Genomic DNA, 57,671 nt, shown 5'->3' with positions numbered 1-57,671 from the left:
CACCAATGACATCCGTGAAGTGACTCCGCAACACAGCCAGCTCAGCGCCTACTGCTCTCCGAAGGGCCGGATGCTGGCAAACTTCCGTATTTTCCTGCATCAGGATGACTACATCCTGCAGATGCCCCGGGACACACACGCCGTGGTTCTGAAACGTCTGCCCATGTTTGTTTTAATCGCCAAGGCCAAGGTGACCGACGCCAGCGACGAACTGGTTAGCATCGGCCTGGCCGGTGACTGCGCCGAGGCGCTGTTGCGGAAGCAGGTGGAGAACGTTCCGGCACAACCGGGTGAAGTGACCCGGCAGGGCGAGCTTACCCTGATCAGAGTCCCCGGCGAGCCGGCCCGTTTCCAGGTCTGCGGTACAGCGGAGGGGATATCCACCCTCTGGCAGGAGCTGGCAAAAGAGGGCCAACCGGCCAATCGGGATTACTGGTCACTTCTGGATATCCGCGCCGGTATCCCCACCGTTCGCCAGCAGACCGTGGAGGCCTTTGTACCCCAGATGACCAACATGCAGCAGATTGATGGGGTCAGCTTCACCAAGGGCTGCTACACCGGTCAGGAGGTGGTGGCCCGCATGAAATATCTGGGCAAGCTGAAACGGCGTATGTACCTGGCCTCCGTGGACTCCGATACCAGACCCCAGCCCGGCGACGAGCTGTTTGCACCCGGCAGTGCTTCCGGCCAGGGCGCCGGCAAGGTGGTCAACGCCAGCCCCTCACCAAAAGGGGGCTTTGAACTTCTGGTTGTGGCCGAGATCAAGAGTTTCGAAGAGAACAATCTGCATCTGCAAGGTGACAGCGGACCAAAACTGACCCCTTCTACGCTTCCTTACGGATTTGAGGAAGCCTGAAACCAGTGCAGTTTACTGTTCAAGTATCGGGCGGATTATCCGCTATAGTAATTAATATCAACACCAGCGGCATCCACTGAACCTGACCGGGTGGTAATCGACCCGGCGGACTCAGTGGATGCTGCTACCTAAGGGACTGAAGAATACATATGATCGGCAAAGCTGAATTTTTTGAATCGCTACAGGCAGCCATCAAAGAGAACAAGATCACTCTGCCGACACTTCCCGAAGTCGCCCTGAAAGTGCGGGATGCGGTCGAGCAGGAAAACGTCAGCGCGCAAGAGATTGCGGATATGGTGGTCACTGATGCCGCACTCTCCGCACGTCTCCTGCAGGTCGCCAACAGCCCGCTCTATCGCGGTCGGGTACCCATCGAGAGCATTCAGATGGCGGTTACCCGGCTGGGCTACAAACTGGTCCGCAGCCTGGTGGTCACTCTGGCCATGCAGCAGATGTTCCAGGCCACTTCCGATGCCCTGGACACCCGGTTACGGGACATGTGGGAGCAGAGCGTGGAGATCGCGGCCATCTGTCGGGTACTGGCCCAGAACCTGCCACACCTGGACAGGGAACAGGCCATGCTGGCCGGCCTGATCCACAACATTGGTGCCCTGCCGGTCCTCACCTGGGCTGAATCTTTCCCGGAACTGATGGAGGATGAGGCGTCACTGGATCAGATGGTCACTGAACTGACCGCTGAAGTGGGCACCCAGATTCTTAAATTCTGGGGCTTCCCGGAGACCCTGGTCAAAGTCGCCGCCGAAGCGCAGAACCTGAACTATGACAGCGGCCCCCAGGCCGATTATGTCGACGTGGTGATAGTCTCCCGATTACAGGCAGCACCCGCTGACAGCGCAGGCGGGATGGCGGAGTGGATCAATGTGCCGGCTTTCCAGAAAGTGGGACTGGATCCGGAAGTGGAGTTGATAGAGATCGAGGGTGTGGCGGAGGATATCGAATCCGTACAGGACGCTTTTCGCTAGTTCCGGAGACAGAGAGCCCCCCGTCCAATGATCAAGTAAACCCGTGTCGGCATCCACGCCGCCGACACGGACCATTCACCACCCGCTGCCCCCTTATTCCGCCCGCATGTGCGGGAACAGCAGTACATCCCGGATTGACGGGGAGTCGGTAAACAGCATCACCAACCGATCGATACCGATACCTTCACCGGCGGTGGGTGGCAGGCCGTGCTCCAGGGCACGCACATAGTCGGCGTCGAAGTGCATCGCCTCATCGTCCCCCGCCTCTTTCTCCTCCACCTGCATACGGAAGCGTTCCGCCTGATCCTCGGCATCATTCAACTCGGAGAATCCGTTGGCAATCTCACGGCCACCGACAAAGAACTCGAAACGGTCGGTAACAAACGGGTCCTCATCGTTGCGCCGTGCCAGCGGTGACACTTCGGTGGGATAGGCGGTAATGAAGGTGGGATTCATCAGGCGATGCTCCACGGTCTTCTCAAAGATCTCGATCTGCACCTTGCCCAGACCATAACCAGGCTTCAGGGGAATATCCAGGGTGTCAGCCAGGGCGCGCGCCTGTTCCAGGTCATCCAACTGCTCGGGACGGATATCCGGATTGAAGTGGAGAATAGACTCCCGCACCGACATACGGCTGAACGGCTGGCCAAAGTCGTAACTCTCGCCCTGATACTGGATCACCGTATCGCCCAGAATATCCCGCGCCAGACCCCGCAACATATCCTCGGTGAGATCCATCAGGTCATTGTAATCGGCATAGGCCTGGTAGAACTCAAGCATGGTGAATTCCGGATTGTGCCGGGTGGAGAGTCCTTCGTTGCGGAAATTACGGTTGATCTCGTAGACCCGCTCGAAACCGCCCACCACCAGCCGTTTCAGATACAGCTCCGGGGCAATACGCAGGAACAGTTCCATATCCAGGGCGTTGTGGTGGGTGACGAACGGCCGGGCAGTTGCACCGCCGGGAATGGCCTGCATCATGGGGGTCTCCACCTCCATGAAATCCCTCCGGTTCAGATAGTCACGGATATACTGGATCATGCGGGTGCGCATACGGAAAGTGTCCCGGGAAGACTCGCTCATGATCAGATCCAGATAGCGTTGGCGATAGCGCTGCTCCTGATCGGTCAGACCGTGGAACTTTTCCGGCAACGGCCGTAGCGACTTGGTCAGCAGGGCCAACTTATCACAGCGCACCGAGAGCTCACCGGTCTTGGTCTTGAAGAGCTGCCCCTCCGCACCGATGATGTCCCCCACATCCCACTCTTTCTTGAAGATATTGTTGTAATACCCCTCTGGCAGCGCGTCGCGCTGGATAAACAGCTGGATCCGCCCAGACATGTCCTGCAGGTGAGCAAAACTGGCTTTGCCCATGATCCGGCGGCTCATCAGGCGACCGGCCACCTGCACCCGTACAGCCAGATCCTCAAGCTCTTCGGCACTCTTCTCGCCATACTCCGCGTGCAACTCGCCGGCCACCACGTTACGCCGAAAGTCGTTGGGAAAGGCGTTGCCCCGCTGGCGAATCTGGGCCAGCTTTTCGCGGCGCTGGGCAATCAGCTTGTTTTCGTCCTGGATCTGTTCACTCATGATTAAAACTCGTTGGTTATTCCGTTGCGCCGGCCCATGCCGAACGCTTGATAAAAAACAGGCCGATCACCAATGATGCTGCCGACCGGGTCGAAACCGGAGGACGATCCCACAAGTGGAAAGGAATCGGCAAAGCCAAATTGCGGCCTGAAGTGCTGTTTGTCCCGGCCAAATGGATTAAAAATCAGAGCCCGCTCTTCAGGCTCGCCTCAAGGAAAATATCCAGTCCGCCATCCAGAACGGCCTGGGTATTGCCGGTCTCCACTCCGGTGCGCAGATCCTTGATACGGGATTGATCCAGCACGTAGGAGCGGATCTGACTACCCCAACCGATATCGGATTTACTCTCCTCAAGCACCTGTTGATCGGCGCTGCGTTTCTGGATCTCCAGCTCGTAGAGTTTCGCCTTGAGCTGTTTCATCGCCTGATCTTTGTTCTTATGCTGGGAACGGTCATTCTGGCACTGCACCACAATACCGGTCGGGTTATGGGTGATCCGGACAGCCGACTCGGTTCGGTTGACGTGCTGACCACCGGCGCCGCTGGCGCGGTAGACGTCGATACGCAGGTCCGCCGGATTGATATCGATCTCGATCGAATCGTCGATCTCCGGGGCCACAAACACCGCGGCGAAAGAGGTGTGACGCCGGTTACCGGAATCGAACGGTGATTTGCGTACCAGGCGGTGGACACCGATCTCGGTGCGCAGCCAGCCGAAAGCGAACTCCCCCTCGAAACGGATGGTGGCCGACTTGATACCCGCCACTTCGCCCGGCGACACCTCCATCAGGTCGGTCTTGAATCCCCGGTGTTCACCCCAGCGCAGATACATGCGCAACAGCATTTCAGCCCAGTCCTGCGCCTCGGTTCCGCCGGAACCGGCCTGGATATCCAGAAAGGCGTTGGCGGCATCCATCTCACCGGAGAACATACGCCGGAACTCCAGTTCCGCCACCTGCTTCTCATAGGTCTCCAGGTCTGCCACCACCGAGTCCACGGCCTCATCATCGCCCTCTTCGACAGCCATCTCCAGCAGGTCACTGGCATCGTCCAGGCCACTGGAGAGGCTATCCAGGGTAACCACAATGGCCTCCAGGGCGGAGCGCTCCTTGCCGAGCGACTGAGCGTGCTCGGGATCCCCCCAAATATCGGGATCTTCAAGTTCCCGCAGGACCTCGGTCAGACGCTCCTGCTTGCTGTCATAGTCAAAGGTACCCCCTAAGGGACTCGGAGCGCCCTCGTAATTCACTGATTTTATTAGTGATGGGATTCAGATCCTGCATGGTCTACCTCGCACGAAACGGAGGCCGAATATTACACCAGAATGGCTATCCACGGAAACCGTAGATACTCCGCACTCCTGACCGATGCCCCTTGCCGAAGGGGGCCGATTCTCGTAGTGTAAACCCTATCCTGGTGAACCCATTCTGGATGTCATATGGATCTGGATCTGAATAAATTCCGAACGCTGATACCGATTAATGCCCTCTACGAGGACAATCTCCTCTATCTGGCCGATCACGCCAGGGTGGAACGCTACCTGAACGGCGAGCAGATTTTCAATATCGGGGACACTGACCCGGACAATATCTTTCTCATGTCCGGCGAGGTCTGCCTCACCTCCGCCGAGGGGGAGGAGATTCTGGTCTCGGCCGGTTCGGACCGGGGCCTGCACGCATTGGCCAGCCGCAAACCCCGGCACTACCGTGGCGTAGTGGTATCGCAGGCGGCCACTATCGTCCGCTTCGACTCCGCACTGCTGGAACGTTTGCTGGCCTGGGGTCACTTTTCGCCGGAGTTTGCCGCCGACAACAGCAGCGATACCGACGCCGGTCCCAATGCGGAAGAGAGCGAATGGATGATGTCGATGATGCAGACCACCGCTTTCATGCGCCTGCCGGCAGCAAATATCCAGAACCTGTTCTCCCATATGGAAGAGATCCAGGCCCGGGCCGGAGACCTGATTGTGCAGAGCGGTGAACCGGGTGACTACTACTACGTCATCAAGCAGGGTCGCTGCCAGGTCACCCTGCCCTCGGATACCGGTGAAGTGGTACTGGCCGAACTGGGTCCCTGCAGCAGTTTTGGGGAAGAGGCACTGATCAGTGATTCCGTGCGTAATGCCAATGTCACCATGCTGACCAACGGAAAGCTGATGCGTCTTGCCAAGCAGGATTTTTTACAGCTGCTGGAAGCCCCGCTGCTGCAATGGATCGACTACCCGACCCTGGTCAAGATGGCGGCCGAAGGGGCTGTTCGTATCGATGTGCGATTCCGGCGGGAGTTTGAGCATAACGGATTGCGGGGCAGTATCAACATCCCCCAGAACCAGCTGCGGGGTGCGATTCCCGAACTGGACAAGAGCAAACAATATATTGTCTATTGCGACTCCGGGCAGCGCAGCGCAACCTGCGCATTTCTGTTGAGTCAGCAGGGGTTTGATGTCTACGTGCTGGAGGGTGGTCTCTCCGCCATTCGCAGCTGACAGCAGCTTCGTACAACCGGACAGTGTTGCGCCGGCTCGCCCTGCTCGATCGCTCCTGTGGACTTGGCCACGAACCCACCAGCTGCAGCTCATCACCTCGACTGGCCGGTAGGAAATTAGCGTAACCTGCTTTGACAACTGACTTTTTGTCGACTATTTAAACCGGTTTATTAACTGTTGTGGCGCCCATCCAGGGCTGCGGACAATCCCATGTTATGTTCAGTCGCCGCAACAGACTATCCCGCAGCACCGGCTCACAACGGCACACCCCGATGACCTCGGCAATCTCACCATCGATTTCCAGTAACGGTATCCGATCCCGCATCCAGGGGAACACCCCGGCCCCCTGCAGCAGCTGTTTCAGCCGCTTACTCTGGCCCCGGCCCAGGGGACGGCAGATCTCACCGCCCCGACGAAAAGTGATACGGCAGACCCCGGAGGCCGCCAAACCGGTTCCCCCCTCCTCGCCGGTGTGGAATTGCAACCGGCCCAGACCTGCCGGCAGCATCAGTTCCGATTCGCCACGCCAGACCAGGGATGGCACTGAATCAAACGCCGGCAGCGGCGACATCAGGTAAAGGGCATCCCGGTAACGTCTGACTTCTGCCCCGGACCAGGTAACCAGGGGATTCCGGTCCGGGCGTGCACCTAACACCTCACTGATGATCCGTTTCAGAACGGCGGCTGACGGAAGAGTGAAGCCGGCCTGTCCGATCCAGAGCCGCAACAGGGCCCCCTGTTGATCGGTTGGCAGCGCATTCAGTGCCGATATGGATAGCGATCCATCCTGCTGACCCCGGATCTGGTTGAGTTGCTCGCTCAGCAAGCCGGCAATCAGCTGATCCGCCTCGGCACAGTGGCGGGCGCTGCGGGACAGGGTCCGGGTAGTCGCCGGCCAGCGCGACTTGAGCAGTGGAATCACTTTATGCCTCAGGTAATTCCGATCAAATTCCGTATCCTGATTACTGCCATCCTCGATCCACTGCAAGTGGTTCCGGGTGGCATATTGAAGTAACTCATCGCGGCTGACATCCAGTAACGGCCTGGCATGCATGCCTTTATCGAATGGGCTCAGCATCGGCATGGCCGCCAGACCGCTCAAACCGGCTCCGCGTAACAGTTGCAACAACAGGGTCTCCGCCTGGTCATCCTGATGGTGGGCGGTGAGCAACATTTCATCGCGGTGGATCTGTTCCGCCAGCACGCCATAACGGGCCTGCCGTGCAACGTTCTCCAGGCTCTCACCCTTGATTGGCTTTAACTCCAGGGAGAAGCTTACCAGTGGAATATCCAGATCCCGGCAGACCGCCTCGCAGTGCCGGTGCCAGTCACTTGAGCTGGCCTGCAGGCCGTGATCGATATGGATCGCCCGGAGCGGAGCCGACAGGCGATCACCCAGCTGGGCAAGAGCGTGCAGCAGGACATGGGAGTCCATGCCGCCGCTGAAACCGACCAGGTATCCGCTGGGTGTGGAGAGGTTGCGCAGGCTATTGAGCAGATGATCGGGGCTGAACGACATGACTGGATAAGCTCCGAAGCAGCCGTGAGAACAGCTTCAATGACGAATTGGCAGTTTCCGCTGACTGGGGTACTGCGCTGCCCCGCATCTGTAGTCGGGACAGCCCCTGGGACAACCTGCTGTGGTTGTCCGGTGGTCAGGAATCATGCCCGCAGAATGCCGCTACCCCATTCAGCCGGCAAGGCCGGATCAGCTCTGGAAGGCCCCGTATCCCATCAGGCGCTGATAACGCTCTTCCAGCAACTGTTCCATCGGTTTCTCATCAAGCTCCTGCAACGACTCAAGGAGTACGGCCTTGATGTTACTGGCGGCGGCTTGCGGGTCCCGGTGCGCACCACCGGGTGGCTCCGGAATAATGGCATCGATCAGGCCCAGCTCTTTCAGACGATCCGAGGTGATGGCCATCGCCTCGGCTGCCAGGGGCGCCTTGTCGGCACTCTTCCAGAGAATCGAGGCACACCCTTCCGGCGAGATCACCGAATAGGTGCTGTACTCCAGCATCATCAGTCGATCACCCACGCCGATGGCCAGCGCGCCACCGGACCCCCCTTCTCCCATCACGGTGCAGACTATAGGGGTTTTCAGCCCGGACATCACCAGCAGGTTTTTCGCAATCGCTTCACTCTGACCGCGCTCTTCCGCGCCGATGCCCGGATAGGCCCCGGGGGTATCGATAAAGGTGAGAACCGGCAGTTTGAAACGTTCTGCAGTCTCCATCAGGCGCAGCGCCTTGCGGTAGCCCTCGGGACGCGGCATGCCAAAGTTTCGGAACAGCTTCTCCTTGGTATCCCGCCCCTTCTGGTGACCAATAATCATTACCGGCCGGCCGTCGATACGGGCCACCCCCCCGACGATGGCATGATCGTCGGCGAAGGCCCGGTCACCATGCATCTCGTGGAAGTCATCAAATATGTATTCGATATAGTTGAGCAGATAGGGGCGCAGAGGATGGCGCGCTACCTGGGCAATCTGCCACGGCTTCAGGTTCTGATAGAGCGACTCGGTCAGCGACTTGCTCTTGTTCTCCAGACGGGTAATCTCGTCCTGGATATTGATCTCGTTATCATTGCCGACCAGACGCAACTCTTCGATCTTCGCCTCGAGTTCGGCAATGGGTTGTTCAAATTCAAGAAAATTCATGTCCATTTGCGAAATATACCGGATTAAGTTTGGATAGAACAGGTCAGGGAGCCATCTGACGGTAGCGGCTTCCGACCAACAGGTGACAGGTCCACTGGATGGGCGCCAACACCTGCAGGAAACTGGTCAGAGCGACGCGACAGCCTGCGTCCGCTCCGGCACCCGGCCCCGGGCATAAACCACCTCTACTGACTCCTGGCCCAGCAGACGGGAAAGTTGCCGCAACAGCTCATCGGTTGGGTGCACACGCCACTGCTCATCGCAGTTCAGCGTGCCCTGGGCACTCTGCCCACGGTAACAGAACTGAATATCACACAATCCCCCCTTGTGGGGTTCCAGTATGCCACCCAGTTGTTGGGCAAAAGTGTCGGCCGTCAGCCGTTTTTCCGACAGCAACCGGTGATCCCAGCTGAGCCGCAGAGCGGCTGCATTCAGCTCCCGCGCCTGCTGGAACTCCATCACCTGGTCAACCCGAATACTCAGGCCGCCGCGATACTCATCATAATTCAGATTACCCGCCACCAGGAGAATCCGGTCACTGACCAGTTGCTCCTTGAATGACTCGTAAGCATCGGAAAACAGGGTGATCTCGATCCTGCCACTGCGATCGTCCAGGATCACCGTACCCATTCGACCACGCTGGGTCTGCCGATGGCTCACCGAGAGGGCCAGTCCAGCCACGATCACCCGCTGCTTGGAACGCCGTTGATAGCCGCCGCCCTCCGTACCGCCCTCCAGCGCCAGGTTGCCGATCCGGGTGATACCCAAGCCGCCCATCTCCGGCACGTAACGATCAATCGGATGGCCGGTGAGGTAGAGACCCAGGGTCTCCTTCTCACCCTGCAGGCGGATCTCGTCTTCCCACTCCTCACAATCCTCCGGGACCATCTGGCCCGGCGCAGCCACCTGGGGCTCCGGCGCAGCGATACCGAACAGATCCTCCTGCCCGGCCGCCTGGCTGGCGTGATGCTGCTCGGCCATTTTCAGCGCCAGCGGCAACTGGTTCATGAGACTGGCGCGATTGGCGCCGAGTTCGTCCAGCGCACCGGCCCGAAGCAGGGACTCCAGCACCCGGCGATTCACTTTGCGCTGGTCGATACGGCGACAGAATTCGAAAATATCCCGGAACGGGCCACCTGACTGCCGGGCCTCGATAATGCTCTCGATGGCCGACTCGCCCACTCCCTTGATGGCACCCAGGCCGTAGATCACCTCATTCTCTTTCCCTACGGTGAACATATACTCGGAGTAGTTCACGTGGGGCGGATTGACCACCAGATCCATGCTGCGACACTCTTCGATCAGTGTCACCACCTTGTCGGTGGAGTCCATATCGGCGGACAGGACCGCAGCCATGAAGGCCGACGGGTAGTGTGCCTTGAGCCACATGGTCTGGTAAGAGACCAGGGCATAGGCGGCGGAGTGGGACTTGTTGAAACCGTAGCCGGCGAACTTCTCCATCAGGTCGAAGATGTAGGTGGCCACATCCTCGTCCACGCCCCGCGCCACGGCGCCGGCCCGGAAGATCTCACCCTGCTTCTTCATCTCCTCAGGCTTTTTCTTACCCATGGCGCGCCGCAGCAGATCGGCGCCGCCCAGGGAGTAGCCGGCCAGCACCTGGGCGATCTGCATCACCTGCTCCTGGTACAGGATCACCCCGTAGGTGGAGCGCAGGATCGGCTCCAGATCCGGGTGTGGATAGACCACCTCCTGCTCTCCATGCTTACGGGCGATGAAGTCATCCACCATACCCGATTGCAGCGGTCCGGGGCGGAACAGGGCCACCAGGGCGGTGATGTCATCGAAACAGTCCGGCTTAAGCTTCTTGATCAGCTCCTTCATACCACGGGATTCCAGCTGGAACACCGCTGTGGTTTCGCACCTTTTCAGCAGGGCGAACGCCTCCGGATCATCCATGGGGATCAGGCTGATATCCACCGGCTCCTGGCCCTGTTCGGCGCGCTTGCGATTGACTGTTTTCAAAGCCCAGTCCACGATGGTGAGCGTGCGCAGCCCCAGGAAGTCGAACTTCACCAGGCCCACCTGCTCCACGTCATCCTTGTCGAACTGGGTGACCAGGTTATCCCCCCCCGGCTCACAGTAAAGCGGGGTGAAGTCGGTCAGCAGGCCCGGTGCAATCACCACACCACCGGCATGCTTGCCGGCATTCCGGGCCACCCCTTCCAGCTTCTTCGCCATGTCGATCAGCTGGGTCACCTCCTCCTCATCACGGTAGGCGGCCGCCAGATCCTCGCTCTCCTCCAGGGCCTTTTTCAGGGTCATGCCGATCTCAAACGGGATCATCTTGGCGATACGGTCAGTAAACCCGTAGGGATGACCCAGTACGCGCCCCACGTCCCTGACTACCGCCTTGGCCGCCATGGAGCCGTAGGTGATGATCTGGGAGACCGAATCACGGCCATATTTGCGCGCCACATAGTCGATCACCCGGTCCCGGTTATCCATGCAGAAGTCGACATCAAAGTCGGGCATGGAGACACGCTCCGGATTGAGGAATCGTTCGAACAGCAGATCGTGTTCGATCGGGTCCAGATCGGTGATCTTCAGGGCATAGGCAACGATGGAGCCGGCGCCAGAGCCACGCCCCGGCCCGACCGGAATACCATTATCCTTGGCCCACTGGATAAAGTCCGCCACGATCAGGAAGTAGCCGGGGAAGCCCATCTGGTTGATCACATCCAGCTCGACCTGGAGACGGTCATCATAGACCTTGCGCCGCTCAGCATAGTCGGGGGCGGTGCGATCCAGGATGATCTCCAGCCGCTGTTCCAGACCACGCTTTGACTCCCGGGAGAAGTACTCCTCGATGGTCATATTGTCGGGGATGGGGAAATCGGGCAGAAAGTTTTTGCCCAGCGTCAGTTCGATATTGCAGCGCCGCGCAATCTCCACGCTGTTCTCCAGCGCTTCCGGGATATCGGCGAACAGCTCCGCCATCTCCTGCGGAGTGCGCAGATACTGCTCCCGGCTGAAGTGTTTGGGTCGTCTGGAATCATCCAGCGTGCGTCCTTCATGGATGCAGACCCGCACCTCGTGCGCCTCGAAATCATCCGGGGTGAGAAAGCGTACATCGTTAGTGGCCACCACCGGTACATCCAGGCGACTGGCCAGATCCACACTGGCATGGAGACAGCGCTCCTCCCCTTCCCGTCCGGTACGATGCAGCTCCAGATAGTAACGGTCGCCAAACAGATCGAGCCAATGGCGCAGGCGCTGCTCCGCGTCCGTCGTGTGGCCGGTCAGCAGGGCCCGACCCACATCCCCGGCCCGGCCACCGGACAGGGCGATCAAACCTTCACAGCTCTCTCGGGTGAACCAGTCCGCTTCCAGCATCGCCTTGCCCAGGTGCTGGCCCTCCCGATAACTCCGCGATACCAGGCAGGTGAGGTTGCGATAGCCCCGGGGATTCTGCACCAGCAGCAGCAGACGAAACGGGGTATTGGGATCCTCCGGATCCCGTATCCAGACATCCACACCACTGATCGGCTTCACCCCGGCCGCGATCGATGCCTTGTAAAACTTGACCAGGGAGAACAGGTTAGACTGATCCGTCATGGCCACTGCCGGCATGCCCAGCTCAGCGACCCGGGCCACCAGCGGCTTGATCCGCACCAGCCCATCTACCAGGGAGTATTCAGAGTGGACACGCAGATGGATAAAAACTGGATTCATGCGGCAATTCCCAGTGACACACCCGGACGGGCGGCCTTCGGCCGTGAAAACTGGCTGTGCTGGCTAATGATCATAGCGTTGTATTGTAACCCACTGGGTGATGGTTTTTTCAGATCGGAATCATGTTTGTCCCGGGCAGGTCGGTCCCACCAGTAATAACGGCCCTGGTATGCCGGCCTTCCCCTCACACCGCTGGCTCTGCGCCCCTAGTCACCCTGCAACAGCTTCCTGACCGGGCCAAACGAGCGTCGATGGATCGGACTGACCCCAAGCTCCAGCAGCGCCGCCACATGGAACTTGGTCGGATAACCCTTATGCCTGGCCAGACCATAACCGGGATACTGCCGGTCCAGCTGCACCATCTCCTGATCCCGGGCCACCTTGGCCAGGATCGAGGCAGCGCTGATGGACGCTTCACTGGCATCGCCACCCACAATCGCTTCTGCACTGCAGGGCAGTTCGGGACAGCGATTGCCGTCGATCAGGGCGTGATCGGGAGGTACAACAAGGGCCTCAACGGCCCGCCGCATGGCCAGCAGGCTGGCATGGAGTATATTGAGCCGGTCGATTTCCGCCACTTCCGCCCGCCCCAGGGCCCAGCAGAGTGCCCGCTTCCGGATCACCAGCGCCAATTCCTCGCGCCGTTTCTCGCTCAGTTTTTTGGAATCCGCCAGCCCCTCGATGGGGTGATCCGGATCCAGTATAACGGCAGCCGCCACCACCGGGCCGGCCAGCGGACCCCGACCCACCTCGTCCACGCCGGCGATACGCATCAAGGTCGTCATAAATGCTCCCGGTCCCGGTTAATCAGGGACAATACCGCCTCTGCCGCCTTGCGACTGGAGTCCTGTTGCAGTTGCCGGTGCAGCTGCTGATAACGCTGCTGAATCTGTTTGATCCGTGCGGGTGATTCGATCAACTCACTCAGGGCATCCGCCAACGCGCCGGGTGTGGCCGCATGCTGGATAAACTCCGGCGCCAACGCCTCCCCGGCCAACAGGTTGGCCATCGCCACGTAGGGTATCCTGACCAGGTTGAAGCGGTTAACAATCCAGTAGGTCAGCCCATTGAGCCGATAGGCCACCACCATGGCCCGCCCCAGCAGCAGAGCCTCCAAAGTGGCGGTACCGGAGGCGGTCAGCACCACATCGGCGGCGGTCATCACGTCCCTGGCCTGCCCGTCAATCAGGGTAACCGGCAGGTCCGGCGCCTCGCGATGGAGGATCACCTCGAACGCCTCCCGGGTACGCTGATTAATCAACGGCACCAGGAAATGGATGTCGGGATAACGCTCTGTCAGCTGAGAAGCGGCCTGAATAAAAGTGGCCGCCAGCGCCTGGACCTCCCCCATTCGACTGCCCGGAAGCATGGCGACCACGTGGGGTTTATCGCTCACCCCCAACTGCTCCCGGGCCGCGGAACGATCGTTCTCCAGCGGAATCTCGTCCGCCAGGGGATGGCCCACGTATTGAACCGGCACCTGATGCTGTTCAAGAAAATCGGTTTCAAATGGAAAAATACTCAGCATCAGGTCCACTGCGGCGCGGATCTTCTTGACCCGCCCCGGACGCCAGGCCCAGACCGTGGGACTGACGTAGTGGACAGTGGGAATCCCGGCTTTTTTCAGTGCGGTTTCCAGACCCAGGTTAAAATCCGGTGCATCAATACCGATAAACACATCCGGCGGATCCTGGCGAAAATGGTTAATCAACTGTTTACGCAGGGACAGCAGCTCGGGGAGATGTTTCAACACCTCTATCAGCCCCATCACCGACAGCCGCTCCATGGAGAACAGGCTTTGACAGCCCTGCGCGATCATGAGCGGCCCGCCCACCCCCACAAACTGGGCATCCGGATAGCGCTGCCTGATCTCCCGGATTACTCCGGCACCCAGCAGGTCGCCTGAGGGCTCATTGGCAACGATTCCAACTTTCAGCATGATGAGTTGATTCAGTTATGGGTTCGAAGGTCGGGGGTTTAAGTATCAGATAGGGCCAAGCCGGGCTGGAGCGTAGGGGCCCAGCATCAATACGGGACTATTCGGGTCAGCGGGCAATGCCCCGCTCGCTCCGCTCCAGAAAATCGATATAGAGCCCGATCTCCGTACACTCCTGTGCAAGCTCCCGCAGGGCCACCAGCGCTTCTTCGATAGTATGCTGCTGCTTGTAAATGATCTTATAGCCCCGTTTGATCTGCTGAATCGTCTCGCTGCTGAAACTCCGGCGGCGCAGTCCTTCCGAGTTGATACCGCAGGTTCTGGCCGGATGTCCACTTACTGTAATGTAGGGCGGGATATCCTTGTTGATCACCGAACCCATGGCACAGAAGCTGTGCGCACCGATATGGGAAAACTGATGGGCCATGGTAAATCCGCCCAGTATGGCCCAGTCACCAATAACCACATGCCCCCCCAGAGAGGCGGCGTTGGCCATGATGATATGGTCCCCCAGTTGGCAGTCGTGGGCCACATGGGTATAGGCCATCAACAGATTGTCATTACCGATCCGGGTGGCCACCGCGTCCTGGGCAGTACCCCGATTGATGGTGGTGAATTCACGGATCACGTTGCGATCGCCAATCTCCAGGCGCGTCTCTTCACCCGCATATTTTTTATCCTGCGGATCTTCACCCACCGAAGCAAACTGAAAAATCTGGTTATCCTGCCCAATGGTGGTCGGGCCCTTGATGACGGCATGGGGACCGATACGGGTTCCCCGGCCAATCCGGACACCGGCGCCAACCACGGAGAAGGGTCCGACCGAAACCCCTTCATCCAGTTCAGCAGCAGGATCAATGAGCGCTTTTGGATCAATCAAGGAGCAAAATCCCTGGCAGTACACATGATTTCAGCAGTAGCGGCTATCTGTCCATCGACTTTAGCGCTACATGAAAATTTACCAATACCGCGTTTGATCGACTCCTGGTTCACTTCCAGCAGGAGTTGATCCCCCGGCTCCACCGGCCGTCTGAAACGCGCCTTGTCAATGCCCACGAACAGATAGACCGTGGAGTCATTCACCGTATCCGGGTTCGACTCCATGGCCAGCAAACCCGTGGCCTGCGCCATCGCCTCCACAATCAGTACACCGGGCATCACCGGCCTGATGGGGAAATGGCCGTTAAAAAACGGCTCGTTATAGGTGACATTTTTCAGCGCCAGCAATCGGCTATCCTTCTCGAATTCGAGTACGCGGTCGATCAGGAGAAACGGGTAGCGATGCGGCAGCAGTGACAGCACCTTATTGATATCCATTGTAGTCAAAATGACTCCCCCTGCCGCTGCCCCAGTAAAGCAGCGATCAAGATTAAAAGTTATTAAATAAGCCGCACACGCAGAGGGTCAGTCCTGCTCAGCAGCATCATTATCGGTATTTTGGTTCATAACCTGCTTTTCCAGCGCGCTCAGACGTTGCATGACACTTTCCAGGCGCCGGATCCGGGCGATGGTTTTGCGCCAGTCACTATTCGGGACAGCTGGCAGGTTACCGCTGTAGTACCCGGGTTCCTTGAAGGAGCGGGTAACCAGCGATTGGCCGGAAAAGTGCACATTGTCACCAATTTCCAGATGACCGGAAATACCCACGCCACCACCCAGGGTGCAGTATTTGCCGATCGAGGTGGAACCGGCTATCCCGGCACATCCGGCAATGGCGGTGTGCGCTCCGATCTGCACGTTATGGGCGATCTGGATCTGGTTATCCAGCCGGACCCCCTCCCCGATCACCGTATCCCGCAAAGCGCCACGGTCAACAGTGGTGTTGGCACCGATCTCCACATCATCACCCACCCGGACAATACCGATCTGGGGCACTTTTACCCAGGCGCCGCGGTCGTTGGCATTACCGAACCCGTCACTGCCGATAACCGCGCCCGGATGTATCAGCACCCGTTTGCCGATCACCGTACCGGAGCAGATGGTGACATTGGCCACCAGCCGGCTGTTTTCCCCAATGACACTGGCATCCTCCACCACACAGCCGGGACCGACCCGCACGCCAGCCTGCAGCTCGACATTTTTACCAATCACGGCGCAGGGACCAACCCAGGCACTTGGGTCGATCCGGGCATCCGGGTCAACTACAGCAGACGCATGCACGCCACCGGCCATATCGGCCACCGGGTAGAGCAGAGAAGCCACCCGGGCATAGGTGAGATAGGGATTGTCTGAAATCAGTCCCGCAACCTGGGCCTGGGCGGCATCTTCCCGACGCAGGATAACCGCCGACGCCCCGGTGGTGGGCAGATAGTGGCGATATTTGCTGTTGGCGAGAAAGCAGATCGCACCTTCAGTGGCATCCTGAATGGTGTCGGCATGGGTGATCCGCACCTCGCCATCGCCCAGCAGTTCGGCCCCGACACGCGCCGCCAAATCGGCGAGGCGAAACACTTCGCTGTTCACCGGCCGATCCTATTTAGAGCTACTGTGCAGCTCTTCAAGGCGTTGCAGAACCTTATTAGTCAGATCGACCCGTTTATTGAAATAAGCCACCCCATCGGTGAGAATCAGGTCAACCTGCTCCTCTTCACCGATCTGGCTGACCACTTCGCCAACCTTTCGCAGCAGACGATTGACCGCCTCATTCCGGCGCAGATTGGCATCTTCCCGAAACTCCGCCCGGGCATTGGTCAGCTGTCGACGTCGGGAGCGAATATCGTTCTCCAGCCGCTTGGCCTCTTCCGTGCTCATCACTGCCGCATCACGGGCCAGTTTCTCTTCAAGCTGCTTCAGCTGCTTCGCCTTGGCAATCAGATCCTGATCCCGCGCCTGAAACTCCTTCTTCAGAGTATTGCTGATCGCCTCGGCCTGGGGTGATTTCTCCATCACTTTATTCAGGTCTACCACGCCCACTTTGAAATCGGCCGCACCAGCTACTGAAACCAGGCCGAACAGTAAAACAGCAAGAATACTTAAGACTGACTTCTTCAACTTAATCTCCTAACACTTAAAATGCGGTTCCGAAGGTGAACTGGAATATCTCCGTGTCATCACCGTCCTTGTCGTTGAGCGGCATGCCAAGGCTGACACCCAATGCCCCCATGGGCGATAACCACAGGGCGGAAACACCGGTAGAGTAACGCAGTTCACCCAGATCGACATCATACCCGTCATGAGTGGAGTAGACGTTCCCCGCATCAAAAAACAGACTCAGGCGAATGGTTTTCTCCATCAGCTTGAACGGTGCCGGAAAGAGCAGTTCGGCGTTACCAACGATTTTTACGTTGCCACCAAGCGGATCGTCATCTTCATCGACCGGCCCCAGGCTGTAATCCGCATAACCCCTGACCGACTTAATACCACCGGCAAAGAAGTTCTCCCACAACGGCAGCCGGGTGGTATCCCCATAGACATCACCATAGGCAAGATCCCCGTTCAGGGCCAGGGTAAAGGTCTTGTTGAGTGGAAAATAGCGTTTATGCCGGTAGGCAATCTTGTAGTATCCCAGGTCACTGCCCGGTATGGTGGCCGATGCAGAGAGGCTCTGCATCGCACCTTTAGTCGGCATCAGGGCTGAGTCACGGGAATCCCTGCTCCAACTGGTGCCGATTTTGAAATCCAGGAAGGTATCGCCGTTCTCGGTTGCGAACCGCTCTACTTCGTAGGATGCATCATCCGCCGGTTTATAGGTGGTATGTATCAGATCCAGGGTGAAATTGACCCGATCAGTCTCGGTAATGGGCACACCAAACACCATCCCCACGTCACCAATATCGGTCAGATACCTGGCCGTATCCACCTCGTCGAAGTCGGTTTTCTGATAGCTCACATTGAAGCCCCGACTGATACCGTCCACTGTATAGTAGGGATTCACGTAACCGACCCGGTAGTGGGTGCTGGAGTCACTGTTGTCAAATGCCAGGGAGACCTGCTTACCGGTTCCCAGAAAGTTATTCTGGGTCAGACTGGTACTGAAGACGATGCCATCGGACTGGGAGAAGCCAAGCCCGGCCATCAGGTTACCCATGGGCTTTTCCACGACGGAAATATTCACATCCACCTGGTCTGTCGATCCCGGAACAGCCGGTGTCTCCACATTCACTTCGTCGAAGAAACCGAGCCGCTGCAGGCGCTCCCGGGAGCGGGTGACCTGCTCCGTCGAGTACCAGGCCGACTCAATCTGGCGCATTTCCCGGCGCAACACCTCATCCCGGGTATCACTGTTACCCTTCATGTTAATACGCCGGACATAGACCCGTTTACCCGGATCAACAAAGTAGGTGACCGCCACCTGCTTGGTCTCTTCATCAATATCCGGAATGCTGTTCACATTGGCAAATGCATAACCGTTATTACCCAACAGCTTGGTAATGCGTTCCGCGCTGCCGATAACCCGCTTTCTGGAGAACACTTCACCACGGGCCAGGTGGATCATGGGGAAGAACTCCTCCTTGGGCAAAACCAGATCACCGGTCAGCAGAATATCCTTGATGGTGTATACATCGCCCTCTTCGATATTGATGGTGACATAGATATCCTTCTTATCGGGCGTAATGGAGACTTGGGTCGATGTGATCTTGAAATTGATATAGCCCCGGTCCAGATAGAACGAACGCAACTTTTCCAGATCACCGGAGAGCTTCTCCCGGGAGTACTGGTCGTCCTTGGTGAAGGATGACAGGAAGCCCGTCGTATCGAGAGTGAACTCATCCAGCAGTTCATCATCTTCGAAACTGCTGTTACCGATAATATTGATTTTTTTAATTCGGGCGGTCCCGCCCTCAGAGATATCGATATTGATCGCAACCCGATTACGTTCCAGGGGCGTCACAGTGGATGAGAGTTTGACCGCGTATTTACCCAGATTGAAATACTGGCGCTGCAACTCCTGCTCGATCTTATCCAGGATGGAGCGGTTGAACACACGCCCCTCGGCAAGCCCGATATCTTTCAGTGCAATCAGCAAGGGCTCGGTTTCAAGCGATTTATTCCCCTCGATATCAATCTTGGCGATGGCCGGGCGTTCAGTTACGAAAACAATCAGCACGTCACCCTGGCGTTCCAGCTTTACGTCCTTGAAAAAACCGGTCTTGTAAAGCGCCCGGATGATTTCACCGGTCTCGTCCGACTCGATCTGCTGACCGATCTTGACCGGCAGGTAGTTGAATACCGTTCCCGGTGAGATGCGCTGCAGCCCATCAACCCGAATATCCTGCACGACAAAGGTTTCGCTCAGGGCCAGTTGGGGTAGAAGAAGGGCAATCAGGAGCAGCGAGGATCGAAATAGTTTAACCAGGTTCATATTATCTTTTGGGGGTTTTGTTATTGTAAGTCCATCCATGACAACAGAGCCCTTCATCGTACCGGAATCCGAATTAACCATTTCTGATCCTATCAACCAAGGGTAGATGGTGGCCGCTTAAAATGATCTGGCCAAAAACCGCGCTGAATCATTCTACTGCACTGATAATAAAAAACATTCCCCTTGTTCACCCGATCTCCACCAGATGCCCTAAACGGGAAAAGTGCCCTAGTATAAATAATCTTTCCACCACGCCCAAGGGTTAGGCCGAATTAATTACGAATTGAACAGACGGGTGATATCTACGTAGAAGGCCAGCGTCATCAGGCCAAGCAGAATTGCCATCCCGATCCGCTGTCCGAAGGCCTGGGCAACCTCGGAAACCGGGCTCCCCTTGATCGCCTCGATTGCGAAATAGAACAGGTGTCCGCCATCCAGAATCGGCACCGGCAACAGGTTCAATACACCCAGGCTGATACTGACCAGAGCGAGGAACTTGAGGAATTGGGTTAGTCCGAAACTGGCGGTCCGTCCCGCTGTCTGAGCAATGGAGATCGGCCCACTGAGGTTTCGCACCGAAATCTCACCGGTCAGCATGCGACCGAGCATTTTCAACATAAACAGCGACATATCGCCGGTCTTGGCCGCAGCCATAGTCACCGCTTCGAGCGGGCCGTAACGGACTTCCACCCGGTAATCATCAAACAGACCCTCGGGCACCTCCGGACCTGCACCAATCCGTCCAACGGTTTGATCACCCCGTTTCAACTGCCCAACGATGAGCTGGACAGCCTGCTGCACGCCAGCACGGGATATCTCCATCGTTACCAGCGACCCAGGATGTTTCTGAATATATTCAACCAGTTGAGCCCAGGAGTTCACCGCCTGTCCGTCAATTGACAGCACCCGGTCACCGGCCTGGATACCGGCGGATTCGGCCGCCTCACCGGCGACCACCTGGCCGATAACCGGTTCAATGATAGGTCGCTTGGGGGACAGGCCGATGCGCTCGAGTAACCGACCATCTTCGGCCAGCGTCAACAATTGCCCCCCAGGCAGGATGCGGGTGCGTTCCGTACCGGATGCATCCCGCACATTGACCAGCACATCATCACCGGAACTGGCATCGCTCAACAGGGTATAAACAGCCGTTTCCCAGGTGGGCGTCCGGGTCCCGCCGACCGAAAGAATCTCGTCATCGGCGCTGAAGCCTGCCTGCGCGGCAAGGGTCGTCTCATCCACTTGACCGATCCAGGGACGGGTGCCAGTGTCCCCGTACACACCGATAAACCAGAATGCCAGCAGGGCAAAGAGGAAGTTAAACAGTGGTCCGGCCACCACGATGGCGGAACGAACCGCAACAGACTGTCGATTGAAAGCACGATCCAGATAGCGGGACGGCACATCACCTTCCCGTTCATCGAGCATTTTCACGTAGCCGCCCAGGGGGATTGCCGCCAATACATACTCAGTACCCAGATCCGCCTCCGTAAGCTGCTCGCCAGGCGACGCCTCGGACGCCGGCGCCCGGCCCCGGAAGCTCAGTAACGGCTTACCGAAACCGATGGAGAAACGCAACACCTTGACGCCGAGCTTTCGGGCAACCCAGAAATGGCCGAACTCGTGCACCGCTATCAGGATGGCGAGAGCAACGATGAATGACGCTATTGTGAATAAAAATGATGACATGGCGACTAGGTCAGACCCTGCTGCGGATTATTTGTTCCGCTTGCCGGCGCGCCGCTTCATCAACCGCAAGCAGGGTATCCAGGTCAGCATCCTGCTGCACCGGCAACGCCTCGAGTACCGATTCAATCACTTCCGGGATCTGGATAAAGCCCAACCGCTGTGACAAAAAGGCCGCCACTGCGACTTCGTTGGCTGCATTCAGGATGGCGGGACAGGTACCGCCGGTCTCGATCGCCCCATAGGCCAACCGGAGACAGGCGAATCGCTCAAAACTGGGCTCTGTGAAATCGAGCCGCGCCACTTCGAACAGGTCCAGCGGGGCTACCCCGGAATCGATCCGTTTTGGCCAGGCCAAAGCGTGGGCAATGGGGGTGCGCATATCAGGATTTCCCAGTTGTGCCAACACCGAGCCATCCGTATAGGCGACCATGGAGTGGATCACGCTCTGGGGATGCAGTACCACCTGAATCCGTTCCGGGGAGGTATGGAACAGCCAGCAGGCCTCAATCACCTCCAACCCCTTATTCATCATGGTGGCGGAATCCACCGATATCTTGCGCCCCATATCCCAGTTGGGGTGGGCGCAGGCCTGATCCGGCGTAACATCCCGCAGTTGGTCCAGCGGCAGTGAGCGGAACGGCCCGCCGGACGCGGTCAGCAGGATACGGGATACCCCCACCTGATCAAGACCACGGGAAAAATCCGCCGGCATACACTGAAAAACCGCATTATGTTCGCTGTCGATGGGCAGAATTTCCGCCCCGCCCTGCTCTACAGCCTGCATGAACAGCGCTCCGGAGACCACCAGTGCCTCCTTGTTGGCCAGCAACACCCGCTTGCCGGCCCGGGCTGCCGCCAGCGTCGGCAGCAGACCGGCGGCCCCCACAATGGCAGCCATCACATAGTGGGCCTCATCCATTGAGGCAACATGCTCCAGCCCATCCATGCCGGCCAGAACCCGAATCGACTCCCCTCCATCCCTGAGGCGTTTCTCCAGTGCCAGGGCCGCATCGGCGTCCGCCATGACCGCATAGCGGGGCTGAAACTTCAGGCACTGCTGATAAAGCCGCTCCACATCCCGGTTGGCGGTGAGGGCCACCACCCGGTAGCTGTCCGGGTGGCGCGCCACCACATCCAGGGTACTGATGCCGATTGAGCCGGTGGAACCTAAAACAGTCAAACCAATCACTTACCACTCCCAAGCAACAACAGTCCCAGGGTAAACACGGGGGCCACCGCCGTCAGACTATCGATTCGGTCCAGAATGCCGCCATGGCCGGGCAGCAGATTACCACTATCCTTGATACCGGCCTGCCGCTTCAGCAGACTCTCAAACAGATCACCAACCACCGATACCAGGCAGACCAGCAGACAGAGCATTACCACCTGGGGCAGATTGCCGGTCTCGGGACGTATCCAGATCAATAGGCCACTCCACAGGCCAACGGCGAGCAACGCTCCATAGACACCTTCACGGGTCTTTTTCGGGCTGATATGGGGTGACAGCTTCACGCGGCCCCACTGTCGGCCCGCGAAGTAGGCCCCGGTATCCGCCACCCAGGAGAGCGACAGGGTGTAGAGCACCAAAGCGGGTCCGTCCGAACCCATACCATGCAGATATACCAGCGCGGCCCAGGTTGGCAGCAACACAAAACAGCCGATCAGCAACTTGGCTGGCTGGCCGGCCTCTGTCGCTTGCCCAGGCTGGTAACGAATAATTAACCAACTGACCACCAGCCAGCCCAGGCTGGCGGCAGCAAACAGTCCCAGGCTGAAAAACGGCAAAGGAAGCAGCAGATAGAGCAGCCCCATCACCAGCGCCATACCCAGCAGGTAAGCCACTTTATGCATGGGTCGGGTTAATCCGGCCAGACGGGTCCATTCATGGGTACCGACGAGTATCACGGCAGCCAACAGCAGGGCAAAACCGGCAGATGGCAGATAGAGCACCCCCAGTATCACCAGGGGCAGCAGAACCAATGCGGTCAGAATACGGTGTAACAGCATGATCAGTCGCCCAAATCCTGCGTTGCGGTATCCGGCAACTGCTCCCCGGTCATACCAAAACGACGCTGTCGGCTGGCAAAAAAGTCCAGCGCGGCATCGAAGGCATCCGCGTCAAAATCGGGCCAGTACCTGTCGGTAAAATAGAGTTCCGTGTAGGCGGACTGCCATAACATGAAATTACTGATGCGCTGCTCACCACCGGTGCGGATAAACAGATCCGGGTCCGGCAGATCTGCAAAAGAGAGCCCGGAAGCTACCGCAGACTCGGTAATCTGGTCCGCTGCCAACTCACCGGCCTCGACGCTGCGGGCCAGCTTCCTGACTGCCTGGACGATATCCCAGCGACCACCGTAGTTCGCGGCAATCTGCAACACCAGGCCACTGTTATCGGCTGTTGACGCCTCTGCGGCGGCGATACGTTGTTGGAGCTTTTCGGAAAATGCACTGCGATCACCAATAATCCGCAGCCGCACGTTGTTGCGTTTGAGGCGCTTCACTTCACGCTGCAAAGCCACCATAAAGAGGTCCATCAGCAGCGATACCTCTTTTTCAGGGCGCTTCCAGTTTTCACTGCTGAAGGCAAACAGGGTCAGGACTTCGATACCGCGCTTCACCGACTGTTCCACACTGGCACGGACCGATTTAACCCCCGCTTTGTGTCCGGCGTGGCGTGGCAGATCGCGTTGTTTGGCCCACCGCCCATTGCCATCCATGACAATTGCGACATGTCGTGGCAAGCGGGTCACTCCATCAACCTCCATTTAACCCCGAACCCTCCGTCCGCTGCTCTATCTTGCAGATTCACTGTTTCCCAATACCCGGGGTCGGAGTCTGATCCGCACAACACCCGCCTTCCCCACCTTAAGCCGTTGCTACAAACAGGGACTTGCCCTTTGCCTATCTATACCGATAGCCTGCGGTCCAGATACCGGGCGGACCAACAGGCCCGTCAATACGGCGATTTAAGGGTTAGATCGACATCAGATCCTTCTCTTTTTCTGCCAGATGCTCATCAATCTCCTTGATGTGCTGATCAGTCAGTTTCTGGATAATCTCCTGGCCACGCCGCTCATCGTCTTCCGAGATCAGCTTCTCTTTCACCAGGTTTTTCAGCTCACTGTTGGCATCGCGACGAATATTCCGTACCGCTACCCGTGCCTGCTCGGCCTCGCCACGAACGACCCGGATCAGATCCTTTCTGCGCTCTTCCGTCAGCGGTGGCAGCGGTACCCGGATCACCGTTCCGGCTGTGTTGGGATTCAAGCCGAGATCGGAGTTCATGATCGCCTTTTCGATGGTTTGCACCATGTTCTTTTCCCAGGGCGTTACCGCCAGGGTCCGGGAATCATCCACGGTAACGTTGGCCACCTGGTTTAGCGGTACATCAGAGCCGTAATAGGAGACGGTCAAGTGATCCAGCAGACTGGGGTGCGCCCGACCGGTACGCACCTTTGCCAGCTCATTATCCAGCGCGTCCACACTTTTTCCCATGCGCGTTGTCGCGTCTTTTTTTATGTCATCGATCATTTCCACTCTCCACAAGGGAACCGATTTCCTCGCCTTTCACCAGGCGCAACAGAGCGCCCGGGGCATTGATATTCATTACCCGCAGCGGCATCTGGTTATCACGACACAATACAATTGCCGTGGCATCCATCACCTTCAGGCCCTCAGCCAGCGCCTTATCATAGCTGATGCGGGGATAAAATTGGGCCTTGGGGTCTTTCATCGGATCGGCCGAATATATGCCGTCGACCTTGGTGGCTTTGATCATCAGGTCCGCATCTATCTCTATCGCCCTGAGGCTGGCAGCGGAATCGGTGGTGAAAAACGGGTTGCCGGTGCCGGCGGCAAACAGGACAACCTCACCGTTCTCAAGATGCTCCACGGCCCTTCTGCGCACGTAGGTCTCACACACCTGTTCCATACTGATGGCGGACATGGTACGGGCAGCCACACCCAGCTTCAACAGGGAGTTCTGCATGGCCAGTGCATTCATCACGGTAGCCAGCATGCCCATATGGTCGCCGGAAACCCGGTCGATACCGGCCTTAGCCAACCCCTCACCACGAAATATATTCCCGCCTCCGATCACCAGACCGACCTGGATACCGGAGTCGACCAGCCCTTTTACATCCTCGGCCACCCGGCGGATCACGTCAGGATCGATGCCGAAGGATTGCGACCCCATCAAGGCCTCTCCGCTCAGCTTGAGCAGGATGCGCCGGCAAATCAACTCAGACATACAAACTCACTAATATATAGGTTCAGGGAAGGGTAGGATAAAAACAGTCCCGGATAAACCGGGACTGTTTGGGTGTTGCTTAATCGCCGCGAACCTGCGCCATCACCTCGTCGGCAAAGTTTTCCTGCTTTTTCTCAATGCCCTCGCCCACCTCGAAGCGTTTGAAGGTGTTGACCTTGGCGCCTGCGCCAGCCAGCAGTTTCTCCACCGTGATATCCGGGTCCTTCACAAAGGCCTGGCCCAACAGGGTGATTTCAGACAGGAACTTACGCACACGACCATCCACGATCTTGTCCACGATATTCTCTGGTTTGCCGCTCTCCAGCGCCTGTACCTTGAATATCTCGCGCTCCTTCTCCAACATGTCGGCCGGCACCTGTTCTGCGGAAACGCAGGTCGGGTTGCTGGCTGCAACGTGCATGGCGATATCTTTCGCCAGCTCATCGTCCCCGCCTTCAATATCCACGATCACGCCGATGCGGGAACCGTGGCTGTAACTGGCCAGACGACCATTGGCAGACTCGAAGCGCTCAAACCGACGCACGTTCATGTTCTCGCCGATCTTGACGATCAGGGCTTCACGGGCGGTGTTAATGGTGGTCTCTTCCCCATCGTGCAGCGGAGCATTCAGCAGCTCCTCGACGGTCGCAACATCAGATGCCAACGCGCGCTGTGCGACAGCATCGGCAAAAGAGGTGAAATTCTCGTCCTTGGCAACAAAATCGGTTTCACAGTTGACTTCAACCATCACACCCTTTTTGTTGTCATCGGTCATCTGGATGACTATCAGGCCATCAGCTGCGGTACGTCCCGCTTTCTTGGCAGCCTTTGCCTGTCCTGATTTACGCATGTTTTCGATGGCTGCATCGATATCGCCATTGGTCTCGACCAATGCTTTTTTGCATTCCATCATGCCGGAACCGGTCCGTTCACGCAGTTCCTTTACCAGAGAGGCTGTTATCGCCATGATTCGTTATTCCTCGCTTATTTAAAGCTAGTCAGTAGATAGCGCCGTGAAATCCGGCTGGCGGCTGGTTGGCCGGTCAGTTGAAAGGATCCCGTTCCGATCAGGCTGAACAGCCCGAGCAGTTTACACAGAAGGTTGGCGCTGTCAGTTTCCAAGGGACGGGCCGCTGTCAAACAGGGCCCGCCCCGTGTTACACGGTATCAGGAAGCGGTGTTTACTCCGCTGCCTTCTCCTGCTCTTCCGGCACTTCGACAAATTCGTCGGCACCCTCTTTACCACCCATGTGAGCCGCACTGGCGCGCCCTTCCAGGACCGCCGCAGCTGCGCCCTGAACATAGAGCTGAATGGCACGGATGGCGTCGTCGTTACCGGGAATCACGTAGTCGATCGGATCCGGGTTGTTGTTGGTATCAACCACACCAACCACCGGAATGCCCAGCTTGCGGGCTTCTGCGACAGCGATATCCTCATGTCCGGTATCGATCACGAACAGCACGTCCGGCAGGCTGTTCATATCCTTGATACCGCCCAGGCTCCGGTCCAGCTTCTCCATTTCACGACGCAGGCCCAGGGCCTCTTTCTTGTTGAAGCGCTCAATGGTGCCATCTTCAAACATCGCCTCAAGATCTTTCAGACGCTTGATACGCTGCTTGATGGTCTTGAAGTTGGTCAGCATGCCGCCGAGCCAGCGATGATTCACGTAAGGCATGCCACAACGGGTGGCTTCTTCCTTGATGGTTTCACTGGCAGCACGCTTGGTGCCCACAAACAGGATCTTGCCGCCGTTTGCAGCCAGGGAACCCATGAAATTCATGGCTTCTTTGTACAGGGGAAGGGTCTTGTCAAGATTCATGATGTGAATCTTGTTACGATGACCGAAGATGTAGGCCCCCATCTTGGGGTTCCAGTAGCGGGTCTGATGACCAAAGTGCACGCCAGCCTCAAGCATCTGACGCATCGAGATGTTGCTCATGTATTACTCCGAATTGTACGGGTTAGTCCTCCACGCACCCCAACTGGCGACCCGGTCTCCCGGGCACCCCGACAGCTGTGTCGGTACGTGTGTGTATTTTGACGGCTGTTAAACCGCCCTCTCTGGCCGCCCACGGGCTGTGGTTCACCGACCAAGGGCGCGTTTTATACCACAGAAGCCGCAGGGCGACAATCAACACCGACCAGATAACTGCGATCGCCCTGTCGGCCAACCCGTCACCAGCGGGACGATTCAACCCCACAGCGGGCGGAGATGATAATAGCCAGATTTCCCTTTACAATAGGCTGTTCTGGCGTAGCGCCTGAAGACCAAATCAAATTAGCCGGCGTAAACGCCTCTTACAGATCACAGGATAAACAGCAAGTTATGAGCGTAATCATCAAAACCCCGGAGGAGATCGAGAAAATGCGGGTGTCCGGCCGACTGGCCGCCGAAGTACTGGAGATGATTGCCCCCTACGTGCAGCCGGGAGTGACCACCGAAGAGCTGGATCAACGTTGCCATGACTATATTGTCAACGTGCAGAAGGCGATCCCCGCCCCGCTCAACTATCACGGCTTCCCAAAATCGATCTGTACTTCAGTCAATCACCAGGTCTGCCACGGCATTCCTGGTAATAAAAAGCTCAAGAGTGGCGATATTATCAATATCGACATTACGGTCATTAAGGACGGCTTTCACGGCGACACCAGTAAAATGTTCCTGGTGGGGGACGCCTCCATCCTCGCCAGACGGCTGAGCAAAATGACATATGACGCGCTCTGGCTCGGTATCAACCAGGTCAAACCGGGCGCCCACCTGGGCGATATCGGCCATGTCATCCAGCAATACGCGGAATCCCATAACTACTCGGTAGTACATGAGTATTGTGGGCACGGCATCGGCCGCGGCTTTCATGAAGACCCCCAGGTACTGCACTACGGATCACCGGGCACCGGCGTCAAGCTGCAGCCGGGCATGTGCTTCACCATCGAACCGATGATCAATGCCGGCAAGCGCCAGGTTAAGATGCTGCCGGATGGCTGGACGGTGGTAACCAAGGATCGCAGCCTGTCTGCCCAGTGGGAACACACCATTCTGGTCACCGATACCGGTTACGAAGTTCTCACTCTGCGGGACGAGGAGCGGGAGCAGGCCGCCCAGTCCACAGCCTGACCACGATCCCGTGCGATGAAACCAGATATCAAGTTCGATTCTGACCAGTTTGTCGGTCAAGTGCAGGCAGCGGAAGATCCGCTGCCGATCTTCCAGGACGCCATCCAGCAGGTCAACCAGGCGATCAAGAGCGGTTTTGAGCAGGGCGATCCGGTGACCGAACTGGTGCCGGCCCATGCCCGGATGGTGGATGAACTGCTGCGCCAGGCGTGGAGGCTGAAAATGCCCGCCGATGCGGCAGCTGCCCTGATTGCGGTGGGCGGCTATGGACGCATGGAGCTCCACCCCAGCTCAGATATCGACCTGATGATCCTGCTGGATGAGCAGGACCCTGATCAATACTCCGAACCCCTCACTGAACTGCTCACCTTCTTCTGGGATATTGGTCTCGAAGTGGGTCACAGCGTACGCACGGTGGCCGAGTGCATCAGCGAGGCGGAGCAGGATATCACCATTGCCACCAACATTATGGAGGCGCGCCTGCTGATCGGACAGGAGGATCTGTTCCGGCAGATGCAGGACTGCACCGGGCCGGACAGCATCTGGCCAAGTGAGCAGTTTTTCACCGCCAAGTGGGAGGAGCAGAAACAGCGCTATCTCCGTTACGAAGAGACCATCAGCAACCTGGAGCCCAACATCAAGGAGAGCCCCGGCGGACTGCGGGATATCCAGATGATCGGCTGGGTGGTAAAACGCCACTACGGCGCCAAGACCATGCGTGAACTGGTGGTACACGGCTTTCTCACCGAGGAAGAGTATCTGGACCTGATGGACTGCCAGAGCTATCTCTGGCGGGTGCGCTTCGCACTCCATCTGCTGACCGGTCGTCGCGAGGATCGCATCCTGTTTGACTACCAGCGCACCCTGGCCACCCAGTTTGGCTACGAGGATGATAAGCAGGAGCTGGGTGTGGAGAAGTTCATGCAGCAATACTACCGCACGGCCCTGCGCCTGCGACGCATGAACGAGATGCTGCTGCAGCTGTTCCAGGAGGTGATTCTGTTGAAATGCCACCTGGACGAGCCGAAGCCGATCAATCGGCGCTTCCAATCCAGAAGCGGCTTCCTGGAGGTGGTACACGAGGACGTCTTCCCCCAACACCCGCTGGCACTGCTGGAACTGTTCCTGATCATGGAGCAGCATCCGGAACTGAACGGCGTGCGGGCCAGCACCATTCGCCTGATCCGCAAGTATCGGCACCTGATCAACGATGAGTTCCGCGCCGATATCCGCGCACGCAGCCTGTTCATGGAGATTCTGCGCCAACCAGTGGGTATCACCCATGAACTGCGGCGCATGAATCGTTATGGCATCCTGGCCCGTTATATCCCCGCCTTTCTCAACATTGTGGGCAGGATGCAATACGACCTGTTCCACGTGTTTACCGTGGACAAGCACACCCTGTACGTGGTGCGCAATCTGCGCCGTCTGACCGTACCCAAGTATTACGGCGAATTCCCGCTCTGCAGCGATATCATGGCGAAACTGCCGAAGCCGGAACTGATCTATATCGCCGCCATCTTCCACGATATCGCCAAGGGCCGGGGCGGAGACCACTCCGAACTGGGCGCCAAGGAGGCCTGGGATTTCTGCAAACTGCATGGCCTCAGCGACTATGACAGCCGCCTGGTCTCCTGGCTGGTGGAGAAGCATCTGCTGATGTCGATCACTGCGCAACGCAAGGATACCAGCGACCCCGACGTGATCCGGGATTTTGCCCAGATTGTCAAGAACCCGGTTCATCTGGACTATCTCTACCTGCTCACCCTGGCGGATATCCGGGCCACCGACCCGAAGAAATGGAACAGCTGGAAAAACTCCCTGCTGCGGGAACTCTACATCACCACCAAGCAGGCCCTGCTGCGTGGTCTGCAGAACCCCCAGGAACGGGACGAGATCGTACAGAACAAACAGGCCGGTGCCCTGCATATGCTGAAATCTGAAGGGATCGATCCGGACAGTGCAGTCAGCCTCTGGACCACTTTCAGCATTGACTACTTCCTTTACCACACCTGGGAAGAGATCGCCTGGCAGACCCGCATGATCCTGGGCAGCACCCCGGAACAGCTCCCGCTGGTACTGCTGCGTAAATCCGGCACCCGTGGCGGTACGGAAATTTTCCTCTACGCCGCCGACCGGGATGACCTGTTTGCCATCACCACCAGCCAACTGGACCAGCTGGGGCTTAATATCGTCAGCGCCCGCATTGAAACCACCGATACCAACCTGACACTGAACAGCTTCCTGGTTCTGGAGCAGGATGGCAGCGTGGTGGAAGGTAACGACCGGCGAAACGAGATCTGCGACCTGCTGAAAAAGAGCGTAACCGATCCTGAATCCGCCAACCTGGTGGTATCCCGGCGCATCCCCCGGCGCCTCAAGCACTTTTCCACCCCGACCCGAATCGACTTTGTACAGGACTACGGCAATCAGCGCACCATCATGAAACTGCTCACCGATGACCGTCCGGGGCTGCTCTCCCAGGTCGGCTATGCGTTTGCCCAATGCAAAATCAAGCTGATCAATGCCAAGATCGCCACCATAGGTGCAGAGGCGGAAGATACCTTTTTCATCACCGACAGAAATGACAAACCACTCGCCAGCCGCGAACAGTTCGAGGCGCTGGAGCAGGAGATACAGCAGCGGCTGAGTTGAGCCGGGGAAACCGTCGGCGGATACGCCCTACAGCAGGGTATAGGCGAGGAACGAAAACAGCAGCGTACCCAGGGTGGAGATGAGTATCAGGAAGGTAACAAACAGGGACTCCATGTAGCCGCCTATAGAACTGACCAGGATCTTATTGTTGTTGTTTTCCGATCGACACTGGTAGTCCGCCTGCAGCGCATCCATTCCGGGGTAGAGATTGATAGCGAACTCCCGCATATACATCTCCCGCACCGCCTTGTGTACGATCCGCAGTCGTAGATCCTCGCTTTCAAGATATTTTCTGCTGCGCAGAACCAGCCATATGTTGACCCCCAGCAGCAGCCAGGCAAAGATCACCAGCAACAGGATCATATAACTCTGTTCATTGGCGATGAAGTTATAGGTCTTGAGAAAGTGATAGGCAACGTAGGGCAAGGCGGCGATGGTCAGGTGATAGAACATCAGTTTGTAGTAGGTTGACCAGTAGAACCGGTGCCGATGTTTGAATACATCGGTCAGATCCTTGAGCAACTCGACAGCGTTGGCCTCCTCCATCTTCCTCTCTTTCTCAGACATGGGGCTCAATCTCCTGCAACAACCTGGTCAGAAACCGGTTGATCAGCACGGCATCGGAAAAAGCCAGCAGCGGTGATGGTTCATCCGATCCACCGGCAAGCAGAATCTGTTGATAGTTGACCCGGTCCGACAGATCGACCCGCTGCTCCGTTCCATCCCGATATCTGAAGGTAACCCCCTTGTCATCATGACCGGCCTTGGCAACATTCAGGGTCAGGCGGATACCGGCCCAGCTAGCGGTGATCACAGCGGCGGATTCCGCCGGATCGGGGTGTGAAAAGAACCTCACCTGGTCGACTGACAGGTCGGTGATGGCGGACAGTGTCTGGTACTCTCCGGACATAAAACCGAGCAGCGCCACCAGATGGTGAGCCAGATCGAGAATCACTCCGCCATAGGCGGCCCGGGACCACATCCAGCTACGCCGTTCCGGCTTCGATTCGCAAAGTGACAGGGAGATCTGATCGATATCCGCCCGGCGGCGCTGAAAATGGTCCCGACAGACCTGGGCATCCTGCTTGAACAGGTAGTGATCGATAATCCGCACCCGCCCGGGATCTTGCAGTTGTGGAGTAACCGGCAACGGTTTTTCACACAGAATTCGGGGCACGCCGGCGCTAGACAACATCTCCAGATAGGACGCATGGGTGTCGGGCGGGGTAAACACCAGGGCCAACTCCAGTTGCGGCAGGTACGACTCCAACTGGTCCCGGTTGTGACGATCAATCAGCAACAGTTGATCGACATCCAGATCCAGCCGGACCCGTCGCCCCAGGTCACCGTCTGATCCGATAATCCCGATCACCGGCACCCCCTGTCCCCGCTGCCGGCCACTATTCAGCCCGCCCGTAACGGTCGTCAAAGCGGACGATATCATCCTCACCCAGGTAGCTGCCGGTCTGCACCTCCACCATCTCCAGCGGAATCACACCGCGATTCTCCAGACTGTGGGTGGTACCAATAGGAATGTAGGTGGACTGATTTTCGGTCAGCAGCATCTCCTCTTCACCCCGGGTGACGCTGGCCGTGCCCTTCACCACAATCCAGTGCTCGGCCCGGTGATGATGCATCTGCAGTGACAACTTTGCCCCCGGGTTGACCACAATCCGCTTGGCCTGATGGCGCTCGCCCAGATCGATGGAGTCGTAATAACCCCAGGGTCGATAAACCTTGCGGTGCAGCTCGCTCTCGCTACGACCGGCTTCCCGCAACAGATCGACAATCTGCTTCACCTCCTGGACCCGTGACTTTGGGGAGACCATCACCGCATCGTCAGTCTCCACCACCACCATGTCGTCCAGGCCAACCACCGCCACCAGTTTATTCTCCGACTGAATATAGGAGTTGCGGGTGTCAACGCTGAGCACATCACCTTTCAGTGAATTCCCCTGCCCGTCCTTGCCGGCCACCTCCCACAGTGCCGACCAGGAACCTACATCATTCCAACCGGCATCCAGCGGAACCACCACACCCCGGTCGGTCTTCTCCATCACCGCATAATCTATGGAGTCCGCCGGACAGGCGGCAAAGGCGGCCTTGTCCAGGCGCACAAAATCGGGGGAAGGGTGACTGTTGGCATAGGCACTTCTGCAGGCGGCCAGCATCTCAGGACGGTGCTTTTCCAGAGCCGCCAGGTATTGGGCAGCCGTAAACACAAACATGCCGCTGTTCCAGTAGTAATCGCCAGAATCAAGATAGCCACGGGCGGTTTCCAGGTCCGGCTTCTCCACGAACTGTTTAACCGCGTAAGTACCGTCCCAGGTGGCCGCATCACCCCGACGGATGTAACCATAGCCGGTCTCCGGACCGGTTGGCACGACCCCGAAAGTGACCAGTCGGCCCGCTCTTGCCGCATCCGCCGCCTTCATCACCGCCGCGTGAAAGGCCGGTTTGTCACTGATCACATGATCGGCGGCCAGCACCAGCAGCAGTTCATCCGGTGATTCCGCCGCCAGCGCCGCCAGCGCCACGGCCGGCGCCGTGTTGCGTCCCACCGGCTCCAGCAGGATGGCCTGGGCGGTAACCCCTATCTCCCGTAACTGCTCGGCCACCATGAAACGGTGATCTTCATTGCATACCACGATGGGTGCGGCTACGCCGTCCAGACCATCCAGCCGGGCGACAGTCTCCTGAAGCATGGTGTTGTCGGTCACCAGCGGCAGAAACTGCTTGGGGTATTGGCTGCGCGACAGCGGCCATAGACGCGTTCCTGAACCACCCGAAAGAATCACCGGTATCATTATCAACTCCCCTGTATCGATGTTTCCGTAAGTCTATAGTATTTTGCGCTGGATTGACGACCAAAAGGTGGGACTGCTCTCCCGACCAGCTCCCCGGGAAAAAACAAAAAATTCGCATGAAAACAGCTCTGTAAACCGGTATCATTGCCCCCCACCAGAATCAACCCAGGACTTGAGAATGTGAGATCCGCTTCGGAGGCAGTGCAGTTACAGAGATGCCGGATTGTCCTGGAAAGCGCATCGAATCAACCGTACCGATCCATTCCCATACGCTCCCTTACAAACCAGTCCCACCCGCAGCACTGACAGCCATGGATAGCTTACAGATTTTTATACTTGCTATTGTTCAGGGATTGACTGAGTTCCTGCCCATCTCCAGCTCCGCCCATCTCATTCTGACGCCGATGCTGTTTGGCTACCAGGATCAGGGGCTCGGTTTTGACGTGGCAGTACACCTTGGCTCCCTGCTGGCGGTAACCACCTTCTTCAGGCATGAACTGCTGGACATGGCGGGTGATTTTTTTCGCTCGGTGATCAAAGGTGCTCCGCCGACCCAGAACTCGCAAATGGTGTGGCTGCTGATCCTGGCGACCCTGCCCATCATGGCGGCCGGACTGCTGTTTTTCTCTGAAGTTGAACATGAACTGCGGTCGATCTGGGTGATTGCAGCGGCAACCATTCTGTTCGGCCTGCTGCTGTACTGGTACGACAGAAATGGCAGTCGGACCCGGGATGAGTATTCCACCAGTTGGCGTGACGCCCTGATTATCGGCCTGTTCCAGGTACTGGCACTGATCCCCGGCACCTCCCGATCAGGCATCACCATCACGGCCGGCATGATGCTCGGCCTGACCCGGGAAGCGGCTTCACGCTTCTCCTTTCTGCTCTCGATCCCCACCATCGTGATGTCGGGCAGCCTGGTAACCCTGGAGCTGATCATTCACCAGGAGCCGGTGGACTGGCAAGCCATGCTGGTGGGTGCGCTGTTCTCCTTTGTCTCCGCCTATCTCTGTATCCGCCTGTTTCTACACGTGATCGACCGCATCGGCATGCTGCCGTTTGTCATCTACCGGTTACTGCTGGGTGCGGTGTTGATCTGGATTGCCCTGTAGTAACCGATACGGGGCCGGCTACCGGGCCGAGCGTCGAACCTCCCCTACAGCAATCCCAGCCCCGGACATCAGCCTGCCGGCAGGCGCAGTGTCCGCCCCGGTCCTACGCTATGCATCGGGACGGTCCGCTGCTCTCTCTTATCCCCGGGCGGGGGTGAAATTGTCCGGTTCAAACTGCAGCGTAGCGAACAGATCATCCAGGGTCTCTTCACGACGAATCAGCTCAACCGTTCCGTCACTACGCAGCAGCAACTCCTTAGGACGCACCTTGCCGTTGTAGTTGAACCCCATGGCGTGGCCGTGGGCACCGGTATCATGAATGCAGAGCAGATCCCCATCGCTGATAGCGGGCAGGTTACGTTGAATGGCGAATTTATCATTGTTCTCACACAGCGAGCCGGCCACATCCACCACCTCATCGCCACCCGATTTACCGGGCACGGTAATGTGGTGATAAGCGCCGTACATACCGGGACGCATCAGGGCTGACATACAGGCATCCACCCCCACATAGGTGCGATAGATCTCCTTGCGGTTGATCGCCCGGGTCACCAGCACACCATGGGGACCGGTGATATAACGGCCGCTCTCCACATACATACGCGGTGCATAGCCGTGCCGCTGCCGGAAATCGTCAAACAGGGCAGTGATCTCATGGGCCATTGCGGCGATATCCAGGGGCTGCTCCCCAGGACGGTAAGGTATGCCCAGCCCGCCGCCGATATTAACGAACTCGAAGCGGATGCCCAGCTCGCTGGAGATCCACTCGACACTCTCCAGCAGCATTCGGGCGGTCTCCACCATATAGCTGTAGTTGAGTTCGTTGGAGGCCAGCATGGTATGCAGACCAAAACGCCTGGCCCCGCGCGCCTGGGCCTTGCGGTAGGCCTCCAGCAGCTGATCGTGGGAGACGCCATACTTGGCCTCCACCGGAGTGCCGATAATGCTGTTGCCGGTGCGCCGTTCACCCGGATTGTAACGGAAGCAGATCAGTTCCGGCATCTCCGGCACCTTGTCCACCAGGCTGATATCATCCAGATTCAGCACACAGCCACCATCGGCTGCGGCCGCCTGGAAATCGGCCTGGCTGGTGTTGTTGGAAGTGAACATGATCTCCTCACCCCGGGCGCCGGTGGCACGACTCAGCTGGAGCTCCGCCCTGGAACTGCAGTCAAAACCGAAGCCCAGGGAGCGCATGATCTCCAGGATGCGGGGATTGGGCAACGCCTTCACCGCATAGTACTCCTTGAAACCGTCGATACCGGCAAACAGCCGGTTCAGTGTCTCGCCGGTTTCGCGGATGCCCTTCTCGTCATAGATGTGGAACGGAGTACCGAAGTGCTGGGCAATCGCTTCGATGTTGGGGTAGAGACGCTGTTCTAAATCGCTGGAAATGGGCATGGTCTGGTTCCGGTCATTCACTACTGTCTATAACCCCGACCAGCATAAACTGGTGCGGGGTTATGCGAAATGGTTTTAGAAATGTATAGCTTGAAGATCAGAGGATTTTACTGATCCGCTCCATCGCCTCGGTCACATTCTCGAAACTGTTGAAAGCGCTGATGCGGATATAGCCTTCGCCGCACTTGCCGAACCCGGCCCCGGGGGTACAGACCACCCCGGCCTCGTTCAGCAGCCGATCGAAAAATGCCCAGGAGTCAGTTTTGCCATCAATCCAGATATAGGGGGAGTTGACGCCACCGATGCACTCGTAACCGAGCGCCTCCATCTTCTCGCGGATATACTTCGCATTGTTCAGGTAGTAGGCGATCAGCTCTTTGATCTGGGCCTGTCCTTCGCTGGAGTAGACCGCCTCGGCGGCACGCTGCACCGGGTAAGAGACACTGTTGAACTTGGTGGTGTGACGACGATTCCACAGGGAGTGCACGGAGACCGCCTCCCCTGCCTCGGTATAGGCCATGCAGCTCTTGGGCACCACGGTATAGGCGCAGCGGGTGCCGGTGAAGCCAGCGGTCTTGGAGAAACTGCGGAACTCGATGGCCACTTCCCGGGCACCTTCCACCTCGTAGATGGAGCGCGGCAGATCCTCATCCTGCACGAACGCCTCGTAGGCCGCATCGTAAAGAATCAGGGATTTGTTGGCCCGGGCATAATCGACCCACTGTTTCAGCTGCTCCCGGGTCGCCATGGAACCGGTGGGGTTGTTGGGGAAGCAGAGGTAGATCAGGTCGACCTGCTGCTCCGGCAGTTCGGGAATGAAGCCGTTCTCCCGGTTACCGTCCAGGTAGACCAGGTTCTCATAACGCCCCAGCTCCTCATTCCAGTTACCGCTGCGGCCCGCCATCACATTGGTATCCACATAGACCGGGTAGACCGGATCCGGGATCGCTACGGTGATATCGGTGGAGAAGATCTCCTGGAAATTGCCGCTGTCGCACTTGGCACCATCGCTGACAAACACTTCATCGGCATCGACCTGGGCACCGCGGGCCTGGAAATCGTTTTTGGCTATCGCCTCACGCAGAAAATCGTAACCCTGCTCCGGACCGTAACCATGGAAAGTGGCATCGTTGGCCATCTCATCCACCGCCGCGTGGAACGCCTTGACACAGGCATCCGGCAACGCCCGGGTCACGTCGCCAATACCCAGCTTGATCAGTTTCTTGTCAGGGTTGGCCTGCTGAAACGCACTGACCCGCTTGGCGATATTCGAGAAGAGGTAGGAAGCCTGCAGCTTCTGGTAGTTTTCATTAATTTTGATCATCTGGACACCCTGGTTTGCCGCGCTTGACGACGATAGAACTGGATTACTTCCGGACCGGCGCTCGGCAGTCGGGACAACAGGCCCCTCCAGACACCATCGGGAAGTTGCAAACGGGCTAGTATAAATTATCCAATTCTTTCAAGCCATATTCAGGTAAGGGCACGACGCTCGCCGGGCCCATCAATAACCCCGCCAATAATGGCCAAATAAATCAGAACAGAGGGATACAGCGACCGGCGGTTTGATTGCATATCGGTCAAACGACCGCTCCGGCCGGGGGATCAGTCGGTACGGGAGGAAGTTGATCCCACCAGATCCTGATAGGCGTGCCAACTGGCATGCCCCACCAATGGCATGAAGATAACCAGACCGACAAACAGGGAGACCAAGCCAAGGCCGACAAACATCACAATCAGCGACGCCCACAGTAACAGCGGCTTCGGGTTGCTGGTTACACAACGGATGCTGGTGACAACGGCGCTCATCACATCGGCATCCCGATCCAGGATCATGGGCACCGACACCACGCTGATGGCGAATACCACCAGCGCAATCAGGCCACCGGAAATAATGCCTGCGGCCATAAAGGCCGGACTATCACCGGAGAAAAACAGTACATCCAGTGCGGATGCCATATCGGGCGTTATGCCGGTAAAGAAGAGCGCAAAAACCATATTGGACAGCATCATCCAGACCAGGAACGCCAGCATCAACACCAGCCCCATGGCGAGTAGATTGAAAGGCGTCCTGCGCCAGCACATCAGACTGCCTAAGAAGGTTGGCTTGCTGCCCCGGGAGAGCGAGCGACTGACATCATACAGCCCCAATGCCAGCAGGGGTGAAATGAGAAAAAAACCGGCGGCAAGCGCGGGGATAAAAAACCCCATATCCATTGAGACAAACGCCATTGTCAGCAGGAAACTCAGTATCAGAAACATCATGCCGTACGCAATACTGATCCCCGGCGCCGCTTTCAGATCCTGCCACCCGGCCGCTATCCACTGCCATGGATGATCCAGGGTAACAAGCTGTACCTGCGGAAGATCTATCGGGAGAGTGGGAGTAACTACGGTATTCTGATTGAGCGCCATATTTGTGATCCCGCTGATTATTCAATCGCATCGGTAAATGCGCCTACATCACTTATATGCAGGCAACCTGCAATCTTCAAGCACAAAAAATAAAGGGTAATGTCGACGCCGGATGCACAACGGGGGGCATTGACGACGATCAGGAGCCGCACTGCGGCTCACTATCAGTGAGTTGCCTACAGACATCACCACCTTAGCAATCAGCTGTACATTGCGTTTCGCAAATAATAGGCCATACTCACCTTAGGTACGATCGGCCGTTGTGGCGTAAAGGCCTCGTGATAACAGGATTAAAGTCGGACAGCCTCTGACTGAGAGCCTGTACTCTCATTGTTATCACCGGGTCATCTATAACGGGTACGGATTGGATGCCGACCTGGAGTACAAAAAAAATAGCCGGGTCAGACTCATTATTTGAGATTTCACCCTTATACAGGCGGCCGCAACCTACTTAATGCGGCACCTTGATCCGGGACATGGTCCCTGATTGGGGAACTGCGGTTGAAACAATTTACCAACAGATGGAAGTCGTAGCGTAGAGAGATAGTTTAACCGGATATGCAGCTTAATATCTGACCCGTAGTCATTAACAGATGATCGAGAGGGGAAGAGTAGTTATGTGCAGGAGTTTTACCACTTTCAGCAGGCTCCTTCTGCTAATCGCCGGTTTGGCCGTCTTTCAATCGTCCCGTGCCGAGTACGGCATCAACTTCCCCCCCCCGGCTGCCGATGTCGCGCAGGAGATCTACGACATCCACATGCTGACCATGCAGATCGCCACCTTCCTGTTGCTGGTGGTCTTCTCCTTCGTCATCTACTCACTCTACTTTCACAGGAAAAGCCGGGGCTATCAGGCGGACCAGAACTTCCACAACACCTGGTTCGGTAGCTGGTCCTGGGTGATCGTGCCGGCCCTGGTGCTGGGTGTCGATCTGACCATTGCCAGTAATGCGGACACAGTGCTGAAAAAAGTCTGGGACGTACCGAAAGATGAAAAACTGATGGACGTGAAAGTGACCGGCCATCAGTGGTGGTGGGAATTTGACTATCTGGATCACGGCATCAAGGTGGAGAGCCGTTTCGTCCCCAAAGAGGAGTCCGGTGATCTCTATCTGCGTGAAGTGGACAACCGGCTGGTACTGCCCACCAACACCAAGATCCGTTTCCTGCATACCTCGGCCGATGTGCTGCACGCCTTCTGGGTACCCGAACTGGCGTTCAAGAAAGACGCCATTCCCGGTTATGTCACGGAGACCTGGTCAGAGCTGAATCGGGAAGGGGTATTCCGTGGCCAGTGCGCCGAACTGTGCGGTACCTGGCACTCCCGTATGCCGATCGTGGTGGAATCGGTATCACCGGAAAAATTTGCTGCCTGGGTGAAGGACCAGCAGGCGATCAAAGTGGCGGCGGCGGCCGAGGCCTCCTCATCAAAAACCTGGAGCAGAGAGGAACTGATCAGCAAGGGCAAGGAGCTGTATGAGACCAAGTGCGGCGCCTGCCATCAGGTGAATGGCCAGGGTCTGCCGCCGGCGTTCCCGGCTCTGAACGGCTCCGCCATCGTCAACGGTCCGCTGGAAGCCCATCTGAACATTGTCATCAATGGCAAACCGGGCACCGCCATGCAGGCCTGGGGAACGCTGAACGATCTTGAAATCGCCGCCATTATCACCTACGAACGCAACGCCTGGGACAACAAGACCGGGGATATCGTGCAACCCACTGACATCAAACAGGCCCGCTGAAGGAGTATAGGAACATGAGCTATACCACTACCCTGCATGATGAGGCCCACCATCACGCCAATCCGACCGGCTGGCGCCGCTGGTTGTTCAGTACCAATCACAAGGACATCGGCACCCTCTATCTGTTTTTCGCCCTGACCATGATGTTCATGGGGGGTGCCAGCGCCATGCTGATCCGGGCCGAACTGTTTCAACCCGGCATCCAGTTACTGGACCCCGATCTGTATAACAACCTGGTCACCAACCACGCCCTGCTGATGATCTTTGGCGCGGTGATGCCGGCAGCCGCCGGTCTCGCCAACTGGATGATCCCACTGATGATCGGCGCGCCCGATATGGCGCTACCCCGTATGAACAACCTCAGCTTCTGGATTCTGCCGGCCGCCGGCACCATGCTGATTCTCTCCTTCGTAGTGCCTTTTTTCCCCGGTGGCGGCAGCCAGATCAATACCGGCTGGACCCTCTACCCGCCCCTTTCCGTGCAGGTGGGCATGTCCATGGATTTCCTGATCTTCGCCATCCACCTGCTGGGTATCTCCTCGGTGCTGGCCTCGATCAACATCATCGTCACCCTGCTCAACATGCGTGCTCCCGGCATGACCCTGATGCAGATGCCGATCTTCTGCTGGACCTGGCTGGTGACCGCCTTCCTGCTGATCCTGGTGGTACCGGTACTGGCCGGCGGCGTCACCATGCTGCTGTTCGATCGCCACTTCGGCACCAGCTTTTTCGATGCGGCCGGTGGTGGCGACCCGGTGCTGTTCCAGCACCTGTTCTGGTTCTTCGGTCACCCCGAAGTCTATGTACTGCTGTTGCCTTCCATCGGGGTACTCTCTCACATCATACCCACCTTCGCCCGTAAACCGCTGTTTGGCTACAAATCCATGGTCGGCGCCATGATCGCGGTCGGCACCATCGGCATGGTGGTGTGGGCCCATCACCAGTACACCATCGGCATGTCGCTGGGGGCGGTCAGCTACTTCATGATCGGCACTATCATCATCTCCATTCCCGTTGGCCTGATGATCTTCAACTTCATCGCCACCATGTGGCGCGGCGCCATGACCTTCGAGACACCGATGCTGTTCGCGGTGGCCATTATCCTGATGTTCACCTTCGGCGGTCTCAGCGGTGTGATGCTGGCGGTGGTGCCGGCGGATATGCAGTACCACGACAGTATGTTCGTGGTGGCCCATTTCCATTACGTGCTGATGCCGGGAGCGGTGTTCGGCCTGTTTGCCGGGGTCTTCTACTGGCTGCCTAAATGGACCGGCCACATGTATGACGAACGACTCGGCAAGATCTTTTTCTGGATCAACGTCACCGGCTTTAACCTCACATTTTTCCCACAGCATTTTCTCGGCCTGGCCGGTATGCCGCGCCGCATTATCGACTACAACGTCATGTTTACCGAGTTCAACGCCATCTCCAGTGTCGGGGCGATGATTTTCGGTTTCAGCCATCTGCTGCTGCTGTACATTGTCATCAAGACTATCCGTGGCGGTGAACCGGCCAAAAGCCGTGCCTGGGAAGGTGCTGAAGGACTGGAGTGGGAAGTGGCCTCTCCGCCGCCCTTCCACACCTGGGAGACACCACCGCTGATCCGCCAGGAGCAGACATCATGAACTGGCAGGACGATGAACTAAGACGGAAGAACAGACGCCTGGCCTGGATTCTGGCCGGCTTCGCACTGCTGGTACTGATCACAGCATTTCCGTTCTGGCAGAACATTTTCAAAGTGTTGGGAGCTGCCACGCAATGAACAGTGACGGGCAGATCAGAAACCGGCGACGCACCGTCTGGCTGTTATCACTGCTGGTTGTGGGCATGTTCGGTTTCGGTTTTGCCCTGGTGCCGCTCTACGATCTGCTCTGTCAGGTAACCGGTATTCAGTCAGTCAACATACGCAGTTCGGGGGAAGCGGTTGCCCAGGTTACCGAACAGGAGGATGGGCGACTGATCACCATCAAGTTCGACACCTCGGTGCACCCCAACCTGCCCTGGGACTTCCGTCCCCTGGAGAGCAACCTGAAAGTGCATCCGGGCAAGATCTACCAGGTCGATTTTGCCGCCCACAATCGCAGCAGCGAATCGATCACCGGGCAGGCCATACCCAGTGTTGTACCCTGGCAGGCCACAGCTTTTCTGAACAAACTGGAGTGTTTCTGCTTCAACCAGCAGACCCTGGCGGGCAGCGAGTCTGTGGACATGCCGTTACGTTTCATGATTTCGCCGGACCTGCCACCGGAGATCCGCTCACTGACGCTCTCCTACAGCCTGATGAAACTGGATAGCAGGCCGGTTGACGCAACGAACCGAGAGAAGGGTTAGTCCCCATACAACAACAACGGAATCGACACCATGTCAACGACAGAGCAACAGACCGCTTACTTTATTCCCGAACCCAGTCCCTGGCCCATTATCGGCATGGTCTCTCTGCTGACCACGCTGATCGGCGCCGTGTTGGCAATGAACAGCGTGGCGGTCGGCAAGTTCATCGTGATCGCGGGGCTGCTGCTGTTCGCCTACCTGCTGTTTGGCTGGTTCCGGGATGTGATTTCAGAAAACCTGGCTGACAGTTACAACCAGCAGGTGGATCGCTCTTTCCGGATGGGGATGTTCTGGTTTATCGCCTCCGAGGTGTTCTTTTTCCTGGCGTTCTTCGGTGCCCTGTTCTATATCCGCAACGTGGCCCTGCCCTGGCTGGGTGGCGAAGGCTACCTAAGCGCCACCCGGGAGATCCTCTACAGTCAGTTCGATCCCGCCTGGCCCAGTCAGGGCCCCGGCGCACTGGGTGGCGATTTCACCCCCATGGGCGCCTGGGGCATACCGGCCATCAACACCCTGCTGCTGCTCTCCAGTGGCGCCACCATCACCTGGGCCCACTGGGGTCTGAAACAGGACAACCAGAAAACCCTGATCCGGGGCCTGACTGCCACCATCGCACTGGGACTGCTGTTTGTCTGTTTCCAGGCTTATGAATATTTCCACGCCTACGCGGAGTTGAATCTGACCCTGCAAACCGGCGTTTACGGCTCCACCTTCTACATGCTGACCGGATTCCACGGCTTTCACGTCACCATGGGGGCGATCATGCTGATGGCGATTCTGGGACGTAGTCTGAAGGGGCACTTCAGCACCCATAACCACTTCGCCTTCGAGGCAGTGGCCTGGTACTGGCATTTTGTCGACGTGGTCTGGCTGGGCCTGTTTATTTTTGTTTACTGGTTCTGACGGCCGGGCGGGCCCCGCTGCGCTACACCCCGTGCGGTTCCAGCATACCGGTGAAATAGCCGATCAACAGCAGGGAGAAGAGCAGAAAAGAGAGTACCACGCGAACGGTCAGCGCCTTTACCACCCGGGTCCTGTCGTTCTTTCCGTCATCCTTGGCCAGGTAGTACATACCCTGAAACAGTGAGACCAGTATAAGAATGAGTACCAGAACAACCGGCAATTTGATAACGATGTCCACGATGTCCTCTCTTCTCCGACGGGAATTAATCGGAGGCGGCACACAACAGTGTATGCCCATGCCCACACTATAGACCGCCATGCAGACCTCCACCTGGCATTTTCATCCCCGTCCGATTCCGACCCTGCTGCTACTGCTGCTGTTGCCGCCGCTGTTCACCTGGCTCGGTTTCTGGCAACTGGATCGCGCCGAGCAGAAACGCAACCTGGCCAGCACCATGGAGGCGAGACGTAAACTCCCACCGCTGCTGCTGTCCAGCCAACCGGTGTCGGCAGAGAACCTGGAGTTCCGCACTCTCACCGTGAGCGGCCGGTTTATCCCGGCCCTGCAACGACTTATTGCCAATCGCAAACATCTCGGCAAGCCCGGGTTCCACGTTATCACCCCGCTCCGTATCGAAGGCAGCAACCGGCATCTGCTGGTAAACCGGGGCTGGGTGGCAGCGGTCAATAACCAGCCCCCGGTTATCGATACGCCGACCGAACTGGTGACCCTGAGTGGTGAAACCAACCGGCCCTCGCCACCGGCAATCGAACTCCAGTTCGACCTGAACAATCCCGCCCCCTGGCCGTTCCTGACCCTGGACAACTACCGCGTCTGGTCGGGGCTGGATATCCTGCCGTTCATAATCCTGCAATCACCAGACTCGCCCTATGGATTTGTACGGTCCTGGGCCCAGGCCCGCCCGGGGAAAGGGATGCACCTGGGCTACGCCATCCAGTGGTTTACCTTCGGCCTGTTATCCCTGGTGCTCTGGTTGAGACTTTCACTGTCCCGACTATCCTCATGGGTAACAGCACAGGAGAATCAATGATGCAGCAAACCGCGACCGGCCGATCCTATCTGCCCATTCTGGCCCTGGTGCTGCTGTTTGGCCTGCCCCCCATCGCGGGGTGGTTCTACATCATGAATCCGCAGTGGTTACCGGACAAACACAAAAACCGTGGCACCCTGATTCTGCCCCCCAGACCCCTGCAGTCACTCACCTTGAAGGATGCCGCCCAACAGGATTTTGACTGGCGCGCTCTGTCCGGTCGCTGGACCCTGATCAGCTACCGTGAGGGTGCCTGCGATACCGGCTGTATGCAGCAGTTACTGGCATTAGGGCAGGTCCGACGCGCACTCGGGGCCGACCGGATACGGGTCGGACAACTGCTGATACAGACATCCCCCACAGCCCGGGGGTCTGATGATGAACCCCAACAACTGGTCGACGCCAGCAGAACACTCTATCTCCCTCCGCAACAGGTGGCCCGATTCCGGCAACTCTTCTCCCTGCCCGGCATCGAACAGCGGGGCGCCACCTACCTGGTCGATCCCAACGGCATGCTGATGATGGGCTACCCATCCGGCAGCCCGAAAAAAGACATTCTCAAAGATCTGGAGACGCTGCTGAAGGCGTCCCGCAGTTGGACTACAGGAGCAAACAATGGCTATCGGTGAAATCTCCCTACTGAACCAGGACGCCATCGCCTGGCGTCGCTACTACGAGATGACCAAACCCAAGGTGGTGCTGCTGATCGCCTTTACCGCACTGGTGGGCATGCTGCTGTCGACCCCCGGGGCGATCCCCCTGCAGCCGCTGCTGTTCGGCCTGGCCGGCATATCCCTGGCCGCCGCCTGCGGTGCGGTGATCAATCACATCCTGGATCAACGCATCGATGCGCTGATGGATCGTACCAGCCAGCGGCCCATTCCCAGCGGCCGGATGGATACACCCCACGCGATCAGTTTCGCCCTGCTGCTGGGGGTGGTATCCATGCTGATGCTGGCCACCCTGGTCAACCTGCTCACCGCCGGATTGACCTTTCTGGCCCTGATCGGTTACGCCTTCATCTACACCCTCTATCTGAAACGCACCACCCCGCAGAATATCGTCTGGGGTGGTCTTGCCGGAGCCGCTCCGCCGCTGTTGGGCTGGTGCGCCATCACCAACAGTGTCTCCCTGGAGGCGTTTCTGCTGTTGCTGATCGTGTTCGTCTGGACACCACCCCACTTCTGGCCGCTGGCCATCCATAGGCGTAAGGAGTACGCCCGCGCCAGCATTCCCATGCTGCCGGTGACCCACGGCGTGGCGTTCACCAAACAGCAGATCCTGCTCTACAGCGTCATGTTACTGGCCGTCTCCCTGATGCCCTTTGTGATTCACATGAGTGGCTATCTCTACCTGGCGGGCGCCCTGGCACTGGGTGTGGGATTTGTCTATCACGCCTTTGTACTGTGGCGCAGTGAAGACAACCGGCACGCCATGAAGACCTTCGGCTATTCAATCATCTACCTGAGCCTGCTGTTCGCCCTGCTGCTGCTCGATCACTACCTGGTACTGCTGATACCTGGGCTGGACGCCTGACCCCGCGCCCTATGCCGATCCGGACCGCCCCAGAAGGCGCGCAGCATGATCCAGACAAACAGGATACCGCCGATTACCGCCAGCAAGCCGCCAATGCCCATCACCCCCATGGCCAGTTTGGCCTGGAGGCTGTCCAGACCCTGGGCGGCGCCGGCGGTTTTGCGCTGGATACCCAGAAAACCGGAAAACGCCAGACCAGCGATATGCAGCAGCTGTCCCACCCCGTAGACAATCGGTTGCGCCGTGGCCAGCCTGCCCTCCACCCGGGCGTAACCCAGTGCCGGCAACAGCAGGTAGGCAAACCCCATCAGGGCCAGGGTCACCCCCACGATGGAGCCGTGGTAATGGGCCGGTATCACCGTATTGACCCCCTGAATCAACATCGCCAACAGCCCCCCCGAGGCGAACAGCAGCAGCGAAAACCAGAGCGCCAGGCGCAGCGGACGTTGCGCCGGCGTGGTTCGCTGCCGGTTTCTGATCAGCCCATAGAGCACCAGCAGACCCACCGGCACGGCGGGTATCGCACCGCCGTACTGCATCAATCGGGTAAAGCCGATACGCATGCCGGCAGAGACCGGCTCATGATTAAGGTAGATGACAAAGGTCCAGAGAATCGGCAACAGACCCAACAGCAGCAAGCCGTTCAGCAACCGGGGCGACAACGGCATACGCACCCCACTGGCGGCCAGCAACAGCAGCCAGGCCAGCAGCAGCATCTGGGTATAGGCGAACTGCAGTACATGTCCCGCGCCCCAGAACAGGTACTCGTAATAGGCCACCCCATCCAGCGCGGCAGGCAGGTAAAACCAGGTATACACCAGTGCGCCGACCGCCACGGCGCAGGCCACCGCCACAGTCAGGGCGACCACGTTGATCATGCCGACCTGGTCGGCGGACAGGTGTGCCGGACGCATACGCACCAGCAACAGGCCCAGGCGCAGCACCACACCAACAGCAACCAACCCCAGACTGAAGAAAAACAGGGGCCGCTGCAACACCGGTACATAGTTGTTCATCAGCGGGGCACCCTCGCCGATGAAAGCAGCCAGGGCGATCCCCAGGGTGCCTGCCAGGGAGACGCCCAGGGCGGTACGTCGCCAGGCGACCGGTATGGGCGGCACCCCGGCCAGTGTCCAGATAATCCCCGCCATGGCCAGGAACCAGATCAGAACCGACTGATCCACGTGCACTACCAGCGCCGTGCGGAAGAAATCGATCCAGGGGAAAAACGCCTCCATGCCGGGGGCGCGGGAGAGCACCAGCAGGATGGCAAACAGACCGGCGATGGCCAGCGCCAGCACCCCCAGTTGCAGCCAGCGACGCGCCTCCTGCTGCTGTTTCGGATTCAGTGGTTCAAGCACCTGTTTACCACTCCCCTGCTCAATACAAACCATTTAGGGCTAACTTTACCAGACCACGGACAACAGAGATGCTGCATAACCGTATCGCACTGAAACATGCCCGTTTTGCATTCGCTGTCACCCTGCTGGCGCTGCTGGTGATCGTGTTCGGTGCTTATGTGCGGCTCTCCGACGCGGGACTCGGTTGCCCGGACTGGCCGGGCTGTTATGGCAATCTCACCGTGCCCATCAGCGAGCAGCAGATCGCCTCTGCCAACAGCGCCTATCCCGCCACTCCGGTTGTGGTGGAAAAGGCCTGGAAGGAGATGCTGCATCGCTACCTGGCCGGGCTGCTGGGACTGGCTATCCTGCTGCTGGCCCTGCTGGCGATCCGTAATCGCCACTACACCGACCAACCCCTGGGCCTGACCTGGTTCCTGGTACTGCTGGTGGCGCTGCAGGCCGCGCTCGGCATGTGGACTGTCACTCTACTGGTTAAGCCGGCCGTCGTCACCTCCCATCTGCTGGGGGGAGTGGCCATAGTCGCCCTGCTCTGGGTAGTGACACTGCGGCTGTACAGCCCGTTACGTACTCCCTATGTGATCAGTCGGGCGAGTCGCCTGCTCTGGCTGTCCCGTATCGGACTGGCGATTGTGCTGTTACAGATCACCCTGGGTGGCTGGACCAGCACCAACTACGCCGCCATCGGCTGCACCGATTTCCCCACTTGCCACTCCGGCAGCTGGTGGCCAGAAATGGATTTCCAGCAGGCTTTTACCCTGTGGCATGGCATCGGTATCAACTACGAATATGGCATCCTCAGCGCTGAAGCACGTACCGCCATTCACATGGTTCACCGGGTCGGTGCACTGCTAACCACGGTCTATCTGCTGTCTCTCAGTATCCTGCTCTGCCGTCTTGGCCGTTCAGTGATCACCCGGCAGCTGGCCTGGACAGTGGCTGTTTTACTGCTGCTGCAGCTGGGCCTGGGCATCACCAACGTGGTGAGCCACCTGCCCCTGGCGGTAGCCACCGCCCATAACGGCGTCGCGGTGCTGCTGCTGCTGACGCTACTAACCCTAAACTGGCAGCTGAAACGTGCCTATACTATGGAGTAAGGGAGGATTCAGTATGCAACCCGAAAAGCCGCATAAACCCGGGCAGCGCTGGTGGATTCCAGGCGCCCTGTTGATCGTTGTTCTCGGCCTTACCGCCAACCTGATGCTGAGGCAGAGCGACAAGTCGCAAGCCCAACAACCGCCGGTCTCGTTAATCAGCGGCACGCTGATTCCCAACCCACGTCCGTTAAGCCCGTTCAGTCTGATCGATCACGCCGGCAATGAGTTTACCCAGGAATCGATCAAGGGCAGTTGGCATCTCCTTTCGTTCGGCTACACCCACTGTCCCGATATCTGTCCCACCACCCTGGCCATGCTGGCCCGGCTGCGGGACCGGTTACAGCATGAGTCGCTCGACACCAAAATCGAGACAGACTTCATCACCATCGATCCCCAACGGGATACCGCGACGGTGCTGGCCAGCTATGTACCCTATTTTGACAGCTCCTTCCTGGGGGTGACCGGTGATCCCGGGGAGCTGGACCGCCTTACCGGTCAACTGGGCGTCATGTATGCCCGTGTGGACACCGAACAGAGCAGTATGGGCTATCTGATGGATCACTCCACCACCATCATCCTGACCAACCCGGCCGGCGAACTCCAGGCCCTGTTCAGTGCCCCCCATGAAGTGGAGGCGATGGCTCAGGATCTGATCAGACTGGTCAACCGATGACCCTGGCGCCCGGAGTACTTGAAAAAGACCTGACCAGGATGATAATTAGCAGAAGGTTAGTATTGACTACAGGTTGTAGCCGAAGCAGTCAGTTCACAAGGAGTAGGTGATGCCTTATACAATCACCTTTCAGGAACGGGAGGGTTACCTCCGGGTTGAAATGAGAGGGAACAGGAACACGGGCGACCCGGCGAAATACGGTCGTTCCGCGGTGGATAAGATTGTTGCCAAGTGCCGTGAGGCCGGATACACCCGCATCCTGATAATCTCTTACCTGACCGGCGACTACCCGCCATTCGCCAACTACCAGGTGGTGAGCGCCATGGCACAGCAAGCCATTCCGGAAGAGTGGAAGATGGCCTATGTCAATCTCGATCCCCAGAGCCAAAAGGCAGTGGAGTTCAGTGAAACCATGGCTACCCGGAAAGGTTTTCACGCCCGGCTTTTTGACAATGAGCCGGACGCACTTCACTGGCTGATTAGCAACAACAGCCGGTCAACGACAAAACGGATGGAGCTGTGAGCTGTCAGCGCCGGTTCGCCGTCGTTGTTACTCAGAACGGCACAAAAAACGACAGGTTGATAGCGCCAAACTGCACATTATCGTCCTGCTCTTCGAACTCCCGGCTGCGCCAGACATTACTCAGTGCGAAGCGGATATTCTGGTAGTGGATGGCAAAACCGAACTGGGCATCGGCGACAAACGTCTTTTTATCCACGCTGTGGCTATCCTTGAAGGTATTCCCATCCAGGAAAATATTGCGCGCCATGGCCCGTCCCTCCATCCCGGCAAAAAAATACCAGTTAACCCGGTCCGACGGACGCACGAAGGGCACCCCGGGGAAACCCGGTCGAATATTGGGTGGCGCTATGTCATTGCGCAACCCCTTACCCAGACGAAACATCATGCCGCCACCCGCATAGGTGTAGATATTACCCAGGGCGCCGACCAGATGGGGTGCCGTCTCAAACGCCACACCACTGCCGAGATTGTGAAAATACTGCCAACGACGGGTGTAGGTCAGGAGCACGCCGGGTTCATCTTCTAACTGATTGTCCCAGCCGTTCGGTTTATCGACCCCGATCAGGTCGTGAAAACCCTTCTGGATACTGTCGCCCTGGGAGCTGGGACCAACAATACCGACCGTGATACCGAGGATATTACCCACCTGCAGATTGGGTTGATCCACGTAGCGGGACATCAGGTTGGCGCTGCCATACAGCCAGCCCGCATAGGGCCGGTCATCCAATATCAGGTTACGACTTTCAGTATCCTCCGGGGTAAAGATTTTCTGGCCAACCGCATACTGCACCGCAGTGACGTCACCCCGCTTAAAAAACGGCAACGCATCCCCCATACCACTCAACCAGCCAGGCGGTTGCTTCAGGGAGAGATAGGAGATTTCGGTACCGTGACTGTAAAAGCGGTCGTCCCCGCTGCCCCAAAGGTCGTTCTCGAACTGGATGCTCCAGAAGCCCCCCTGTTTCAGATTGTTCAGGGAATCCTCTGCGGCTGGAACCGCAGGTGTTGCACCCGCCAGCAGCAACAGACAGAACAATCGCCAACCGCGCCTGTTCCGGAATATCTGCATCAATCGTTTTGTCACATCCGGCACTTGATCCTCTCCCCAATTACACTGGGTGAAACAGTAACTCAGGGCAGACATTTTTACCATGCCAGGTACCGATCTGGAGCAGTTACTCAACAGATTATCCGGACATCGGGGCCGACTGCTGTTGGGCCAGGGGGAAGCAGACAGTATGATGGAAAGGAAAATGTTAACAACGGCGGCCCGGGCTCACTTCACCGGCAAAGGGAACCCTCCATGCGGAAAAAGGTGACAGCAAAATGACCAGCGGCAGACCACATCGGTGGGCAATCCGCACCCTCCTGTTGGTGCTGCTCCTCTCGACCAGCCCATCGGTAATGGCGCTTGAGCTGGATCAGCTGATTCGTCATATCGACCAGTTGTGGCGCGGCGACACCTCCCAAGCCACCATGACCATGGCGGTACGGACAGCGCGTTATGAACGGACCCTGACCATGGAAGCCTGGTCCCGGGGTAAAGACTACTCACTGGTCATTATCCGGGAGCCGATCAAGGATCGTGGCATCGCCACGCTGAAGGTCGAAGCGAACATCTGGAACTACCTGCCAAAAATCAACCGGGTCACCAAAGTCCCCTCCAGCATGATGTCCGGCTCCTGGATGGGTAGCCACTTCACCAATGACGACCTGGTCAGGGAGAGCACCTATCAGGATGACTACGACGCCAGTATCAGCTTCCAGGGGGAACGGGACGGACAACCGGTCTACGAACTGACCTTTATCCCCAGGCCGGATGCCGCAGTGGTCTGGGGCAAGGTGGTGATGCTGATCGAGCAAACCTCCCTGGCACCCCGCCAGGCCCGCTACTATGACGAAGAGGGTGAGTTGATACGCACCATGACCATGGACCAGATCAGCCTGATCGATGGGCGTAGCATCCCCATGCGTCTGCGCCTGAAACCGGAAGATAAACCGGATGAATCCACTGTGATCGTCTATCACGATATCCGCTTCGGAATCCCCCTGGAGGCCTCCTTCTTCTCCCTGCAGACCCTCAAGCGGGGTCGCCGGTAATTGCCATGCAGCCACCCGCTGAATCCCGCAACAACGCCAGTCGACTGCCTACACTGCTGTTTATCGCCTGGCGCAATATCTGGCGCAGCCCGGTACGCAGCAGCCTGACCATTGCCGCACTGGCGGGCGGTCTGGTGATGGTGGTCTTCTACGCCGCCCTGATGGAGGGGATGATCCGCCAGATGGTGCAGCAGGCCACCACCATCTCCATCGGCCACCTGCAGGTACATCGCCAGGCCTACGTGGATGACCAGGATCTCTACGCCACCCTGCCCTGGTCCTACCTGACCAAGCTCGATCAGGCGTTCCCGCACCAGCAGCTGGCTACGCGCCTCTACGCTTCCGCCCTGGCCAGCACCGAGGAGAGTTCCACCGGTGTGCTGATCAAGGCGGTCGACCCGAAACGGGAAGCCCGGGTGACCCGGCTGTTGCAGCAGGTGCGGCGGGGTGAACTGGATCTGGGACCCGCCACCAACAGCCGGGAGGGGCTACCCCGATTCAACCTGGTGATCGGTGCCCAACTGGCCAAAAACATGCAACTGGAACCCGGTGGCGAACTGATCCTGGTGACCCAGGCCGCTGACGGTAGTATCGGCAACGCACTGTTCCGGGTGGCCGCCATTCTCAAACCGGTCGACCCCAATTTCGACCGCATGGGTGTGCTGATGTCGATCACAGCGTACCAGCAGCTGATGTACCTGCAGGACGGTTTCCATGAACTGGTGATCCGGCTCGCTGACCCCACCGCCCTGGAGTCCATGCAGGCGCAACTCGACGGAGTGTTGAAAAAACTGGCCCGCGAGCAGCCGCTGGATGCACTGGGCGGTGCCCCGCTGGTGCGCAATTGGCGACAGTTGACCCCCATGGTGGCGGACATGCTGGAGATCAGCAAAACCATCACCTTTCTGGTCGGTTTCATAGTCATCGCACTGGCCGCCATGGGCATGCTGAACACCATGCTGATGGCGGTGCATGAGCGCACCCACGAGTTCGGCATCCTGCTGGCGATCGGCATGAAACGGCGCTGGCTGCTGCTGATGGTCATGCTGGAGTCGTTTTTCCTGGGCCTGGTTTCGGCCGTAGTGGGCGCCCTGCTGGGGGTTGGGTTGATCGGACTGTTTGGTGAACGGGGCATCGACTTCAGCGCTATGCTGCCGGACGGCTATGACTGGGGCGGCATTCTGTTTGAACCCTATATGCAACTCCACCTGGAGCCCCGTGACCTGCTGGTCGCCTGTCTGCTGATGCTGGCGATTACCCTGTTCGCCTCCCTGCTACCGGCCTGGCGCACCATACGTCTCAAACCGGCCGAGGTGATGCGATGACCGGCCAGCACAGCCACCTGCCGCTCAAGATGCTGATCATGCTGGGGTGGCGCAATATCTGGCGCCACCGGCGCCGCACCCTGATCACCCTCAGCTCCATCGCCATCGGCTTCGCCCTCGCCGTGTTGATGATCGGTCTCAATGACGGTGCCCACAACTCCATGATCCGCAACGCCATCAAGCTGGGGGAAGGTCATCTGACCATCCAGCCCAAGGGCTATCTGGAAGCACCCGCCAACCATAAATACCTGGCCGATGGCGCAATACTGGGACAGCAGCTCGACCAGTTTGAAATCCCGGGCCGCATAGAACCCCGCATCTCGTTACAGATACTGGCCAACAGCGCCAGCAACTCGGTCGGCGCCCAGTTGGAGGGTCTCCACCCCCTGGCTGACCAGCGTGCTGATCTGCTTCGTCCCAAACTGGTGAGTGGCGGCTGGATCGAGCCGGGCGATCAACGCGGCATCCTGATCGGCCGGGGCATGGCCGGCAAGCTGAAGGTCAAGGTGGGCAGCAAGGTGGTGCTGATGGCCGGCAAACAGGGGGGTGACTCCCAGGCGGAACTGGGTCGGGTACGGGGCATTTTCGACGCCGGGCTGGATGAGCTGGACGATTACCTGATACTCAGCGATATTCAGCTCGCCCGCCACTTCCTGGCGGGCGAAGGGGCCGACCCGAGCAAACTGCCGGTAACCCGGTTCGCCCTGTTCCTGGACCACCCGGATCAGCTGTTGGTATGGCAGGCCCGGCTGCGGGCGGCCATTGCGGATACCCGGGTGGCTGTCCTGGAGTGGCGCGAGATGATGCCGCAACTGGTACAGTTCATCATGGTGGATGATGCCGGCAACTACATATTTCTGCTGCTGATACTGATCATGGTGGTATTCGGCATTCTCAATACCGTATTGATGAGTGTGCTGGAGCGCACCCGGGAATTCGGCCTGCTGCGGGCTCTGGGGCTGAGTCGCTATCACCTGCTCTGGCTGGTGTTCTGCGAGTCCCTGCTGCTCAGTCTGCTGGCGGTAAGCATCGGCTGGCTGGTGGCCGGCAGTGTGCATGGCTGGTTTGCCTATCATGGTATCGATATCGCCGCCCTGATGGGGGGCAGTACCGAGTTAATGGGCACCTTCATGGATCCGGTAATCCATACCGAGCTGTCCGGCGGGCGGGTGGTTCAGCTGACCCTGCTGATCTTTGCCGCTACCCTGGGCAGTGGTATCTATCCGGCCATCAAGGCGTCCCGCGTCACACCGGTGGAGGCACTGCGTACATGAGATCGGCTGAAACAACCTCCGTCAACAGGGAGAATATGCCCCTGCTGCAGCTACAGGGGGTAGACAAGATCTATCGCCAGGGGGAACTGACCGTTCCGGCACTGCAGGCAATCGACCTGACAGTGCAGGAGGGGGAGTTTGCCGCCCTGGTGGGTCCGTCGGGCTCCGGCAAGACCACCCTGTTGAATATGATCGGTGGGCTGGACACACCCAGCCACGGCACCATCCGGCTTAACGGGACCGACATCACCAGCCTGACCGAGTCAGCGCTGTCCGACTTCCGCCTGTTCCAGCTCGGCTTTGTATTCCAGGCCTACAACCTGGTGCCGGTGTTGAGTGCCCTGGAGAATGTGGAACTGGTGATGGTGTTGCAGGGGCTTGGTGTACGGGAGCGTCGGGAGCGGGCCGAACACTACCTGACGCTGGTGGGGTTGGAAAAGGTACTGCAACGCCGTCCGGCGGCACTCAGTGGCGGTCAACAGCAACGGGTGGCGGTGGCCCGCGCCCTGGCCGCCGGTCCCCGCCTGGTACTGGCTGACGAACCGACCGCCAATCTGGATTCGGAAAACGCCACGGCGCTGCTCGACATCATGCACCGTCTCTCCCACGAGGAGAAAACCACCTTTATCTTCTCCACCCACGACCGCCGGGTCATGGAGCGGGCCGAGCGCTTGATCACCCTGCGTGATGGGCGGATTATCAGTGATCAACCTGTCGGGCACCGTGAACAGTTGGCTTAATCGCTGTTGGTGGGCTGTCCTGCTGCTGTCACTCGGCAGTGCGCAGGCGGTGGAGCTGACCGGGCGCCTCTCCCTGCTCGGCAATGTGGTCCGGGCAGCCCGTGGCGATACGGGTTACAACTCCCTGGATAACGATCTGCTCAGCAGCGACCAGCAGAGCCTGCGCCTGATGCTGGAGAACGCCGGCAGGAAGGGCGACTGGTCCCTGCACCTAAAGGCCGCCCGCCAGCATGCCGACGGCATGGCGCTGGACTACCCCCACGCCAGTTCCCTGTTCCGTTATCATGAACTGACTGGGGAGTGGCAGGGCGGAAACGACGGAAACCGAAACACCCGGATCGGCTACGTGCTGGATCGCGCCGTCTACCAGTGGCGTATCAATAACCTGACCCTGGGTATGGGGCGTCAACCGGTCGACTGGGGCAGCGGCCGCTTCTGGCAACCGCTGAATGTGTTCGGTGCCTTTGCCCCCACCGACCTGGATACCGACTTCAAGCCCGGCATCGATGCGCTTGTGCTGGACTGGTATCCCTCCCCCTTCACCTCCGTGACGGCAGTGCACGCCTTCGCCCCCCGGGACAGCCACCAGATCCCCAACAGCCAGGCCATCCATCTGCGCAGCCAGATCGGCGAACGCTCCGAGGTCGCTCTGCTGGCGGGTGAAGTGATCGGTAACGAGATTGTGGGCGCCTCGTTCGAGAGTGACTGGGGCGGGCTGGGTTGGCGGCTGGAAGCGGCCCATTACCAGCTGCAGCAGAGCGGCCAGAACGCCCTGTTCTGGATTGCCGGTATCGACTACCAGTTCGAGGAGGGGACCTTCCTAGGGATCGAATGGTATCAGCACGGCCTGGGGGCCAGCGACCCGGCCGGCCTGGCCACCCTGCCCACCCAACAGCTGGTGATGTACGGACTGCAGCCCCATCTTGGTCGCCGGCTGCTCGGCGTGACCCTGGAGCGGGATATCACGCCCCTGCTGCGGGGCAGTTATCTGCTGCTGGCCAGTCCCCTGGGCGAGAGTGACCCGCAACTGGGCAACTCGTTCCTGCACCAGATCAACCTCAGCTACTCCCTGAGCAATGAGTCGGACCTGCTGCTGTCACTCCAGTACGCCAGCGGCAAGGGGCTCGACCCGCAGGCCAATCCCCGCTCCGAATTCGGCCACCTGCCCGGCAGTCTGACCCTGCGCTTCCGCACCTATTTCTGATCACCGTTACCCGCACCTTGCAGGTACCAATGATCACTGACGGGAACCCAAATTCCCGCCAAAAAGCGCCAGAATCTGGTATCCTTCTGCCCCACTTATGGAATCCCTTCTCCCCTACTTCAGCGCCTTTATTGTCGGTCTGCTCGGCGGTGTTCACTGCATCGGCATGTGTGGCGGAATTGTCAGCGCCCTCACCTTCGGGCTGCCGGAGGCGAAACGCAGTTCGGTGCTATCGCAGCTGCCATTCCAGGTCGCCTATAACCTGGGACGCCTGATCAGTTATGTGATCGCCGGTGCCATCATGGGTGGCCTGGGGGTACTGCTGGCTGGCATGATGCCGATGCAGTTGGCACAGCAGACGTTGCTGATACTGGCGGGCGTGTTCATGGTACTGCTGGGCCTCTACCTGGCCGGCTGGTGGATGGTGCTGAACCGGGTTGAACGCCTGGGCGGGCTGTTGTGGCGACGGCTCGAACCGATCAGCCGCCGGTTGATGCCGGTTCAGTCACCGGGACGGGCCTTTGTCATCGGCATGCTGTGGGGTTGGTTGCCCTGCGGGCTGGTCTATACCATGCTGATCAACGCGGTCTCCGCCGGCGGCGCACTGCAGGGTGCGGGACTGATGTTCGCCTTTGCCCTGGGGACTCTGCCCAATCTGCTGGCGATCGGGCTGTTAGCCGGAGCCGCTGCACGCCTGGCCCGCTCCGACACGGCCCGCAAGGTGGCCGGGATCACCGTCATGCTGTTCGGTATCTACACGCTCTGGAGTGCCATTCGGTTGATCTGAGCGCCGGGGCTGATCGGGAACCGGCTACTCTTCGACTACCTGGATATCGGGATTGGGATAACGCTCTATCAT

The 57,671-nt window shown here is 58.3% G+C and carries 53 protein-coding genes (2 of these 53 cut by a window edge); 23 read left to right on the top strand and 30 right to left on the bottom strand.

From position 1 onward, the window contains the following. Positions 1-856, top strand: partial view of a CAF17-like 4Fe-4S cluster assembly/insertion protein YgfZ gene (gene ygfZ / locus AAY24_RS02000; RefSeq protein ID WP_046858259.1) — the 3' portion only. 176 nt of this gene lie to the left of the window's left edge; the window shows 856 of its 1,032 coding nt (coding positions 177-1,032); its start codon lies off the left edge, out of view; it ends in the stop codon at positions 854-856. Between the two features lie 149 nt (positions 857-1,005). Next, positions 1,006-1,839 carry an HDOD domain-containing protein gene (locus AAY24_RS01995; protein WP_046858258.1) on the top strand — a complete coding sequence of 278 codons (834 nt, stop codon included), beginning with the start codon at positions 1,006-1,008 and terminating at the stop codon, positions 1,837-1,839. 93 nt (positions 1,840-1,932) lie between these two features. Here AAY24_RS01995 and lysS read toward each other — a convergent pair whose 3' ends face one another. Both lysS and prfB read right to left on the bottom strand, forming a co-directional pair. After that, complete coding sequence (gene lysS / locus AAY24_RS01990; RefSeq protein ID WP_046858257.1) at positions 1,933-3,429, bottom strand: lysine--tRNA ligase; 1,497 nt, start codon at positions 3,427-3,429, stop codon at positions 1,933-1,935. 184 nt (positions 3,430-3,613) lie between these two features. Then, a protein-coding gene (gene prfB / locus AAY24_RS01985) for a peptide chain release factor 2 (RefSeq protein ID WP_199930464.1) occupies positions 3,614-4,712 on the bottom strand; the annotation gives its coding sequence in 2 pieces (ribosomal slippage) (positions 3,614-4,636 and positions 4,638-4,712; 1,098 coding nt in all). Between the two features lie 155 nt (positions 4,713-4,867). On the opposite strand from prfB, the gene AAY24_RS01980 reads away from it, so the two are divergent. Continuing rightward, positions 4,868-5,914 (top strand): cyclic nucleotide-binding domain-containing protein, encoded by a 1,047-nt coding sequence (locus AAY24_RS01980; protein ID WP_046858256.1) that lies wholly within the window; start codon positions 4,868-4,870, stop codon positions 5,912-5,914. Positions 5,915-6,071: 157 nt separating this feature from the next. On the opposite strand, the gene tilS is transcribed toward AAY24_RS01980, so the two are convergent. From tilS to rpsB, 18 genes are all read right to left on the bottom strand, one after another. After that, the gene (tilS, locus tag AAY24_RS01975) at positions 6,072-7,433 is read right to left on the bottom strand and encodes a tRNA lysidine(34) synthetase TilS (protein WP_052761000.1); all 1,362 of its coding nucleotides are present in this window, start codon (positions 7,431-7,433) and stop codon (positions 6,072-6,074) included. 189 nt (positions 7,434-7,622) lie between these two features. Then, a complete protein-coding gene (accA, locus tag AAY24_RS01970) occupies positions 7,623-8,579 on the bottom strand; it encodes an acetyl-CoA carboxylase carboxyl transferase subunit alpha (RefSeq protein ID WP_046858255.1) in 957 nt (318 codons plus the stop codon). 120 nt (positions 8,580-8,699) lie between these two features. Next, positions 8,700-12,266, bottom strand: coding sequence for a DNA polymerase III subunit alpha (gene dnaE, locus AAY24_RS01965; RefSeq protein ID WP_046858254.1), 3,567 nt, complete (start codon positions 12,264-12,266; stop codon positions 8,700-8,702). Between the two features lie 206 nt (positions 12,267-12,472). Then, a complete protein-coding gene (gene rnhB, locus AAY24_RS01960; protein ID WP_046858253.1) occupies positions 12,473-13,051 on the bottom strand; it encodes a ribonuclease HII in 579 nt (192 codons plus the stop codon). Then, positions 13,048-14,205, bottom strand: coding sequence for a lipid-A-disaccharide synthase (lpxB, locus tag AAY24_RS01955; protein WP_046858252.1), 1,158 nt, complete (start codon positions 14,203-14,205; stop codon positions 13,048-13,050). Before lpxB ends, rnhB begins: the two co-directional genes overlap by 4 nt. Positions 14,206-14,311: 106 nt before the next feature. Further along, positions 14,312-15,082, bottom strand: coding sequence for an acyl-ACP--UDP-N-acetylglucosamine O-acyltransferase (gene lpxA / locus AAY24_RS01950; RefSeq protein WP_046858251.1), 771 nt, complete (start codon positions 15,080-15,082; stop codon positions 14,312-14,314). Further along, positions 15,079-15,519 (bottom strand): 3-hydroxyacyl-ACP dehydratase FabZ, encoded by a 441-nt coding sequence (fabZ, locus tag AAY24_RS01945; protein WP_082116986.1) that lies wholly within the window; start codon positions 15,517-15,519, stop codon positions 15,079-15,081. Before fabZ ends, lpxA begins: the two co-directional genes overlap by 4 nt. Before the next feature lie 87 nt (positions 15,520-15,606). Further along, a complete protein-coding gene (gene lpxD / locus AAY24_RS01940; protein WP_199930463.1) occupies positions 15,607-16,665 on the bottom strand; it encodes a UDP-3-O-(3-hydroxymyristoyl)glucosamine N-acyltransferase in 1,059 nt (352 codons plus the stop codon). A gap of 9 nt (positions 16,666-16,674) precedes the next feature. Continuing rightward, the gene (locus AAY24_RS01935) at positions 16,675-17,193 is read right to left on the bottom strand and encodes an OmpH/Skp family outer membrane protein (RefSeq protein ID WP_234422229.1); all 519 of its coding nucleotides are present in this window, start codon (positions 17,191-17,193) and stop codon (positions 16,675-16,677) included. A 16-nt stretch (positions 17,194-17,209) separates the two neighbouring features. After that, positions 17,210-19,504, bottom strand: a complete 2,295-nt coding sequence (gene bamA / locus AAY24_RS01930) for an outer membrane protein assembly factor BamA (RefSeq protein ID WP_046858248.1) — start codon at positions 19,502-19,504, stop codon at positions 17,210-17,212. 276 nt (positions 19,505-19,780) lie between these two features. Beyond that, positions 19,781-21,193, bottom strand: coding sequence for an RIP metalloprotease RseP (rseP, locus tag AAY24_RS01925; protein ID WP_046858247.1), 1,413 nt, complete (start codon positions 21,191-21,193; stop codon positions 19,781-19,783). 10 nt (positions 21,194-21,203) lie between these two features. Further along, positions 21,204-22,382: a 1-deoxy-D-xylulose-5-phosphate reductoisomerase gene (ispC, locus tag AAY24_RS01920; protein WP_046858246.1), complete on the bottom strand. Its 1,179-nt coding sequence runs from the start codon at positions 22,380-22,382 to the stop codon at positions 21,204-21,206. Continuing rightward, the gene (locus AAY24_RS01915) at positions 22,379-23,200 is read right to left on the bottom strand and encodes a phosphatidate cytidylyltransferase (protein ID WP_046858245.1); all 822 of its coding nucleotides are present in this window, start codon (positions 23,198-23,200) and stop codon (positions 22,379-22,381) included. The genes ispC and AAY24_RS01915 overlap by 4 nt, the downstream gene beginning before the upstream one ends. 2 nt (positions 23,201-23,202) lie before the next feature. Further along, complete coding sequence (gene uppS / locus AAY24_RS01910; RefSeq protein ID WP_335337232.1) at positions 23,203-23,913, bottom strand: polyprenyl diphosphate synthase; 711 nt, start codon at positions 23,911-23,913, stop codon at positions 23,203-23,205. 256 nt (positions 23,914-24,169) lie between these two features. Then, positions 24,170-24,727 (bottom strand): ribosome recycling factor, encoded by a 558-nt coding sequence (gene frr / locus AAY24_RS01905; RefSeq protein WP_046858243.1) that lies wholly within the window; start codon positions 24,725-24,727, stop codon positions 24,170-24,172. After that, positions 24,717-25,445, bottom strand: a complete 729-nt coding sequence (gene pyrH / locus AAY24_RS01900; protein WP_046858242.1) for a UMP kinase — start codon at positions 25,443-25,445, stop codon at positions 24,717-24,719. Before pyrH ends, frr begins: the two co-directional genes overlap by 11 nt. A gap of 79 nt (positions 25,446-25,524) precedes the next feature. Further along, positions 25,525-26,412: a translation elongation factor Ts gene (tsf, locus tag AAY24_RS01895; RefSeq protein WP_046858241.1), complete on the bottom strand. Its 888-nt coding sequence runs from the start codon at positions 26,410-26,412 to the stop codon at positions 25,525-25,527. 214 nt (positions 26,413-26,626) lie between these two features. Beyond that, positions 26,627-27,370 carry a 30S ribosomal protein S2 gene (rpsB, locus tag AAY24_RS01890; RefSeq protein WP_199930552.1) on the bottom strand — a complete coding sequence of 248 codons (744 nt, stop codon included), beginning with the start codon at positions 27,368-27,370 and terminating at the stop codon, positions 26,627-26,629. A gap of 402 nt (positions 27,371-27,772) precedes the next feature. Between rpsB and map the strand changes: the two genes are divergently transcribed. Continuing rightward, positions 27,773-28,561 carry a type I methionyl aminopeptidase gene (map, locus tag AAY24_RS01885; RefSeq protein WP_046858239.1) on the top strand — a complete coding sequence of 263 codons (789 nt, stop codon included), beginning with the start codon at positions 27,773-27,775 and terminating at the stop codon, positions 28,559-28,561. A gap of 15 nt (positions 28,562-28,576) precedes the next feature. Continuing rightward, positions 28,577-31,216 (top strand): [protein-PII] uridylyltransferase, encoded by a 2,640-nt coding sequence (gene glnD, locus AAY24_RS01880; RefSeq protein WP_046858238.1) that lies wholly within the window; start codon positions 28,577-28,579, stop codon positions 31,214-31,216. 27 nt (positions 31,217-31,243) lie between these two features. On the opposite strand, the gene AAY24_RS01875 is transcribed toward glnD, so the two are convergent. From AAY24_RS01875 to AAY24_RS01865, 3 genes are read right to left on the bottom strand one after another with little or no spacing between them, the layout of a single operon-like run. Next, on the bottom strand, positions 31,244-31,783 hold the full coding sequence (locus AAY24_RS01875) for a hypothetical protein (protein WP_046858237.1): 540 nt from the start codon (positions 31,781-31,783) through the stop codon (positions 31,244-31,246). Beyond that, on the bottom strand, positions 31,776-32,645 hold the full coding sequence (locus AAY24_RS01870) for a Gfo/Idh/MocA family protein (RefSeq protein WP_199930462.1): 870 nt from the start codon (positions 32,643-32,645) through the stop codon (positions 31,776-31,778). Before AAY24_RS01870 ends, AAY24_RS01875 begins: the two co-directional genes overlap by 8 nt. After that, a complete protein-coding gene (locus AAY24_RS01865; RefSeq protein ID WP_199930461.1) occupies positions 32,617-34,023 on the bottom strand; it encodes a mannose-1-phosphate guanylyltransferase/mannose-6-phosphate isomerase in 1,407 nt (468 codons plus the stop codon). The genes AAY24_RS01870 and AAY24_RS01865 overlap by 29 nt, the downstream gene beginning before the upstream one ends. Positions 34,024-34,334: 311 nt before the next feature. On the opposite strand from AAY24_RS01865, the gene AAY24_RS01860 reads away from it, so the two are divergent. Then, a complete protein-coding gene (locus tag AAY24_RS01860) occupies positions 34,335-35,135 on the top strand; it encodes an undecaprenyl-diphosphate phosphatase (protein ID WP_046858235.1) in 801 nt (266 codons plus the stop codon). 138 nt (positions 35,136-35,273) lie between these two features. Here the strand turns inward: AAY24_RS01860 and AAY24_RS01855 are convergent, their stop codons facing one another. From AAY24_RS01855 to AAY24_RS01845, 3 genes are all read right to left on the bottom strand, one after another. Beyond that, a complete protein-coding gene (locus AAY24_RS01855) occupies positions 35,274-36,536 on the bottom strand; it encodes a diaminopimelate decarboxylase (RefSeq protein WP_046858234.1) in 1,263 nt (420 codons plus the stop codon). Positions 36,537-36,633: 97 nt separating this feature from the next. After that, positions 36,634-37,860 carry an LL-diaminopimelate aminotransferase gene (locus AAY24_RS01850; protein ID WP_046858233.1) on the bottom strand — a complete coding sequence of 409 codons (1,227 nt, stop codon included), beginning with the start codon at positions 37,858-37,860 and terminating at the stop codon, positions 36,634-36,636. A 281-nt stretch (positions 37,861-38,141) separates the two neighbouring features. After that, a complete protein-coding gene (locus AAY24_RS01845) occupies positions 38,142-38,951 on the bottom strand; it encodes a DUF2189 domain-containing protein (RefSeq protein WP_046858232.1) in 810 nt (269 codons plus the stop codon). Between the two features lie 617 nt (positions 38,952-39,568). Between AAY24_RS01845 and coxB the strand changes: the two genes are divergently transcribed. From coxB to AAY24_RS01825, 5 genes are read left to right on the top strand one after another with little or no spacing between them, the layout of a single operon-like run. Further along, entirely contained in the window at positions 39,569-40,693 is a 1,125-nt protein-coding gene (gene coxB / locus AAY24_RS01840) for a cytochrome c oxidase subunit II (RefSeq protein ID WP_046858231.1), read from the top strand. Between the two features lie 14 nt (positions 40,694-40,707). Further along, positions 40,708-42,318 carry a cytochrome c oxidase subunit I gene (gene ctaD / locus AAY24_RS01835; protein ID WP_046858230.1) on the top strand — a complete coding sequence of 537 codons (1,611 nt, stop codon included), beginning with the start codon at positions 40,708-40,710 and terminating at the stop codon, positions 42,316-42,318. Then, a complete protein-coding gene (locus tag AAY24_RS19085; RefSeq protein WP_199930460.1) occupies positions 42,315-42,455 on the top strand; it encodes a hypothetical protein in 141 nt (46 codons plus the stop codon). The genes ctaD and AAY24_RS19085 overlap by 4 nt, the downstream gene beginning before the upstream one ends. After that, on the top strand, positions 42,452-43,024 hold the full coding sequence (locus AAY24_RS01830) for a cytochrome c oxidase assembly protein (RefSeq protein WP_046858229.1): 573 nt from the start codon (positions 42,452-42,454) through the stop codon (positions 43,022-43,024). The genes AAY24_RS19085 and AAY24_RS01830 overlap by 4 nt, the downstream gene beginning before the upstream one ends. Before the next feature lie 30 nt (positions 43,025-43,054). After that, the gene (locus AAY24_RS01825) at positions 43,055-43,927 is read left to right on the top strand and encodes a cytochrome c oxidase subunit 3 (protein ID WP_046858228.1); all 873 of its coding nucleotides are present in this window, start codon (positions 43,055-43,057) and stop codon (positions 43,925-43,927) included. Between the two features lie 22 nt (positions 43,928-43,949). Here AAY24_RS01825 and AAY24_RS01820 read toward each other — a convergent pair whose 3' ends face one another. After that, complete coding sequence (locus AAY24_RS01820) at positions 43,950-44,165, bottom strand: twin transmembrane helix small protein (protein ID WP_234422228.1); 216 nt, start codon at positions 44,163-44,165, stop codon at positions 43,950-43,952. A 79-nt stretch (positions 44,166-44,244) separates the two neighbouring features. Between AAY24_RS01820 and AAY24_RS01815 the strand changes: the two genes are divergently transcribed. The 3 genes from AAY24_RS01815 to cyoE are packed head-to-tail and all read left to right on the top strand — an operon-like array spanning position 44,245 to position 46,515. Beyond that, positions 44,245-44,979, top strand: coding sequence for an SURF1 family protein (locus tag AAY24_RS01815; protein WP_052760999.1), 735 nt, complete (start codon positions 44,245-44,247; stop codon positions 44,977-44,979). After that, complete coding sequence (locus AAY24_RS01810; protein WP_046858226.1) at positions 44,976-45,608, top strand: SCO family protein; 633 nt, start codon at positions 44,976-44,978, stop codon at positions 45,606-45,608. Before AAY24_RS01815 ends, AAY24_RS01810 begins: the two co-directional genes overlap by 4 nt. Continuing rightward, positions 45,595-46,515, top strand: coding sequence for a heme o synthase (gene cyoE, locus AAY24_RS01805; protein ID WP_046858225.1), 921 nt, complete (start codon positions 45,595-45,597; stop codon positions 46,513-46,515). Before AAY24_RS01810 ends, cyoE begins: the two co-directional genes overlap by 14 nt. Here cyoE and AAY24_RS01800 read toward each other — a convergent pair. Further along, a complete protein-coding gene (locus tag AAY24_RS01800; protein WP_234422227.1) occupies positions 46,479-47,876 on the bottom strand; it encodes a cbb3-type cytochrome c oxidase subunit I in 1,398 nt (465 codons plus the stop codon). The genes cyoE and AAY24_RS01800 overlap by 37 nt on opposite strands. Positions 47,877-47,944: 68 nt before the next feature. Here AAY24_RS01800 and AAY24_RS01795 point away from each other — a divergent pair, with 68 nt between their 5' ends. The 3 genes from AAY24_RS01795 (at position 47,945) to AAY24_RS01785 (ending at position 50,169) form a co-directional block, all read left to right on the top strand. Next, positions 47,945-48,973 (top strand): COX15/CtaA family protein, encoded by a 1,029-nt coding sequence (locus tag AAY24_RS01795; RefSeq protein WP_046858223.1) that lies wholly within the window; start codon positions 47,945-47,947, stop codon positions 48,971-48,973. Between the two features lie 13 nt (positions 48,974-48,986). Next, positions 48,987-49,646, top strand: coding sequence for an SCO family protein (locus AAY24_RS01790; RefSeq protein WP_046858222.1), 660 nt, complete (start codon positions 48,987-48,989; stop codon positions 49,644-49,646). A gap of 109 nt (positions 49,647-49,755) precedes the next feature. After that, positions 49,756-50,169, top strand: a complete 414-nt coding sequence (locus tag AAY24_RS01785; protein ID WP_046858221.1) for a hypothetical protein — start codon at positions 49,756-49,758, stop codon at positions 50,167-50,169. A 31-nt stretch (positions 50,170-50,200) separates the two neighbouring features. On the opposite strand, the gene AAY24_RS01780 is transcribed toward AAY24_RS01785, so the two are convergent. Continuing rightward, a complete protein-coding gene (locus AAY24_RS01780; protein ID WP_199930459.1) occupies positions 50,201-51,253 on the bottom strand; it encodes a lipid A deacylase LpxR family protein in 1,053 nt (350 codons plus the stop codon). A 242-nt stretch (positions 51,254-51,495) separates the two neighbouring features. On the opposite strand from AAY24_RS01780, the gene AAY24_RS01775 reads away from it, so the two are divergent. The 6 genes from AAY24_RS01775 (at position 51,496) to AAY24_RS01750 (ending at position 57,599) form a co-directional block, all read left to right on the top strand. Further along, a complete protein-coding gene (locus tag AAY24_RS01775) occupies positions 51,496-52,269 on the top strand; it encodes an outer membrane lipoprotein-sorting protein (protein ID WP_046858220.1) in 774 nt (257 codons plus the stop codon). A gap of 5 nt (positions 52,270-52,274) precedes the next feature. After that, on the top strand, positions 52,275-53,594 hold the full coding sequence (locus tag AAY24_RS01770) for an ABC transporter permease (protein WP_046858219.1): 1,320 nt from the start codon (positions 52,275-52,277) through the stop codon (positions 53,592-53,594). Continuing rightward, positions 53,591-54,868 (top strand): ABC transporter permease, encoded by a 1,278-nt coding sequence (locus AAY24_RS01765; protein WP_046858218.1) that lies wholly within the window; start codon positions 53,591-53,593, stop codon positions 54,866-54,868. Before AAY24_RS01770 ends, AAY24_RS01765 begins: the two co-directional genes overlap by 4 nt. Continuing rightward, positions 54,865-55,608, top strand: coding sequence for an ABC transporter ATP-binding protein (locus tag AAY24_RS01760; protein ID WP_335337203.1), 744 nt, complete (start codon positions 54,865-54,867; stop codon positions 55,606-55,608). The genes AAY24_RS01765 and AAY24_RS01760 overlap by 4 nt, the downstream gene beginning before the upstream one ends. Then, positions 55,556-56,812: a hypothetical protein gene (locus AAY24_RS01755; RefSeq protein WP_234422226.1), complete on the top strand. Its 1,257-nt coding sequence runs from the start codon at positions 55,556-55,558 to the stop codon at positions 56,810-56,812. The genes AAY24_RS01760 and AAY24_RS01755 overlap by 53 nt, the downstream gene beginning before the upstream one ends. Before the next feature lie 97 nt (positions 56,813-56,909). Continuing rightward, a complete protein-coding gene (locus AAY24_RS01750; protein ID WP_046858215.1) occupies positions 56,910-57,599 on the top strand; it encodes a sulfite exporter TauE/SafE family protein in 690 nt (229 codons plus the stop codon). A gap of 24 nt (positions 57,600-57,623) precedes the next feature. Here the strand turns inward: AAY24_RS01750 and AAY24_RS01745 are convergent, their stop codons facing one another. Beyond that, positions 57,624-57,671 carry the final stretch of a hypothetical protein gene (locus AAY24_RS01745; protein WP_046858214.1) on the bottom strand. Its footprint extends 465 nt past the window's final position, so the window shows 48 of its 513 coding nt (coding positions 466-513); the start codon falls outside the window, past its right edge; it ends in the stop codon at positions 57,624-57,626.

The sequence above is a fragment of the Sedimenticola thiotaurini genome, assembly GCF_001007875.1.
GTDB classification, from domain to species: domain Bacteria; phylum Pseudomonadota; class Gammaproteobacteria; order Chromatiales; family Chromatiaceae; genus Sedimenticola; species Sedimenticola thiotaurini.
The sequence above is the reverse complement of the archived record's forward strand: the minus strand, read 5'-3'. Positions and strand labels throughout refer to the sequence as shown.

Excerpts from the sequence above, each read along its gene's own strand:
- AAY24_RS01865 (WP_199930461.1), bottom strand. The coding sequence starts at position 34,023 with ATGATACCGGTGATTCTTTCGGGTGGTTCAGGAACGCGTCTATGGCCG.
- AAY24_RS01995 (WP_046858258.1), top strand. The coding sequence starts at position 1,006 with ATGATCGGCAAAGCTGAATTTTTTGAATCGCTACAGGCAGCCATCAAA.
- cyoE (WP_046858225.1), top strand. The coding sequence starts at position 45,595 with ATGGCTATCGGTGAAATCTCCCTACTGAACCAGGACGCCATCGCCTGG.
- AAY24_RS01770 (WP_046858219.1), top strand. The coding sequence starts at position 52,275 with ATGCAGCCACCCGCTGAATCCCGCAACAACGCCAGTCGACTGCCTACA.
- lysS (WP_046858257.1), bottom strand. The coding sequence starts at position 3,429 with ATGAGTGAACAGATCCAGGACGAAAACAAGCTGATTGCCCAGCGCCGC.
- AAY24_RS01755 (WP_234422226.1), top strand. The coding sequence starts at position 55,556 with ATGGGCGGATTATCAGTGATCAACCTGTCGGGCACCGTGAACAGTTGG.
- rnhB (WP_046858253.1), bottom strand. The coding sequence starts at position 13,051 with ATGACGACCTTGATGCGTATCGCCGGCGTGGACGAGGTGGGTCGGGGT.
- dnaE (WP_046858254.1), bottom strand. The coding sequence starts at position 12,266 with ATGAATCCAGTTTTTATCCATCTGCGTGTCCACTCTGAATACTCCCTG.
- AAY24_RS01765 (WP_046858218.1), top strand. The coding sequence starts at position 53,591 with ATGACCGGCCAGCACAGCCACCTGCCGCTCAAGATGCTGATCATGCTG.
- AAY24_RS01810 (WP_046858226.1), top strand. The coding sequence starts at position 44,976 with ATGATGCAGCAAACCGCGACCGGCCGATCCTATCTGCCCATTCTGGCC.
- AAY24_RS01830 (WP_046858229.1), top strand. The coding sequence starts at position 42,452 with ATGAACAGTGACGGGCAGATCAGAAACCGGCGACGCACCGTCTGGCTG.
- AAY24_RS01860 (WP_046858235.1), top strand. The coding sequence starts at position 34,335 with ATGGATAGCTTACAGATTTTTATACTTGCTATTGTTCAGGGATTGACT.
- AAY24_RS01850 (WP_046858233.1), bottom strand. The coding sequence starts at position 37,860 with ATGATCAAAATTAATGAAAACTACCAGAAGCTGCAGGCTTCCTACCTC.
- glnD (WP_046858238.1), top strand. The coding sequence starts at position 28,577 with ATGAAACCAGATATCAAGTTCGATTCTGACCAGTTTGTCGGTCAAGTG.
- AAY24_RS01875 (WP_046858237.1), bottom strand. The coding sequence starts at position 31,783 with ATGTCTGAGAAAGAGAGGAAGATGGAGGAGGCCAACGCTGTCGAGTTG.
- rseP (WP_046858247.1), bottom strand. The coding sequence starts at position 21,193 with ATGTCATCATTTTTATTCACAATAGCGTCATTCATCGTTGCTCTCGCC.
- AAY24_RS01795 (WP_046858223.1), top strand. The coding sequence starts at position 47,945 with ATGCTGCATAACCGTATCGCACTGAAACATGCCCGTTTTGCATTCGCT.
- frr (WP_046858243.1), bottom strand. The coding sequence starts at position 24,727 with ATGATCGATGACATAAAAAAAGACGCGACAACGCGCATGGGAAAAAGT.
- AAY24_RS01980 (WP_046858256.1), top strand. The coding sequence starts at position 4,868 with ATGGATCTGGATCTGAATAAATTCCGAACGCTGATACCGATTAATGCC.
- AAY24_RS01825 (WP_046858228.1), top strand. The coding sequence starts at position 43,055 with ATGTCAACGACAGAGCAACAGACCGCTTACTTTATTCCCGAACCCAGT.
- AAY24_RS01760 (WP_335337203.1), top strand. The coding sequence starts at position 54,865 with ATGAGATCGGCTGAAACAACCTCCGTCAACAGGGAGAATATGCCCCTG.
- lpxB (WP_046858252.1), bottom strand. The coding sequence starts at position 14,205 with ATGCTGAAAGTTGGAATCGTTGCCAATGAGCCCTCAGGCGACCTGCTG.
- ctaD (WP_046858230.1), top strand. The coding sequence starts at position 40,708 with ATGAGCTATACCACTACCCTGCATGATGAGGCCCACCATCACGCCAAT.
- AAY24_RS01775 (WP_046858220.1), top strand. The coding sequence starts at position 51,496 with ATGACCAGCGGCAGACCACATCGGTGGGCAATCCGCACCCTCCTGTTG.
- map (WP_046858239.1), top strand. The coding sequence starts at position 27,773 with ATGAGCGTAATCATCAAAACCCCGGAGGAGATCGAGAAAATGCGGGTG.
- tsf (WP_046858241.1), bottom strand. The coding sequence starts at position 26,412 with ATGGCGATAACAGCCTCTCTGGTAAAGGAACTGCGTGAACGGACCGGT.
- rpsB (WP_199930552.1), bottom strand. The coding sequence starts at position 27,370 with ATGCGTCAGATGCTTGAGGCTGGCGTGCACTTTGGTCATCAGACCCGC.
- AAY24_RS01750 (WP_046858215.1), top strand. The coding sequence starts at position 56,910 with ATGGAATCCCTTCTCCCCTACTTCAGCGCCTTTATTGTCGGTCTGCTC.
- AAY24_RS01855 (WP_046858234.1), bottom strand. The coding sequence starts at position 36,536 with ATGCCCATTTCCAGCGATTTAGAACAGCGTCTCTACCCCAACATCGAA.
- tilS (WP_052761000.1), bottom strand. The coding sequence starts at position 7,433 with ATGTCGTTCAGCCCCGATCATCTGCTCAATAGCCTGCGCAACCTCTCC.
- uppS (WP_335337232.1), bottom strand. The coding sequence starts at position 23,913 with ATGGATGGCAATGGGCGGTGGGCCAAACAACGCGATCTGCCACGCCAC.
- fabZ (WP_082116986.1), bottom strand. The coding sequence starts at position 15,519 with ATGGATATCAATAAGGTGCTGTCACTGCTGCCGCATCGCTACCCGTTT.
- AAY24_RS01790 (WP_046858222.1), top strand. The coding sequence starts at position 48,987 with ATGCAACCCGAAAAGCCGCATAAACCCGGGCAGCGCTGGTGGATTCCA.
- AAY24_RS01845 (WP_046858232.1), bottom strand. The coding sequence starts at position 38,951 with ATGGCGCTCAATCAGAATACCGTAGTTACTCCCACTCTCCCGATAGAT.
- AAY24_RS01785 (WP_046858221.1), top strand. The coding sequence starts at position 49,756 with ATGCCTTATACAATCACCTTTCAGGAACGGGAGGGTTACCTCCGGGTT.
- AAY24_RS19085 (WP_199930460.1), top strand. The coding sequence starts at position 42,315 with ATGAACTGGCAGGACGATGAACTAAGACGGAAGAACAGACGCCTGGCC.
- AAY24_RS01815 (WP_052760999.1), top strand. The coding sequence starts at position 44,245 with ATGCAGACCTCCACCTGGCATTTTCATCCCCGTCCGATTCCGACCCTG.
- coxB (WP_046858231.1), top strand. The coding sequence starts at position 39,569 with ATGTGCAGGAGTTTTACCACTTTCAGCAGGCTCCTTCTGCTAATCGCC.
- bamA (WP_046858248.1), bottom strand. The coding sequence starts at position 19,504 with ATGAACCTGGTTAAACTATTTCGATCCTCGCTGCTCCTGATTGCCCTT.
- pyrH (WP_046858242.1), bottom strand. The coding sequence starts at position 25,445 with ATGTCTGAGTTGATTTGCCGGCGCATCCTGCTCAAGCTGAGCGGAGAG.
- accA (WP_046858255.1), bottom strand. The coding sequence starts at position 8,579 with ATGGACATGAATTTTCTTGAATTTGAACAACCCATTGCCGAACTCGAG.
- AAY24_RS01915 (WP_046858245.1), bottom strand. The coding sequence starts at position 23,200 with ATGCTGTTACACCGTATTCTGACCGCATTGGTTCTGCTGCCCCTGGTG.